Source organism: Streptomyces sp. NPDC032745, assembly GCF_055579465.1.
On the sequence record NZ_JBVING010000007.1, the window covers coordinates 286634 to 342100 of the forward strand.

At 72.9% G+C, this 55467-nt stretch carries 51 protein-coding genes, 1 tRNA gene and 1 pseudogene (1 of these 53 running past the window's edge); 32 read left to right on the forward strand and 21 right to left on the reverse strand.

Annotated features, from left to right (window positions below):
• Window positions 1-27: 27 nt before the first annotated feature.
• Complete coding sequence (locus ACZ5WG_RS20425; RefSeq protein WP_468724862.1) at window positions 28-1251, forward strand: saccharopine dehydrogenase family protein; 1224 nt, start codon at window positions 28-30, stop codon at window positions 1249-1251.
• Window positions 1252-1288: 37 nt separating this feature from the next.
• Here ACZ5WG_RS20425 and ACZ5WG_RS20430 read toward each other — a convergent pair whose 3' ends face one another.
• Complete coding sequence (locus ACZ5WG_RS20430) at window positions 1289-1966, reverse strand: endonuclease V (protein WP_468724864.1); 678 nt, start codon at window positions 1964-1966, stop codon at window positions 1289-1291.
• 26 nt (window positions 1967-1992) lie between these two features.
• Between ACZ5WG_RS20430 and ACZ5WG_RS20435 the strand changes: the two genes are divergently transcribed.
• Window positions 1993-2292, forward strand: a complete 300-nt coding sequence (locus ACZ5WG_RS20435; RefSeq protein WP_468724865.1) for a YciI family protein — start codon at window positions 1993-1995, stop codon at window positions 2290-2292.
• A gap of 746 nt (window positions 2293-3038) precedes the next feature.
• On the opposite strand, the gene ACZ5WG_RS20440 is transcribed toward ACZ5WG_RS20435, so the two are convergent.
• Entirely contained in the window at window positions 3039-3776 is a 738-nt protein-coding gene (locus ACZ5WG_RS20440; RefSeq protein WP_468724866.1) for a VOC family protein, read from the reverse strand.
• Between the two features lie 302 nt (window positions 3777-4078).
• Window positions 4079-4621 (reverse strand): DoxX family protein, encoded by a 543-nt coding sequence (locus tag ACZ5WG_RS20445; RefSeq protein WP_468724867.1) that lies wholly within the window; start codon window positions 4619-4621, stop codon window positions 4079-4081.
• Between the two features lie 668 nt (window positions 4622-5289).
• Between ACZ5WG_RS20445 and ACZ5WG_RS20450 the strand changes: the two genes are divergently transcribed.
• Complete coding sequence (locus ACZ5WG_RS20450) at window positions 5290-5832, forward strand: GNAT family N-acetyltransferase (RefSeq protein WP_468724868.1); 543 nt, start codon at window positions 5290-5292, stop codon at window positions 5830-5832.
• 7 nt (window positions 5833-5839) lie between these two features.
• Here ACZ5WG_RS20450 and ACZ5WG_RS20455 read toward each other — a convergent pair whose 3' ends face one another.
• Window positions 5840-6934 carry a WD40/YVTN/BNR-like repeat-containing protein gene (locus tag ACZ5WG_RS20455; protein ID WP_468724870.1) on the reverse strand — a complete coding sequence of 365 codons (1095 nt, stop codon included), beginning with the start codon at window positions 6932-6934 and terminating at the stop codon, window positions 5840-5842.
• 95 nt (window positions 6935-7029) lie between these two features.
• On the opposite strand from ACZ5WG_RS20455, the gene ACZ5WG_RS20460 reads away from it, so the two are divergent.
• From ACZ5WG_RS20460 to ACZ5WG_RS20475, 4 genes are all read left to right on the forward strand, one after another.
• Window positions 7030-7446 (forward strand): (4Fe-4S)-binding protein, encoded by a 417-nt coding sequence (locus tag ACZ5WG_RS20460; protein WP_327361130.1) that lies wholly within the window; start codon window positions 7030-7032, stop codon window positions 7444-7446.
• A 199-nt stretch (window positions 7447-7645) separates the two neighbouring features.
• Window positions 7646-8062 carry a spore wall synthesis regulator SsgD gene (gene ssgD / locus ACZ5WG_RS20465; protein WP_468724871.1) on the forward strand — a complete coding sequence of 139 codons (417 nt, stop codon included), beginning with the start codon at window positions 7646-7648 and terminating at the stop codon, window positions 8060-8062.
• A gap of 248 nt (window positions 8063-8310) precedes the next feature.
• Window positions 8311-9951: an ABC-F family ATP-binding cassette domain-containing protein gene (locus tag ACZ5WG_RS20470; protein WP_468724872.1), complete on the forward strand. Its 1641-nt coding sequence runs from the start codon at window positions 8311-8313 to the stop codon at window positions 9949-9951.
• Between the two features lie 222 nt (window positions 9952-10173).
• Window positions 10174-11145 carry an acyl-ACP desaturase gene (locus tag ACZ5WG_RS20475; protein ID WP_468724874.1) on the forward strand — a complete coding sequence of 324 codons (972 nt, stop codon included), beginning with the start codon at window positions 10174-10176 and terminating at the stop codon, window positions 11143-11145.
• 96 nt (window positions 11146-11241) lie between these two features.
• On the opposite strand, the gene ACZ5WG_RS20480 is transcribed toward ACZ5WG_RS20475, so the two are convergent.
• The 3 genes from ACZ5WG_RS20480 to ligD form a co-directional block, all read right to left on the reverse strand.
• Window positions 11242-11496 carry a WhiB family transcriptional regulator gene (locus tag ACZ5WG_RS20480; RefSeq protein WP_053790266.1) on the reverse strand — a complete coding sequence of 85 codons (255 nt, stop codon included), beginning with the start codon at window positions 11494-11496 and terminating at the stop codon, window positions 11242-11244.
• Between the two features lie 114 nt (window positions 11497-11610).
• Entirely contained in the window at window positions 11611-12405 is a 795-nt protein-coding gene (locus ACZ5WG_RS20485) for a VOC family protein (RefSeq protein WP_468724876.1), read from the reverse strand.
• Window positions 12406-12461: 56 nt separating this feature from the next.
• Window positions 12462-13481: a non-homologous end-joining DNA ligase gene (gene ligD, locus ACZ5WG_RS20490; RefSeq protein ID WP_266997976.1), complete on the reverse strand. Its 1020-nt coding sequence runs from the start codon at window positions 13479-13481 to the stop codon at window positions 12462-12464.
• A gap of 74 nt (window positions 13482-13555) precedes the next feature.
• Between ligD and ACZ5WG_RS20495 the strand changes: the two genes are divergently transcribed.
• On the forward strand, window positions 13556-14629 hold the full coding sequence (locus tag ACZ5WG_RS20495) for an ATP-dependent DNA ligase (RefSeq protein WP_468724877.1): 1074 nt from the start codon (window positions 13556-13558) through the stop codon (window positions 14627-14629).
• A gap of 81 nt (window positions 14630-14710) precedes the next feature.
• Here ACZ5WG_RS20495 and ACZ5WG_RS20500 read toward each other — a convergent pair whose 3' ends face one another.
• Complete coding sequence (locus ACZ5WG_RS20500; protein WP_468724878.1) at window positions 14711-16111, reverse strand: NAD(P)/FAD-dependent oxidoreductase; 1401 nt, start codon at window positions 16109-16111, stop codon at window positions 14711-14713.
• Between the two features lie 122 nt (window positions 16112-16233).
• Window positions 16234-17271, reverse strand: coding sequence for an NAD(P)/FAD-dependent oxidoreductase (locus ACZ5WG_RS20505; protein WP_468724880.1), 1038 nt, complete (start codon window positions 17269-17271; stop codon window positions 16234-16236).
• Between the two features lie 66 nt (window positions 17272-17337).
• Here ACZ5WG_RS20505 and ACZ5WG_RS20510 point away from each other — a divergent pair, with 66 nt between their 5' ends.
• The 4 genes from ACZ5WG_RS20510 to ACZ5WG_RS20525 all read left to right on the forward strand — a co-directional run bounded on the left by ACZ5WG_RS20510 (window position 17338) and on the right by ACZ5WG_RS20525 (window position 19088).
• Entirely contained in the window at window positions 17338-18003 is a 666-nt protein-coding gene (locus ACZ5WG_RS20510; RefSeq protein ID WP_468724881.1) for a helix-turn-helix domain-containing protein, read from the forward strand.
• Complete coding sequence (locus ACZ5WG_RS20515; RefSeq protein ID WP_468724882.1) at window positions 18000-18485, forward strand: nucleotide triphosphate diphosphatase NUDT15; 486 nt, start codon at window positions 18000-18002, stop codon at window positions 18483-18485. Before ACZ5WG_RS20510 ends, ACZ5WG_RS20515 begins: the two co-directional genes overlap by 4 nt.
• Before the next feature lie 86 nt (window positions 18486-18571).
• Window positions 18572-18844 (forward strand): DUF6400 family protein, encoded by a 273-nt coding sequence (locus ACZ5WG_RS20520; RefSeq protein ID WP_030292833.1) that lies wholly within the window; start codon window positions 18572-18574, stop codon window positions 18842-18844.
• The gene (locus ACZ5WG_RS20525; protein WP_468724883.1) at window positions 18831-19088 is read left to right on the forward strand and encodes a hypothetical protein; all 258 of its coding nucleotides are present in this window, start codon (window positions 18831-18833) and stop codon (window positions 19086-19088) included. The genes ACZ5WG_RS20520 and ACZ5WG_RS20525 overlap by 14 nt, the downstream gene beginning before the upstream one ends.
• Before the next feature lie 38 nt (window positions 19089-19126).
• On the opposite strand, the gene ACZ5WG_RS20530 is transcribed toward ACZ5WG_RS20525, so the two are convergent.
• From ACZ5WG_RS20530 to ACZ5WG_RS20540, 3 genes are all read right to left on the reverse strand, one after another.
• Window positions 19127-21199: an MDR family MFS transporter gene (locus ACZ5WG_RS20530; protein WP_468724884.1), complete on the reverse strand. Its 2073-nt coding sequence runs from the start codon at window positions 21197-21199 to the stop codon at window positions 19127-19129.
• 85 nt (window positions 21200-21284) lie between these two features.
• A complete protein-coding gene (locus ACZ5WG_RS20535) occupies window positions 21285-22640 on the reverse strand; it encodes a 6-phospho-beta-glucosidase (protein WP_468724885.1) in 1356 nt (451 codons plus the stop codon).
• Between the two features lie 129 nt (window positions 22641-22769).
• A complete protein-coding gene (locus tag ACZ5WG_RS20540; protein WP_468724886.1) occupies window positions 22770-23756 on the reverse strand; it encodes a helix-turn-helix domain-containing protein in 987 nt (328 codons plus the stop codon).
• Window positions 23757-23975: 219 nt separating this feature from the next.
• Here ACZ5WG_RS20540 and ACZ5WG_RS20545 point away from each other — a divergent pair, with 219 nt between their 5' ends.
• The 3 genes from ACZ5WG_RS20545 to ACZ5WG_RS20555 all read left to right on the forward strand — a co-directional run bounded on the left by ACZ5WG_RS20545 (window position 23976) and on the right by ACZ5WG_RS20555 (window position 26450).
• Window positions 23976-24641, forward strand: coding sequence for a helix-turn-helix domain-containing protein (locus ACZ5WG_RS20545; RefSeq protein ID WP_468724888.1), 666 nt, complete (start codon window positions 23976-23978; stop codon window positions 24639-24641).
• A 67-nt stretch (window positions 24642-24708) separates the two neighbouring features.
• Window positions 24709-25266 (forward strand): toxin-antitoxin system, toxin component, encoded by a 558-nt coding sequence (locus tag ACZ5WG_RS20550; protein WP_266634885.1) that lies wholly within the window; start codon window positions 24709-24711, stop codon window positions 25264-25266.
• Window positions 25263-26450: an MAB_1171c family putative transporter gene (locus tag ACZ5WG_RS20555; RefSeq protein WP_468724890.1), complete on the forward strand. Its 1188-nt coding sequence runs from the start codon at window positions 25263-25265 to the stop codon at window positions 26448-26450. The genes ACZ5WG_RS20550 and ACZ5WG_RS20555 overlap by 4 nt, the downstream gene beginning before the upstream one ends.
• Window positions 26451-26506: 56 nt before the next feature.
• On the opposite strand, the gene ACZ5WG_RS20560 is transcribed toward ACZ5WG_RS20555, so the two are convergent.
• From ACZ5WG_RS20560 to ACZ5WG_RS20570, 3 genes are all read right to left on the reverse strand, one after another.
• The gene (locus tag ACZ5WG_RS20560; protein WP_468724891.1) at window positions 26507-27286 is read right to left on the reverse strand and encodes a bestrophin-like domain; all 780 of its coding nucleotides are present in this window, start codon (window positions 27284-27286) and stop codon (window positions 26507-26509) included.
• 64 nt (window positions 27287-27350) lie between these two features.
• A complete protein-coding gene (locus tag ACZ5WG_RS20565; protein WP_468724893.1) occupies window positions 27351-27959 on the reverse strand; it encodes a hypothetical protein in 609 nt (202 codons plus the stop codon).
• Window positions 27960-28111: 152 nt separating this feature from the next.
• Window positions 28112-28531 carry a DoxX family protein gene (locus ACZ5WG_RS20570; RefSeq protein WP_266661986.1) on the reverse strand — a complete coding sequence of 140 codons (420 nt, stop codon included), beginning with the start codon at window positions 28529-28531 and terminating at the stop codon, window positions 28112-28114.
• Window positions 28532-28670: 139 nt separating this feature from the next.
• Here ACZ5WG_RS20570 and ACZ5WG_RS20575 point away from each other — a divergent pair, with 139 nt between their 5' ends.
• Window positions 28671-30050: a sensor histidine kinase gene (locus tag ACZ5WG_RS20575; RefSeq protein WP_468724895.1), complete on the forward strand. Its 1380-nt coding sequence runs from the start codon at window positions 28671-28673 to the stop codon at window positions 30048-30050.
• The gene (locus ACZ5WG_RS20580) at window positions 30038-30706 is read left to right on the forward strand and encodes a response regulator transcription factor (protein ID WP_468724896.1); all 669 of its coding nucleotides are present in this window, start codon (window positions 30038-30040) and stop codon (window positions 30704-30706) included. Before ACZ5WG_RS20575 ends, ACZ5WG_RS20580 begins: the two co-directional genes overlap by 13 nt.
• A gap of 38 nt (window positions 30707-30744) precedes the next feature.
• On the opposite strand, the gene ACZ5WG_RS20585 is transcribed toward ACZ5WG_RS20580, so the two are convergent.
• Both ACZ5WG_RS20585 and metG read right to left on the reverse strand, forming a co-directional pair.
• On the reverse strand, window positions 30745-31941 hold the full coding sequence (locus tag ACZ5WG_RS20585) for a glycosyltransferase 87 family protein (protein ID WP_468724897.1): 1197 nt from the start codon (window positions 31939-31941) through the stop codon (window positions 30745-30747).
• Window positions 31942-32100: 159 nt separating this feature from the next.
• Window positions 32101-33816: a methionine--tRNA ligase gene (gene metG, locus ACZ5WG_RS20590; RefSeq protein WP_468724899.1), complete on the reverse strand. Its 1716-nt coding sequence runs from the start codon at window positions 33814-33816 to the stop codon at window positions 32101-32103.
• Between the two features lie 519 nt (window positions 33817-34335).
• Between metG and ACZ5WG_RS20595 the strand changes: the two genes are divergently transcribed.
• Both ACZ5WG_RS20595 and ACZ5WG_RS20600 read left to right on the forward strand, forming a co-directional pair.
• A complete protein-coding gene (locus ACZ5WG_RS20595) occupies window positions 34336-34857 on the forward strand; it encodes an RNA polymerase sigma factor (RefSeq protein WP_468724900.1) in 522 nt (173 codons plus the stop codon).
• Between the two features lie 791 nt (window positions 34858-35648).
• Window positions 35649-36368 (forward strand): annotated as a pseudogene (locus ACZ5WG_RS20600) (IclR family transcriptional regulator domain-containing protein); the annotation flags it as partial.
• A 392-nt stretch (window positions 36369-36760) separates the two neighbouring features.
• On the opposite strand, the gene ACZ5WG_RS20605 reads toward ACZ5WG_RS20600, so the two are convergent.
• Window positions 36761-37612, reverse strand: coding sequence for a LysR substrate-binding domain-containing protein (locus tag ACZ5WG_RS20605; protein ID WP_468725068.1), 852 nt, complete (start codon window positions 37610-37612; stop codon window positions 36761-36763).
• Window positions 37613-37776: 164 nt separating this feature from the next.
• Between ACZ5WG_RS20605 and ACZ5WG_RS20610 the strand changes: the two genes are divergently transcribed.
• Both ACZ5WG_RS20610 and ACZ5WG_RS20615 read left to right on the forward strand, forming a co-directional pair.
• Window positions 37777-38829, forward strand: coding sequence for a bile acid:sodium symporter family protein (locus tag ACZ5WG_RS20610; RefSeq protein ID WP_468724901.1), 1053 nt, complete (start codon window positions 37777-37779; stop codon window positions 38827-38829).
• 9 nt (window positions 38830-38838) lie between these two features.
• Window positions 38839-39270: a (2Fe-2S) ferredoxin domain-containing protein gene (locus ACZ5WG_RS20615; protein WP_365951595.1), complete on the forward strand. Its 432-nt coding sequence runs from the start codon at window positions 38839-38841 to the stop codon at window positions 39268-39270.
• Window positions 39271-39339: 69 nt separating this feature from the next.
• On the opposite strand, the gene fdhD is transcribed toward ACZ5WG_RS20615, so the two are convergent.
• Entirely contained in the window at window positions 39340-40176 is an 837-nt protein-coding gene (gene fdhD / locus ACZ5WG_RS20620) for a formate dehydrogenase accessory sulfurtransferase FdhD (protein ID WP_468725069.1), read from the reverse strand.
• Window positions 40177-40394: 218 nt separating this feature from the next.
• Between fdhD and ACZ5WG_RS20625 the strand changes: the two genes are divergently transcribed.
• Window positions 40395-41336: a beta-ketoacyl-ACP synthase III gene (locus ACZ5WG_RS20625; RefSeq protein WP_468724903.1), complete on the forward strand. Its 942-nt coding sequence runs from the start codon at window positions 40395-40397 to the stop codon at window positions 41334-41336.
• Here ACZ5WG_RS20625 and ACZ5WG_RS20630 read toward each other — a convergent pair.
• Complete coding sequence (locus tag ACZ5WG_RS20630; RefSeq protein WP_468724905.1) at window positions 41320-42498, reverse strand: low temperature requirement protein A; 1179 nt, start codon at window positions 42496-42498, stop codon at window positions 41320-41322. The two genes, ACZ5WG_RS20625 and ACZ5WG_RS20630, sit on opposite strands and share 17 nt — an antisense overlap.
• Window positions 42499-42649: 151 nt before the next feature.
• On the opposite strand from ACZ5WG_RS20630, the gene ACZ5WG_RS20635 reads away from it, so the two are divergent.
• The 9 genes from ACZ5WG_RS20635 (at window position 42650) to ACZ5WG_RS20675 (ending at window position 53647) form a co-directional block, all read left to right on the forward strand.
• Window positions 42650-43111 carry a hypothetical protein gene (locus ACZ5WG_RS20635; RefSeq protein WP_468724907.1) on the forward strand — a complete coding sequence of 154 codons (462 nt, stop codon included), beginning with the start codon at window positions 42650-42652 and terminating at the stop codon, window positions 43109-43111.
• A 145-nt stretch (window positions 43112-43256) separates the two neighbouring features.
• Window positions 43257-43341: transfer RNA gene (locus tag ACZ5WG_RS20640), tRNA-Leu, on the forward strand.
• Between the two features lie 212 nt (window positions 43342-43553).
• Entirely contained in the window at window positions 43554-45143 is a 1590-nt protein-coding gene (locus ACZ5WG_RS20645; RefSeq protein WP_468725070.1) for a serine/threonine-protein kinase, read from the forward strand.
• Between the two features lie 217 nt (window positions 45144-45360).
• Complete coding sequence (locus ACZ5WG_RS20650) at window positions 45361-47184, forward strand: AMP-dependent synthetase/ligase (RefSeq protein ID WP_468724908.1); 1824 nt, start codon at window positions 45361-45363, stop codon at window positions 47182-47184.
• A 114-nt stretch (window positions 47185-47298) separates the two neighbouring features.
• Entirely contained in the window at window positions 47299-48567 is a 1269-nt protein-coding gene (locus ACZ5WG_RS20655; protein ID WP_468724909.1) for an ABC transporter substrate-binding protein, read from the forward strand.
• 10 nt (window positions 48568-48577) lie between these two features.
• On the forward strand, window positions 48578-51448 hold the full coding sequence (locus ACZ5WG_RS20660; protein ID WP_468724911.1) for an ABC transporter permease subunit: 2871 nt from the start codon (window positions 48578-48580) through the stop codon (window positions 51446-51448).
• Window positions 51445-52218: an ABC transporter ATP-binding protein gene (locus ACZ5WG_RS20665; protein WP_468724912.1), complete on the forward strand. Its 774-nt coding sequence runs from the start codon at window positions 51445-51447 to the stop codon at window positions 52216-52218. The genes ACZ5WG_RS20660 and ACZ5WG_RS20665 overlap by 4 nt, the downstream gene beginning before the upstream one ends.
• 99 nt (window positions 52219-52317) lie before the next feature.
• On the forward strand, window positions 52318-53166 hold the full coding sequence (locus ACZ5WG_RS20670; protein ID WP_468724913.1) for an aldo/keto reductase: 849 nt from the start codon (window positions 52318-52320) through the stop codon (window positions 53164-53166).
• 10 nt (window positions 53167-53176) lie between these two features.
• Complete coding sequence (locus ACZ5WG_RS20675; RefSeq protein WP_468724914.1) at window positions 53177-53647, forward strand: RICIN domain-containing protein; 471 nt, start codon at window positions 53177-53179, stop codon at window positions 53645-53647.
• 149 nt (window positions 53648-53796) lie between these two features.
• Here the strand turns inward: ACZ5WG_RS20675 and ACZ5WG_RS20680 are convergent, their stop codons facing one another.
• Window positions 53797-54102 (reverse strand): 4a-hydroxytetrahydrobiopterin dehydratase, encoded by a 306-nt coding sequence (locus ACZ5WG_RS20680; RefSeq protein WP_266997932.1) that lies wholly within the window; start codon window positions 54100-54102, stop codon window positions 53797-53799.
• 208 nt (window positions 54103-54310) lie between these two features.
• Between ACZ5WG_RS20680 and ACZ5WG_RS20685 the strand changes: the two genes are divergently transcribed.
• Window positions 54311-55467 carry the 5' portion of a hydroxysqualene dehydroxylase gene (locus tag ACZ5WG_RS20685; protein ID WP_468724916.1) on the forward strand. 640 nt of this gene lie beyond the right edge of the window, so only the first 1157 of its 1797 coding nucleotides appear in the window; its start codon is at window positions 54311-54313; its stop codon lies off the right edge, out of view.

A 55467-nucleotide genomic window follows, 5' to 3' on the forward strand; every position in this document is an offset into this window, starting at 1 on the left:
AGGAACGGGGAGCGGGGAGGAACCGTGATGAACGAAGAGGTTCGCCAGACCGACGAGGCTGCGGGGCGTGGACGGGACCGGGACCGCGCCTATGACGTGGTGCTGTTCGGGGCGACCGGGTTCGTCGGGGCCCTGACCGCCGAGTACCTCGCCGCGCACGCCCCCGCCGGCTGCCGGTGGGCCCTCGCCGGCCGCGACCTCGGCAAACTGGAGCGGCTGCGCGAGCGGCTGGCCGAGCTCGACCCCGGCTGCGCGTCGCTGCCGCTGCTCCGTGCGGACGCCGGGGACGCACGGGCCGTACGGGAACTGGCCGCCTCCACGCGGGTCCTGGCCACGACCGTCGGACCGTACATCCTGTACGGGGCGGAGCTGGTCGCCGCCTGCGCCGCGGCGGGCACGGACTACGTGGACCTCACCGGCGAGCCGGAGTTCGTGGACCGGACGTACGTCGAGCACGACGCCCGGGCCCGGGAGACGGGCGCACGGCTGGTGCACGCCTGCGGCTTCGACTCGATCCCGGCCGACCTCGGCGCGTACTTCACGGTGGGACAGCTGCCGGAGGGCGTGCCGCTGCGGGTGGACGGGTTCATGCGGTCCAACGCGGTCTTCTCCGGCGGGACCCTGGCCTCCGTCCTCACCATCATGGGCCGCGGGCCGCAGGCCCTGGCCGCGGCGCACGAGCGCCGGCTGCACGAGCCCCGGCTGCTGGAACGGCGGGTACGGGGGCCCCTGGGCGCGCCGCGGTTCAGCCGGGAGACCGGGGCGTGGGCGCTGCCGCTGCCGACCCTGGACCCCCGGATCGTGACCCGCTCGGCGGCCGCGCTGGAGCGGTACGGGCCGGACTTCCGCTACCGGCAGTACGCCTCGGTGAAGCACCTCCCGGTCGCCGTGGGTGGTACGGCGGCGATCGGCGCGACGGCGGCCCTGGCGCAGCTCCCGGCGGCGCGGCGGTGGCTGATGGGCCGCTGGGAGCCGGGCCGCGGCCCGGACGCGGAGCGCCGGGCGCGCAGCTGGTTCACGGTCCGCTTCGTGGGCGAGGGCGGCGGCCGCCGCGTGTTCACCGAGGTCTCGGGCGGCGACCCGGGCTACGGCGAGACCGCCAAGATGCTGGCCGAGTCGGCGCTGTGCCTCGCGCACGACGCCCTGCCGGAGCGGGCCGGCCAGCTCACCACGGCGGTGGCGATGGGCGACGCCCTGCTGGACCGGCTCCAGAAGGCCGGCATCCGCTTCCGGGTGGCCGCGGTCCGCTGAACCGGCCGGGGGGCGGTGGTCAGCCGGGGGGCGGTGGTCAGGAGGCTTCGCGCAGGGCCCGTCGGCAGAGGGAGTCGGCGTGCCGGGTGGTCTCCGGGATCCGGAAGCGGGGACTCAGCGCGAGGGCGTGGGCGCAGGCGTTGTCGAGCGAGACCCGGTGGCCGACGGAGACGTACACCGGCTTGATCCGGTCCTGCGTACGCAGCGCCCGCCCGACGACGGCGCCGTCGGCCGCGAGCAGCGGGGCGGCGTCGCCGCGCTGGGCGAGGGGCTCCTCGTAGGTGAACGTGAACGGGTTCTTCGCGACGCCCATGCTCGGCAGTCCCGTGACCACCCCGAGGTGGCAGGCGAGGCCGAAGCCGCGGGGGTGGGCGAGCCCGTAGCCGTCGCAGACGACGAGGTCGGGGGCGGCGGTGAGCGAGTCGAGCGCGGCCAGCACGGTGGGCAGCTCCCGGAAGGCGAGGAGCCCGGGCACGTACGGGAAGCTGACGTGCCCGACGGCGGTCGCCTCCTCGACGACCTCGAGGGTGGCGGCGTCGAGGACGACGGCCGCGGCGGCGACCAGGTCGCGCTCGTCGTCGTAGGCGACGTCCACGCCTGCGACGAGCCCTCGTCCGGGCGGCGGGCCGGTCTCGTCGAGCACGACGTGATGGCGGAGTTCGTCTTGTATCGCCCGGGCCTCGGCCTCGTCGGCGGGGGTCTTTACGCTCGTCATGATGGTGCGAGAGTAGCCTGGCGATCATGTTCGTCATGGAGCTCGCCTACACCGCACCCGTCGAAGCCGTCGAAGAGGAGATGGACGCGCACATCGCCTGGCTGGACGGCTACTACGCATCGGGCGTCTTCCTCGCCTCGGGCCGCAAGGTCCCGCGCGACGGCGGCATCATCCTGGCGGCCGGGGTCTCCCGCGCGGAGATCGAAAAGATCGCGGCGGAGGACCCCTTCACGGTGGCCGGCGTCTGCACGTACCGCATCACGGAGTTCATCGCGACGAAGACGTCGGGGGACTTGGCGGCGGTGCGGGAGAACCCGGTGGTTTAGGGGGGACGGCTGGTCGGGGGGCATGGGGCGGGGGCTGTCGGCTCGGCGTCGGGAGGGGCAGCCGGGACGCCCTGGTCGGGGTCCGCGTACTCGGGGTCGGGTGTGTGTCCGGGGGCGTCCCGTCAGTCCACTGTCCTTCCGTGTCGTGCCGGTCCCTCAAGGGCGCTCCCTGCGGTCGCGTCGCTACGCGATGGCCTCCGGCCACCCTTGACCGACCGACCCGCCCCGGAAAGACAACAGACTGCCGGGAAGCCCCCGAAGGATGGCCAGGGGGTTCATGTTCCGATGAGGGCCCATCAGAGATCCTGACCGGCAGGCCCTGTCCATCCGCACCCAGCCCAGCAGGAGCGCCGAGCCGGGCCGGTGATGGGCGCGCGGGGAGGGGACGACTCCCTGAAGGGCCCAGATGAAACCCCTTTCCGGGTCAGGGCGGGGTCAACCTGCACCAGACAGCGATGAGATGACGCTGCGGTGAGTGGTAGGCCCGCAGGCGCACCAGATCGCTACGCGCTCTTCATACCTCGGCGTCCGAGGGCCGTCTGGGGCCGTTCATAAGCCGCCTGCGGTGGCCGCCCGTTCCCTGGTGAGGCGACTGCGGGATGGGTAGGCCGCCGTAGGCGCCGGGGTGTACGGGCACCGCCGACGACTACGGCACGCTCGTGGCCTTCCTGGCGTCCGATGACGCGCGCTGGATCACCGGCGGCCTTCGCCGCTGCCCCGGAACCGGCCGGAGCCGATGCTCAAGGTCAGCGAGGACTCAGGAGGCAGAACTCGTTGCCTTCCGGGTCGGCCAGAACCGTCCAGGAGATTGCGGACTGGTCGAAATCAGGGTCGGTGGCGCCCAGGGCGCGCAGTCGGGCTGCCTCCGCGGCCAGGTCGTCACCGGGGTAGGGGCAGACGTCGAGGTGGACGCGGTTCCACACGCTCTTGATGTCGGGGGTGCGGAGGAACTCAAGGTAGGGGCCGACGCCTTTGGCGGAGCGCATGGTCGCGTGGTCGTCGGTGACCTCGTGCAGTGTCCAGTCTGTCGCCTCGCCCCAGAACCGGGCCATCCCTCGTGGGTCGGTGCAGTCGACCACCACCGCGGCGATCGGCCCGGTGTTCTGGTAGATCGGACGGGGCTCCAGGACGCAGAACTCGTTGCCTTCCGGGTCGGCCATGACCGTCCAGGGGACGTCACCCTGCCCCACGTCGGCGAGCGTCGCGCCGAGATCCTTCAAGCGCGCGACCAACTCCGCCTGATGGGCGGTCGAGGTGGTGGCCAGATCAAGGTGCACCCGGTTCTTCACCGTTTTGGGTTCCGGGCGGGCGATGATGTCGATGCAGACGGCCACGGGGTCGGGGTAGGCGAAACCCACGGGTTCGAGGTTGGTCACACCGGGTCCCTCGCTGTCGACACCCCAACCGAGTGCCTCCGCCCAGAACCGGCCGAGCACGGAGTCGTCTTGGGCCTTCATATTGATCTGTACAAGTCTTGTTGCCATGCGCAGATCCTAGAAACTGCCACGATCAGACATGTGCTCGCCCCGGTACTGACCATGGTTGCCCTCAATCGGATGCTGCTCAAGCCCCGCGCCCCTGACCGGCGGACTCGGGCCGCACAGGCCATGGGCGGGCGGAGATGAGTATCGGTCCCGGCCGCGCTTGCCCCTCACGGGCGGCACGGCCTGAAGCAGCGCCGCCAGACGCCCCGGAACACCAGCCGGTGCGGATGCCGCTTCCGCCCTGGATACCGGAGCCGACGCTCAACCGGAGTGATCCAACCACGTGGAAGGTTCCAAGGGGGTCAGTCGCGGATGAGGAGGACGACGAATCCCACCACGGCTCCCAGGAGCAGCCCGAGGACGGAGTACCGGGGCCGCGACTCACGTAGGACGGGGAGGAAGTGGTCGACGGAGAAGCGGCCCGGCCCGGTGAGGGTGAGGGCGACGACCGCGGCGAAGAGCACCGACTCGAGTTCCACACCCTTGGGGGCGAAGAAGGTGCTCAAGCCGCGAATGGCGAGGATGTTGATGAGGGTACCCGTCAGGGCCGCACCGGCGAGGGGAGTGAGCAGGCCGAGCGCGAGACCGAGGCCACCCAGGGTCTCGGAGAGTCCGGCGATCACGGCCATGGCATCCCCCGCGGGGTAGCCACTCATCGAGAAGCCCTTGCCGGTCGCGGTGAGGCCCGGGCCATTGAACCAGCCGAAGAGCTTCTGTGTGCCGTGGCCGGCCATGGTGAGGCCGACGACGAGCCGAAGCACAAGCAAGCCGGTGTCGTGGGTGGCGGTCGTGTCAGGAGTCGAGGTGGCACGAAAGATCGCGCGGTCCCGTAGTTCGTACGCCATGAACGTCCGTTCTTCCGTCCCCCTGAACGACGGCCACCATATGACGGACGTCCGAAATGCCCAGGCCGCAACGTCGTCCAACCACATCGTCGACCCGTTCGGCGCAGACCAAACCGCGCCAGTGATGTGTGCCCGGCCCCGGACGGTCGTCGGACGCTGTGCCAGGCGAAGCGCGTAGCGATCTGACGCGTCCACGGGCCCGCTCCTGTCAACATGGGCCTGGCCGCTGTCTGGTGCAGGTTGACCCCGCCCCGAACCGGAAAGGGTTTCATCTGGGCCCTTGAGGGGGCCGTCCCCTCCCCGCGGCCCCGTCGCCAGCCTGGCTCCGTGGTCCTGGTGGGCTGGGTGCGGATGGCCAGGGGGCCAAGGTCGGGCATCTCTGATCGGGGCTGACCGGAACCCTGAACCCCCTGGCCATCCTTCGGGGGCTTCCCGGCAGTCTGTTGTCTTTCCGGGGTGGGCCGGGCAGTCAAGGGTGGCCGAAGGCCATCGCGAAGCGACGCGACGACGAAGGAGGAGCGCCCTTGACGGCCCGGACCGCACCGGAAGGACAGTGGACTGCCGGGAAGCCCCCGGACACTCCTCCGACGCCGAGTTGACAGACCCCGCCCCCCAGCCTCCGATCCACTCTCCCGACCCCGAGTCGACAGACCCCCCTGGAGCCACCCGTGCACCACTCTCCCCGGCCCGCCGCCCCTGCCGACATACCCGAGCTGGTCCGGCTTCGGGCCGTGGCTCTTGCCGCCCTCGGGGTTGACCCCGGACCCCTCGATGCCGCCTGGCGGGACGTCGCCCGTGGGTGGTTCCTCGAGCGGATCAGCGAACGCCCCGATGTGCACTGCCTGGTCGTCGGCGGAGCACCCGGCGAGCCCCTGCTGGCCACCGGCATGGCCTGGATCACGTACCACCTGCCCAGTCCCCGGTGGACCGACGGGCGGCGCGGCTACCTCGACGGGATCGTCACCGACGAAGGCGCCCGCGGACAGGGCCACGGCCGGCGGATCGTCGACGGGCTCACCGCCTGGCTGAACGGCAACGGGATCCACTACATCCAGCTGCACGCCAGCTCCGACGGCGAGCCCGTGTACAAGGCGGCCGGCTTCGTCACCGGCCGCTACCCGGGAATGGACCTGTTCACCACTCCACGGGACCCACGGGACACCCCACACAACACTCCAGGGGACACCCCGCAAGCCGCCCCCCGCCCCTGATCAAGCGTCAGGACCGCTCCGGTTCCAGCCTGGGTTCCAGCCTCCCCACCCGGCCCTTCTCCCCCGCCGCCCAGCAGCCCCCGTCGGTGGCGCAGTCGACGGTGTCGAACGAGCCCGGCGTCAGCGACCGCCAGCTCCTGCCGCCGTCCGTCGTGACGTCCGTGCCCGTCGGGCCCACCGCCAGGGCCGCGTCGCGCAGGTGCGGGAGCCAGGCCGCGCCCGAGCGGTACGCGGGCGGCGGGGTGTGGGCCGGGCGCCAGGTGCGGCCCGCGTCCGCCGATACGGCCGCGGCCTGCGGGGAGGCTTCGCCGGTGCGGTAGTCGCCGCCGACCGCGAGGCCCCTCGTGCGGTCGCGGAAGGCCAGGGCGAAGACCCCCTTGGCCGGGTCGCCCGCCGGGATGCCCGATTCGGCGACCCGCCAGGTGCGGCCGCGGTCCGCCGAGTGCAGGATCCGGGCGGCCGAGCCGCCGCCCGTGGCCAGCCAGACGTCCCGCGACCCGGCGCTCACCAGGCACTGGCCGCTGGCCGCGAAGCCCGCCTCGCCCGGCAGGGCGTCCGGCATGCCCGTACTCGGCAGCACCGACCAGTTCCGGCCGCCGTCGTCCGTCGACAGGATCCGGAACCTGCCGTCCACCGGGTCGCTCATGGCCAGCCCGTGCCGGGAGTCGAAGAAGGTGAGGCAGTCGTAGAAGGCGCGCGGGTCGGGGTTGCGGAAGGTCTCGGTCCATGTGGCGCCGCCGTCCTCGGTGCGCAGCACGCGTGACGCCTCGCCCTCCCCGATGGACAGGGCCACCGCGCGCCGTGCGTCGAAGGCCTCGATGTCGCGCAGCTCCAGGCCTTCCGCGACCGCGCCCGGCGGCGAGACGTCGCGCCAGCTCCGGCCGCCGTCCACGGTGCGCAGCACCGTGCCCTTGGAGCCGGCCACCCAGGCCGTGGAGCGGCTGACCGCGGCCAGCCCGCGGAAGCGGGAGTCCTTGCCGGTGTCCTTCAGCGCCCAGCCCGCGCCCCGTAATCCCTGCACGTCGTACCCCTGCACGTCGTGAACGTCCTCCGCGTACGCGGGGGCGGCCAGCAGCCCCACCGCCAGAGCCGCCGCGCACATGCCAACTCCCAGAAGTCTCATGGCGCCGGAAGCTAATGCACCCCGGATCCGGCGTCCAGGGTGCATCCGGGCCGCCGCGTTCCTAGGCTGGGGCCATGCCCTCCAAGGAACCCAAGGCCTACGACGGCAAGCGCATCACCGTCACGTACGACACCGGCCGGTGTCTGCACGCCGCCGAGTGCGTGGGCGGACTGCCCGAGGTGTTCGACTCGGGGAAGCGTCCGTGGGTGCAGCCCGACGGGGCCGAGCCGGAGCGGGTGGCCGAGGTGATCCGCCGCTGCCCCTCGGGCGCCCTGCAGTACCGGCTCGCGGACGACGGGCCGGCCGAGGAGCCGGACCGGCCGACCACGGTCGTGCGGTCGCCCGCCGGCCAGCTCGTGATGCGCGGCGATCTGCGCGTGACGACGCCCGACGGAACCGTCCGCAGGGAGACCAGGGCGATGCTTTGCGCCTGTGGAGTGAGCGGGAACCAGCCGTTCTGCGACCACTCCGGAGCCTGCGGCAGCGACTGATGCCCCTTCGCGCGCACCCGCTCACACCCGCTCACACCCACTCGCGCCGTCACTCTGTGCGATCAAACAGACGCGTTCCAGCCAATCGGTGACACAGCTCACGTCAGTTCGCGTGCACGGATTTGCCGATTCCGGCGTCTATCCGGTTGCCGGGTTCCACCCCACGCCCGGCAGCAGATCCGCCGCAAGGGAGCGAGCCTTGATCACTGTTATCGAGCAGGCCGTGCAGGCCCGTCTGGTCGCCACCGCCCCGAAGGTCGAGACCGTACCCGTCACGCTCTGCTACGACCGTGCGGATCCCTTCGCCGTGCGGATGGCCTTCCCCGCTCCCGCCACCCTCGAGGGCATCGAGGTCTCGTGGACCTTCGCGCGTGAGCTCCTCGAATCGGGGCTGGACCGCCCGACGGGGTGCGGCGACGTGCGGGTGCGGCCGTACGACATCGACCGGACCACCGTCGAATTCCACGCGCCCGAGGGTGTGGCGATCGTGCTGATGCTGACGGCCGAACTGCACCGGTTCCTGGAACGGGCCGCGACGGTCGTGCCGCCGGGTCTGGAGCACCTGTACCTCGACATGGACCACAGCCTGGCCGAGCTGATGCGCGACCCCCGCTGACGCCGAACCGCCCGGCCCATCGCTGTTATTCGTTTGCGGGCGGCCCCGGCCGCCCGTAGTTTCGTAGGCGCCCCACCGCCGTCGAAACGGAGCAGGACATTGTACGTCTGAGGTTCGAGACACCGACCGACCACGCCACCCTTGTCAGCACGTGCCCCTGGCCATGCCCTCGGCCGTGACCGTGGCTGTATCCACCGTCGGCTGTCTCCCCGCGTTGCACGCACCACTCACGCAACCTGGAGGCCTCCATGAGTCATGCCCCTGCTTTCATCACCTGTTCCGCCCTGTCCTTCGACTGGCCCGACGGCACTTCCGTCTTCGAGGACTTCCACCTGGCCGTCGGCCCCGGCCGTACCGGCCTCATCGGGCTCAACGGCTGCGGGAAGTCCACCCTGCTGAAGCTCTTCGCAGGTGAACTGGCCCCGTCCGACGGCCAGTTGTCCGTAGCCGGAACCGTCGGCCACCTCCCGCAGAGCGTCACCCTCGACACCGGCCTGCGTGTCGACGAGGCGCTCGGCATCCGTGCCACCCGCGCCGCCCTGCACGCCATCGAGGCGGGCGAGGCCACCGAGGCGAACTTCGCCGCCGTCGGCGACGACTGGGACGTCGAGGAGCGGGCCCTGGCCACCCTCGACCAGCTCGGGCTCGCCCGGATCGGCCTGGACCGTACGGTCGGCGAACTCTCCGGCGGCGAATGCGTGTTGCTGCGCCTCGCCGCCCTGCTGGTCGCCCGCCCCGACGTCCTGCTGCTGGACGAGCCGACCAACAACCTCGACCTGCGGGCCCGGCGCCGCCTGTACGCGGCGGTGGAGTCCTGGTCCGGGGTGATGCTCCTGGTCAGCCACGACCGGGAGCTGCTGGAGCGGGTCGACCAGATCGCCGACCTGCACGACGGCGAAGTCCGCTGGTACGGGGGGAACTTCAGCGCGTACGAGGAGCAGCTCACCACCGAGCAGGACGCGGCCGAGCGGATGGTCCGGGTCGCCGAGGCGGACGTACAGCGGCAGAAACGGGAACTTGCGGACGCCCACGGCAAGTTGGCGCGGCGCAAGCGGTACGGCCAGAAGATGTACGACTCGAAGCGCGAGCCGAAGATCGTCATGGGTGCCCGCCGGCGCGCGGCCCAGGAGTCGGCCGGCAAGCACCGCATCATGCACACCGAGAAGCTGGCGCAGGCGAAGGAGCGGCTGGACCAGGCGGTTGAGGCGGTCCGGGACGACGACGAGATCCGGATCGAGCTGCCCGCCACGCAGGTCCCGCCGGGTCGCCGGGTCCTGACCTTGAGCAATGTGCACCTGGTGCACGGGGCCAGGGCTGCGGGCGAATGGGAGCTGCGCGGTCCGGAGCGGATCGCGCTCGTGGGCCGCAACGGTTCGGGCAAGACGACCCTGCTGCGCACGATCGCGGGGCAGCTCGCGCCGGTGTCCGGGGAAGCGTTGATCCATGTGCCGACGCGGTTCCTGCCGCAGCGGCTGGACGTGCTCGACGAGAGCCGTTCGGTGGTGGAGAACGTGGCGCGGTTCGCCCCGCAGGCCTCGAACAACCTGATCCGGGCGCGGCTCGCGCACTTCCTGTTCCGGGGCGCCCGGGCGGACCGGCCGGCCGGCACCCTGTCGGGCGGCGAGCGGTTCCGGGCGGCGCTGGCGGCGCTGCTGCTGGCGGAGCCGGCGCCGCAGCTGCTGATGCTGGACGAACCGACGAACAACCTGGACCTGGCGAGCGTGCGGCAGCTGACGGGCGCGCTGGAGTCGTACGAGGGCGCGCTGCTGGTGGCGAGCCACGACGTGCCGTTCCTCGAGTCGATCGGGATCACGCGCTGGCTGCTGCTCGACGGCGAGCTGCGGCCGACCACGGCCGAGGAGGTGCGGGAGGGGCTCTGGCACGAGTGACGGGCGTTCCGGTCCCCGCCGTCAAGGAAGGCGTCGGGGACCACCTGTCGGCGTGACTTTCGCTCCGCGCCGCCCTCCCGACGCGCCTACAAACTGCATAGATAACCGGATGTAACCGGGCATATGAACGTCTGGGGCTTGGCGGCTCCTCACGCTCCGCTTAACCTACGGGTTCGTAGGCTACGGAACCGTAGGTAATTCGCTTTGTCCCCAGGAGCACCCGTGACGATCACCTCTCCCCACCTCGGCAGCTCGGAGGCGTGGACCGACGCCAAGCTGCTGTACGCGCTGGAAGAGGTGGTCGAGAAGGAACTCAACCGCCATCTGAAGGTCACCAAGGACTGGATGCCCCACGAGTACGTCCCGTGGAGCGACGGCCGGAACTTCCCGGGCTTCTTCGAGGACGGCGAGGCCTGGGACCCGGAGCAGTCCAAGGTCACCGACATCGGCAAGATCGCGCTGGTCGTGAACCTGCTGACCGAGGACAACCTCCCCAGCTACCACCACGAGATCGCCACGCTCTTCGGGCGCAACGGCGCCTGGGGCACCTGGGTGCACCGCTGGACGGCCGAGGAGGGCCGCCACGGCATCGTGATGCGCGACTACCTGCTGGCCTCGCGCGCCGTGGACCCGGACAAGCTGGAAGCGTTCCGCATGCAGCACATGTCGGAGGGCTTCGAGTCCGACAACCGCCACTCGATGCTGCACTCGGTGGCGTACGTGGCCTTCCAGGAGCTCGCGACCCGCATCTCGCACCGCAACACCGGCCACCAGTCCGGTGACCCGGTCTGCGACCGGATGCTGGCGCGCATCGCGCAGGACGAGAACCTGCACATGATCTTCTACCGCAACCTGCTGGGCTCGGCCTTCGAGCTCGCCCCGGACCTGACGATGCAGGCCGTACGGGACGTCGTGGTCAACTTCCGGATGCCCGGACACGGCATGCCCGGCTTCGAGCGGATGGCCGCCCAGATGGCGATCGGCGGGGTCTACAACCTGCGGATCCACCACGACGACGTACTGAGCCCCGTGATCCGCTTCCTGAAGATCATGGACATCGACGGTCTCGGCCCCGAGGGCCAGAAGGCCCAGGAGGAGCTGGGGCTGTTCATGAACGGCCTGGACTCCGAGGCCCGCAAGTTCGACGAGCGCCTGGCCGCCCGCGCGGCACGTATCGCGGCCCGCAAGGCCTGACCGCTCGGACGCGTCACCGAAACCCTGGCAGAGCCGTACTCTGCCAGGGTTTCGCGTCGTGGCCTCGCGCCGGCGGCTACGCGGGGCATGAGCCGGTCAGCTGCGCGGGCGCAGGGCGAGGCGCTCCGACTCCGAGAGGCCGCCCCAGACGCCGAAGCGCTCGTCGTTGGCCAGGGCGTACTCCAGGCATGCCACGCGGCCCTCGCACGCCCCGCACAGCCGCTTCGCGTCCCGCAGGGACGAGCCGGGCTCCGGGAAGAAGAAGCCCGGGCCCGTCTGGGCGCAGAGGGCGAGGTCGTACCAGGCGGGCGCGGTGGTGGCGGTGGTGGCGGTAGCGGTGTTCATCGACATGCCGGAGATACTCACCGCCGGCGATGGACGTCCGATCAACGCCTGATCAACACCGGCCGCTCCCGGACCGCCGCAGGGGCCGCACGGCCTGTACGGCCTCACGACCGCGTGGCCTCAGGCTCCCGGCGCGGGAGCGCTGGCTATGACCGCGAACCGCGCACCGTAGGGGTCCGCCAGCTTCGCGAAGCGGCCGACTCCCTCCATGAACACCGGCGACAGCCGGACCTTGCCGCCCGACTCCTCGGCCCTGGCCGCGGTCACGTCGCAGTCCGCGACCTCGAAGTACGGGGTCCAGTAGGGGCGTTCGGCGTCCTCCACCGGGTCCGAGCCGATCGGGACCAGGCCGCCGAAGGCCGCGTCGTCGGGCGTGCCCGCGGGCTTGACCATCGTGTACGAGCCGCCTTCGAAGGGCATCTCGCTGATCTCCCAGCCGAAGACCGAGCCGTAGAAGGCCGCGGCCGCCTGCACATCGCCCGTGTACAGCTCGGTCCAGCACAGGGTGCCGATGTCGGTCACCGCACCCAGGCCTTTGATCTGCTGCGGCTGCCAGATCGAGAACGTGACCCCCGCCGGGTCGGCGAAGATCGCCATCCGGCCGAGGCCCATGACGTCCCTGGGTTCGACGGCCACCGTGCCGCCCGCCTTGACCACGGCAGCCGCAGTGGCGTCCGCGTCGGGGCTCTGGAAGTACAGCGTCCAGGCCGACCGGACCTCCTCCGGCGCGACGGCCATGCCGCCCGCCACCGTCTTGCCGCCGAGGTGGAACATCGCGTATCCGCCGGCTTCCTCGCCGCCCGGCCGGAAGTCCCAGCCGAACAGTCCGGTGTAGAACCCGGCGGCGCCGTCGAGGTCGGGCGTGCCGAGGTCGACCCAGTTCGGGGAGCCGTCCTTGTAGTCCGTCGTGAGCATGGCCCGTACTCCTTCCGTCCTCACTACGAGCATGGCACCCGCCACTGACAGCGGGCTCAGTCCTCGTGCTTCGCGCGGCTCGGCTGGACGCGCTTCGGTTCGCCCGGCATCTTCGGGTAGTCCGGCGGGTACGGCATGTCGCCCAGGCCGTGGTCGTGTTCGTGGCGGTCGGCCAGTTCCAGGGCCGCGTCCAGGGTGAAGGCGTGGTCGTCCATGTCCGCGTGCAGGTCGCCCAGTTCGGCGTAGCGCGCGGGCATGGTGGTGATGTCGAAGTCGCGGGGCTCGGCGGAGTCGATCTCGTCCCAGCGCAGCGGGGCCGAGACCGGGGCGTGCGGGCGCGGGCGCACGGAGTAGGCGGAGGCGATCGTGCGGTCGCGGGCGGTCTGGTTGTAGTCGACGAAGATCCGCTCGCCGCGCTCCTCCTTCCACCACGCCGTGGTCACCTTCCCGGGCATCCGCTGTTCCAGCTCCCGGCCGATCGCGATCGCGCAGCGCCGGACTTCGGTGAAGGTCCAGCGCGGCTCGATCGGGACGAAGACGTGCAGACCGCGCCCGCCCGAGGTCTTGGGCCAGCCGCGCAGGCCCAGGTCCTCCAGTACGTCGCGCAGTTCGTGGGCGCAGATCACCGCGTGGTGGTAGTCGGTGCCCGGCTGCGGGTCCAGGTCGATGCGCAGTTCGTCGGGCCGGTCGGTGTCCTCGCGGCGCACCGGCCAGGGGTGGAAGGTCAGGCAGCCCAGGTTGGCCGCCCACAGCACGGCGGCGGGCTCGGTCGGGCAGATCTCGTCGGCCGTCCGCCCGGAGGGGAATTCGATGTGGGCGGTCGGGATCCAGTCGGGCAGGTTCTTCGGGGCGCGCTTCTGGAAGAAGGATTCGCCCTCCACCCCTTCGGGGTAGCGCTCCAGGGTGGTGGGCCGGTTGCGCAGGGCGCGGGTGATCCCGTCGCCCACGGCCAGGTAGTACTGCGCCACGTCCAGCTTCGTCAGGCCCCGCTCGGGGAAGTACACCTTGTCCGGGCTGGACAGCCGCACGGTCCGCCCGCCCGCGTCCAGCTCGATCGCATTACCGGATGCACCCATGTGCGCCACGGTAGGCGGGCCCGGCCAGGTGTGCATACCGGGCGGGTCGGGGCGTACCACCGCAGAATCTAGACATGGATCTGCCCGTGATGCCGCCCGTGAAGCCGATGCTCGCCAAGTCGGTGGCCAAGATCCCGCCGGGCATGCAGTACGAGGCGAAGTGGGACGGCTTCCGGGCCATCGTGCACCGCGACGGCGACGAGGTGGAGATCGGCAGCCGCACCGGCAAGACCCTGACCCGGTACTTTCCCGAGCTGGTGACCGCCCTGAAGGAAAACCTGCCGCCCCGCTGCGTGGTGGACGGCGAGATCGTCATCGTTCACGGCGGGCGGCTCGACTTCGACCGGCTGACCGAGCGGATCCATCCCGCGCAGTCCCGTGTCGACATGCTGGCGCAGAAGACCCCCGCCAGCTTCGTCGCCTTCGATCTGCTCGCGCTCGGCGACGAGCCGCTCCTCGACACCCCGCTCACCGACCGCCGCACCGCCCTCACCGACGCCCTGTCCACCGCTCGGCCCCCCGTTCACCTCGCGCCCGCGACCACCGACCCCGCGCTCGCGCAGGAGTGGTTCGAGCGGTTCGAGGGCGCCGGGCTCGACGGGGTGATCGCCAAACCGCTCGATCTCCCCTACCGGCCCGATGCCCGTCTCATGTACAAGATCAAGCACGAGCGTACGGCCGACGTCGTCATCGCGGGTTTCCGTTTCCACAAGAGCGGTCCGATCGTCGGATCGCTGCTCCTGGGCCTGCACGACGCCCACGGCGCCCTCCAGCACGTGGGGGTCTGCGCCGCCTTCCCCATGAAGCGCCGCGCCGAGCTGGTGGACGAGCTGGCACCGCTGCGGATGGCCGACACCGCCGGGCACCCGTGGGCCGCCTGGGCCGAGGAGTCCGCCCACGAGAGCGCCCGGCTGCCCGGCGCGCAGAGCCGCTGGACCGGCAAGAAGGACCTCTCCTGGGTGCCGCTGCGCCCCGAACGCGTCTGCGAGGTGGCGTACGACCACATGGAGGGCGACCGCTTCCGGCACACCGCCCAGTTCCGCCGCTGGCGGCCCGACCGGGCACCGGAGAGCTGTACGTACGCCCAGCTCGAGGAGGTCGTCGGCTACGACCTCGCCGAGGTCCTCGGCCCGGCCGCCGGCACGTAGGCGGCCTCCCCCGGCCCGACGCCGGAGGAACCAGCCGCCGGAGGATCCCGCCGCCAGGGCCCCGCCGTCAGGATCCCGCCGTCAGGGCCCCGCCGTCAGCTTCTCCCACTCCTCCCGGTCCGGGCCCGCCACGTGCGGTGCGTAGTCCGGCCGGTCCGCCAGCCAGCGCGCCACCCGGGCCCGGACCTCCGGGTCCGCGTACGCCCGCTCCGGCGGCTCGGCCAGGTGCCGGACCCGCGCCCGGGCCCGCATCACCTCGGGATCCTCCAGGGCGCACTCGAACAGCGCGGCCACCTCACGGGCCGTCCCCGTCCGCCCGGCCCGGGTCGCGAACCGCTCGCCGATGGCCGCGTCGGCCACCACCTGGAAGTCGAACCACGGCTTCAGGGTGCGCAGGGCCCACGCGTGGTACTCGGCGGCGAACCGCGCCGATCCCGGGTCCTGGTGCGCCGTACGGGCCACCCTGCGGGCGGCCCACAGCGCGAGCGAGGTGCCCTGCCCGAGCGTCGGGTTGGTGTGCGTGATCGCGTCCCCGACCGGCACCAGTCCGGTCGCCACCGGCCCCTGCTCGTCGACGAGAGCGCTCCACCGATTGTCCAGGCTCGCCGTGGCCAGTACGCCGGACAGCGGCTCGGCGCCCAGGTCCAGCCAGGCCGCGCCGGGCGGGAAGGCCCGGGCGGCGGCCTCGAACACGGCGGGATCGCGCAGCGCCGAGCGGGTGGTGTCCCGGGTGTGGACGAACAGGGTCACGGCGAACACCCGGTTGTCGGCCGGGAAGACGGCGCACCCGGCGAACGTGCCGCCGGTCACCGCCCACGGCCGGCGCGGCCCCTCCTCCAGTCCCTCGGGCAGCCGGTACCAGCGGCAGAAGTACGCCAGCCCCGTACGGTGGCGTTCCACGGCCGCCGGGCGGCAGCCCGCCGCGGCCAGCAGCCGTTCGACACCGCCGCGCCGCCCGCCCGCGTCCACGACGAGGTCCGCCGCGTACGCACCGTCCTGCGTGGTCACTCCCGTCACCCGCACCCCGCAGGCTCCGGGCCCGGCCGTGGTGGTCAGTCCGGTCACGGGCTCCCCGTGGTGCATGACGGCCCCCGGTTCGGCGCGCAGGGCCGTGGCCAGGGCGCTCTCCAGCACGATGCGCCGGGCCTGCAGCATCACGAGGCCCTCGTCGCCGGGCCGCGCCGGCGGGCGCACCTCGAACCAGTCCAGCTCGTGCCGTTCTCGGGCGCCGAGCCGCAGCATCTCCGCGTGGACGTCGGGCAGTTCGTCCCGCAGCACGGTGCGGGCCGCGCCGAGCAGGGCGTGCGGCTGGGTGGCCTGCGGGACGCCCGGCCGGTGCCAGCCGAAGAAGTCCCGGTCGAGTGCGGCGCCCGGGGCACGCGTGTCCCGTTCGAAGAGTTCGGCGGTGTGTCCGTGCCGCGCCGCGAGCAGCGCGGTCGCCAGCCCTCCGACACCTCCGCCGATGACCAGCACATGTGCCATTGCGTGCCCCCCGAGCCTGTGAGCCGACGAACGGTACGAAGATCAGACCGCTCAGAGCCTGCACGGGCGGGCCCTGGCCGAAACCCGCACACCTGTCCGATGCCCCACTCCCCCGAGGCCGCTCAGCCCACGCTCTTGCCCGCGCGATGGGCCTCCAGGGCCTGCCGGGTCTCCTCCTCGATCAGGTCGGTGTTGATCGCCACGGCCGCACGCACCCCGGCCGCGGCCGCGCCCGCCAGCTGCTCCATCGGGCCGGCCACGTTCCCGGCCGCCCAGACGCCCCGCAGCGCGGTGGCCCCGGTCGCCGGATCCGCTTCCAGGCAGGTGCCGATCGCCACCCCGGCCCGCGCCACGGTGGCGACGGGCAGCCCCAGGCTCGCCGCCACCCCGGCGCGGGCGGCGAACCGCGGCCCCACCACGAGGGCAGCGCACGCCACGGTCCCCCCGTCGGCCAGGGTCACCCCGGTCAGCCGGCCGTCGGCGACGGCGAGGCCGGTCACCTCGCCCTCCGCCACCGCGATGCCGAGGGCGGCCAGCAGCTCCCGGTCCTCGTCGGTGAGCGGCCAGGTGTGGGACAGCAGGGTGACCCGGTCGCTCCAGTTCCGCCACATCTGCGCCTGGTGCACGGCGACCGGTCCGGTGGCCAGCACCGCGATCGGTTCGTCGCGGACCTCCCAGCCGTGGCAGTACGGGCAGTGCAGCACGTCCCGCCCCCAGCGCTCCCGCAGCCCCGCAAGCTCCGGCAGCTCGTCCACCAGGCCGGTGGCGATCAGCAGCCGGCCGGCCCGGACCGCCGACCCGTCGGCGCACCGGACCAGGAAGCCGCCCCCGGGCAGCCGGTCGGCCGCGATCGCGGTGCCGGCCACCCCGGACCGGATCCCGCCCCCGTACCCGGCGACCTCCGCCCGCCCCGCGGCCAGCAGCTCCGCCGGGCTCGCCCCGTCCCGGCCCAGGTATCCGTGCAGGTGGGCGGCGGGGGCGTTGCGGGGGCTGCCCGAGTCGAGCACCAGTACCGACCGGCGCGCCCGGGCCAGGGTCAGCGCCCCGGCGAGTCCGGCGGTCCCGCCGCCCACGACCACCACGTCGAAGAAGCTCGTCCGCATCTCGATGTCGATGCCGATGCCCGTGCCGATGCCGATGCCGTCCGTTGCGTTGTCCATACCGGTGAGGGTGTGGCCGGAGGCGGCCGCTTGACAAATGCTCTTGCCGAACCGGCAAATGGAGCCATGGCCACCGAGGAGCAGCCGCAACGGCAGCGGGACGACCAGCGGCAGCAGGACGACGAGGAACTCGCGGACGTGCTGACCGCCGTCGGGCCACGGCTGCGCGCCCTGCGCCTGCAGCGCGGGAACACCCTCGCCCAGCTCGCCGAGGCCACCGGCATCTCGCTCTCCACCCTCTCCCGGCTGGAGTCCGGGCAGCGCCGGCCGACTCTGGAGCTGCTGCTTCCGCTGGCCAAGGCGCACCGCGTCGCGCTGGACGAGCTGGTCGGCGCGCCGGAGACGGGCGATCCGCGGATCCGCCCGCGCCCCTTCGTCCGGCACGGCTGTACGTACGTGCCGCTCAGCCGCAATTTCGGCGGGGTGCACGCGTTCAAGCAGATCCTGCCGCCGCTGGACGGGCCGCCGGCCGACCCGGAGCTGCAGGTCCACGAGGGCTACGAGTGGCTGTACGTGCTCTCGGGGCAGGTCCGGCTGCTGCTCGGCGAGCACGACCTCGTGCTCGGCGCCGGGGAGGCCGCCGAGTTCGACACCCGCACCCCGCACGCCTTCTTCAACGCGGGTCCGCAGCCCGCCGAGTTCCTCAGCCTGTTCGGACCGCAGGGCGAGCGGATCCACGTACGCGCCAGACCCACCACCCCACCGAAGCAGGAAAGCCGAGCAGAGCGATGACGATGCCGAACGACCGGCCCGAACGCCCCGCCCGGGCCGTCCCGCAGCCCAACGCCGTCGTCGGCGTCGGGCTGGTCGTGGCCGACGCCGAGGGCCGGGTGCTCCTCGGGCAGGCGCACGACGGCCGCTGGGAGCTGCCCGGCGGGAAGGTGGACCCCGGGGAGAGCTTCGAGCAGGCCGCCGCCCGGGAACTGGCCGAGGAGACGGATCTGCGGGTGGCTCCCGAGGACGTCCGGATCCTGACCGTCCAGCTCTCCCCGAAGGCCGGGGTGACCCGCCTGACCGCGGGGGCCGTCACCACCTCCGCCGAGGGCACCCCCAGGGTCACTGAGCCGCACAAGATCCTGCGCTGGCAGTGGTTCGCCCCGGACCGGATCCCGGATGCCCTGTACGCCCCCTCGACGGCGGTCCTGCGCACGTGGCGCCCCGAGCTCGGGGCGACCCTGCCGCCCGTCCCGTCGTACGACTACCCGACGGCGTAGGACGCGCCCTCGGCGGTCGCCGACCTCCTGTGACATCTCCCACCCCCTCTTGCCACGGGAAAGAAGGCATACCTAAGTTCAGACGTATGGCCCCACACCACCCCACACCCCCCACCGGCCCGGGCACCCCGGCGCTGGTCGACTTCACCGTCGACCTCACCGCGCAGGAGGTGCTCCGCCGGGCCCAGGTCATGGAAGCCCTCGGCTCCGACTGGGACCCGATCGAGGTACTGCGCGGCGAGGAGGCGGCGTACGACCTGCTGTACTCCGGCCTCGACGAGGAACAGCAGCGCGTGTACGACGACCTGGTCGCGGCCGGTGTGCTTCCCTCGCGCGGGGGCGGCCATGCTGCCGCTTGACCCGCAGGCGGACCTCGGGCGCCGCGCGTGGGTGGCCTGTCCGAGCTGCAACGACAGTCGCGGGTGCGATCCGTGCGAGCAGCAGCGCACGTGCTCCGACCACTGGCGTTACCTGCTGTCCAACACCGGAAGCCTGCTGCACCTGCAGTGCCCTTCCTGCACGCACGTCTGGGTTCACGAGAGCGGTTTCGGCGCGACCCGTTCCCTGTGGAACCGCATCACCAGCGGCCGCACCGGGCTCTGACCAGGGCGTTCACCCGGCTGTCGGCGCGAGACGGCGGATCACACGCCCGTCGGGGCCTTCTGTGCGAAGTGGCCCTCGCGCAGGTCCTCCGCCAGCAGCCGCTTCGCGATCGCGTCGGCCGCCGCCCGCAGTTCCTCGCTCCGCGGGCGGCCGCGGTCCTTCTCCAGCTGGTCGCCGAGCCAGTCGCCCCACGCCTTCGAGATGGTCGCCGCCTCCCGCTCCCCCGCCGCCGTGAGCATGAAGAAGGTGCCCTCGCGGGTCAGGTAGCCCTCCTCCGTCATCCGGTCGAAGACGGGCAGCAGGACCTCCGGCGGCAGGGAGCGGCGCGAGGCGACGAGCCCGAGGCTGGCGTGGCCGACGGTGCGGGTCATGAGCTCCACCTGCATCACCGCCCAGGCGCCCGCCACGTCCAGCCGGGTGTCCGAGGCGTTCACGATCGCCCGCGCCGTCGCCGGCCCCATGTTCCGGACGAGTGTGCCGACCGCCAGCTCCAGCAGCTTGGCCGAGTTGCCGGAGGCCGTGGCCGGTGAGGCGAAGCCGTCCCCCATGTCCGTCGACGCCGCGCGGGCGGTGTCGCGCAACCGGACCTGTTTGAGGAAGAGCGCGACGACGAAACCGATCCCGGCCACCGGCACGGTCCACAGGAACACCGTGTGCAGCGTCTGCGCGTACGCCTCGACGATCGGCTCGGCCGCCGCCGGGTCGAGCCCGTGGACGCCCTTGGGGCTCTGGGCCGCCTCGGCCAGCTGCGCCGGATCGCCCCCGGTGGCCCGGGCGGCCTCCGCGACCGCCTCGTCCAGCGCAGGGCCCAGGGTGTTGGCGTAGATCGTGCCGAAGACGGCGGTGCCGAACGAGCTGCCGAGCGTACGGAAGAACGTGACACCTGACGTGGCGGTCCCGAGGTCGGCGTAGTCCACGGTGTTCTGCACGGCGATCGTGAGGACCTGCATGCACAGGCCGATCCCGGCACCGAGCACGAACATGTACAGCGATTCCAGCCAGGCGCCGGTCCCCGGTCCCATCCGGGACAGCAGGTACAGCCCGATCCCCATCACCAGGCAGCCCACGATGGGGAAGATCCGGTACCGCCCGGTCTTGCTGGTGACGTTGCCGCTGAAGACGGACGCGATCAGCAGGCCGATCACCAGCGGCAGGGTCCGTACGCCAGAGACCGTGGCCGAATCCCCGTCCACGAACTGCAGGTACGTCGGCAGGAACGTCATCGCGCCGAGCATCGCGAAGCCGACCACGAAGCTGAGCACCGAGCAGACCGTGAAGACCGGGTTGCGGAACAGCCGCATCGGCAGCATCGGTTCCGCGGCCCGCGTCTCGACCAGGCAGAACAGGGCCAGGGCCAGCACGCCCAGCACGAAGAGCCCGATGATCGTCGCGGAGCCCCAGGCGTACTCGTTCCCGCCCCAGCTGGTGGCCAGGATCAGGGCGCTGGAGCCCACCGCGACCAGGGCGATGCCCAGGTAGTCGATACGGGTCCCCCCGGCGGCCCGGACCGAGGGGATCGTCCGGGCCGCCGCGATCACGACCCCGATCGCGATCGGGACGTTCACGTAGAACGCCCACCGCCAGGTCAGGTGATCGGTGAACAGGCCGCCGAGCAGGGGCCCGATGACGGTCGCGACCCCGAAGACGGCGCCGATCGCGCCCTGGTACTTGCCGCGTTCGCGCAAGGGGACCACGTCGGCGATCAAGGCCATGGAGGTGACCATCAGGCCGCCGGCGCCGACGCCCTGGACTCCCCGCCACAGGATGAGCAGCGACATGTTGCTCGCCAGGCCACACAGGAACGAGCCGGTGATGAAGACGATCGCCGAGATCTGGAAGATCAGTTTCCGGCCGAAGAGGTCGCCGAACTTGCCCACCAGCACCGTCGCGACGGTCTCCGCGAGCAGGTAGGAGGTCACCACCCACGACATGTGGTCCCCGCCGCCGAGATCCGCCACGATCGTGGGCAGGGCGGTCCCGACGATCGTCTGGTCGAGGGCCGCGAGCAGCACGCCCAGCATGATCGTGCCGAAGACGACGTTGCGCCGCCGCCGGTCGAGCTCAGGAGGCGCCGTGGCTGCGGCGGAGGCTTCGGCGGGGGCAGTGGTCACATCTCGCACTCTCACAGCGCCCCCACCCCGCCGCATGCGCACCGGGCCGTACGAGGGACCTCCTGCCGGGCTCCCGGGCGCGGGATCAGCGCAGGTAGGCCAGCCCGGGGTGCTCCGCCGCGTAGCCGTCCAGGAGCCGCCGGGCCACTGCGACCGAGTCCACCAGCGGGTGCAGCGCGAAGGCCTTGACGGCGTCGGCCCGGGAGCCGCTCGCGGCGGCCGCGAGGACCTCCCGCTCGACCGCCTTGACCGAGGTCACCAGGCCCACCGCGTGCAGCGGCAGCGGGTCCACGGCCACCGGGTGGGCGCCGTTCGCGTCGACCAGGCACGGCACCTCGATGACCGCCTGCGCGTCGAGCACGGACAGGGTCGAGCGGTTGCGGACGTTGAGGATCAGCGTGGCCCGCTCGTCCCGGGCGATGGCCCTCATCAGCGCGAGCGCGACCTTCTCGTACCCGCCGGACTCCAGATCGCTCTCGTCGCGCTCACCCGTGCCCGCCGCCTCGCGGTTCGCGGCCATGTACGTGGCCTCCCGCTCGGCCCTGGTCCGGTCCCAGGCGGCCAGCGCCGCCCCGGCCGGCCGGTCCGCGCGGCCCGCCTCGGCGTAGAAGCCGCGCTGCTGGTCGCGCAGGAACGCGCCACGGGTCTGCTTGGCCTCCGTGTACGCCCGTACGGTGTCACGGTTGAAGTAGTAGTAATGCAGGTACTCGTTGGGGATCGCGCCGAGCGAGCGCAGCCAGTCGGCCCCGAACAGCCGGCCCTCCTCGAAGGACTCCAGCGCCTCGCCGTCGGCCAGCAGCCGGGGCAGTTCGTCACGGCCGCCGATGCGCAGCCCGCGGAGCCAGCCCAGGTGGTTGAGGCCGACGTAGTCGATCCAGGCCTCGTCCGGGCGGGCGCCGAGCAGCCGGGCGACGCGTCGGCCGAGCCCCACCGGGGAGTCGCAGATCCCGATCACCCGGTCGCCGAGCTCCTCGGCCATGGCCTCGGTGACCAGCCCGGCCGGGTTGGTGAAGTTGATGACCCAGGCGTCGGGGGCGGTACGGGCGACCCTGCGGGCGATCTCCCGGGCGACCGGCACCGTCCGCAGGCCGTACGCGATCCCGCCCGCGCCGACCGTCTCCTGGCCCAGTACGCCCTCGGCCAGGGCGATCCGCTCGTCCGCGGCGCGCCCCTCGAGGCCGCCGACGCGGATGGCGGAGAAGACGAAGTCGGCCCCGCGCAGTGCCTCGTCGAGGTCCCCGGTGGCGGTGACGGCCGGGGCGTCGGGCGCTCCGGAGGCGGCCGCCTGGTCGGCGAGCACCCGGGCCATGGCGCCGAGCCGGGCGGGGTCCTCGTCGTACAGCGTCACCTGGGAGACCCGGCCCTCGGCATGGTCGCCGAGCAGTGCACCGTAGACGAGCGGTACCCGGAATCCGCCCCCGCCGAGGATGGTCAGCCGCACGCCCTACCGCCCTTCGCCCGTGCCACGATCGGTGCCACGATCCGTGGCATCCGCTCCGCGACACGTGATCGACACATGATGGAGGGCTCCAGTGTCCCCTGCCGGGCGGCGCGGCGGGGGCTCGGTCGCTCAGTCCTCCAGCGACGGGACGGCGCGCAGCCGGGGTCCCTGGTGGAGCGGGGCGGCGGCGCCCGGCACCGGACCCGTCGCCGCGCCCTGCGGCGCCGACAGGATCATGGTGATCCGGGTGAGGCCCATCCCGTCGAGCATCCGGCTGGATTCGGCCACCAGCCGGCAGCGTACGTGCCCCCAGCGCGGGTCCCAGTGGCGGACGGTCCGCACGGCCCCGTCGCGCTCGGCGGCGTCGGCCCCATGGGTGCTCAGCCAGTGCGGCACCCCGTACCGGTAGGCCGCTTCCATGAACGGGTCGCGGGCCACCTCCTGCCGGATGCTGCTCAGGCCCTCGTCCTCCGGAGCGGCGGCGAGCGCGTTCGCGAACTGGGCCAGCAGCGGGACGCACCAGGCCGGTTCGTGGTCCTCCAGCACGGCCGCGGCGTCCGGGTGGAACAGCACGAAGCGCAGGAAGTTGTCGTCCGGCAGGGCGGTCGGGTGGGGGCGCACCGACTGGAAGAGCTTGTCGAACGCCGAGTTGGTGAGCGCCACGTCCCAGCGGTGGTCCACCAGGAAGCTCGGGTAGGGCACGGCCTCCATGAGGGCCGCGTAGTCGCACAGGTAGTCGCGCTGGGCGGGGTCCTGGGGCAGCCGGTTCTCCTCGGCCGCCCGCCAGGTCGGCGGCGGGTCCCGGTCGACCATGACGCGGAAGAGCCAGAAGCACTGCCGCTCGCTCATCTCCAAGGCCTCGGCCAGGGCGAGCAGTTTGCGGTCCGTCCACTCCTTGACCAGGCCGCGCTCCCAGTTCCCGTAGGCGCGGACGCTGATACGGAGCCGGGCGGCGAGGTCTTCCTGGCTCAGTCCGAGCTCCTCGCGCCGCTGGCGCAAAATCTCCTTGCGTCGCTCCGACCGCACTGCGCCGCGTGCGGACTCTTCGCCCGCCAGGCGCTCCTCACCGGCTCGGGCGAGGCCATCGGACGGGCCCACCGCTGCGAGATGTGGCACCGAGAGCTCCCCCTCTTCACGGTCTGGATCTTCAATTGCCTGTGGCGATCCTGCTACCGACTTCATTCGAGTGTCAACTATCGTGGCAATTCCAGCCTCTTGACAGCTCATTCCCGCCACAGCTGTGGCAAGTTCTGGCCCTGCGGCGGCTCCTCGGCTAGATTCCAAAAGCCGACCATGTGCCCGTACCGACCCCGCCGCGATCTAGGAGAACCACTGGTGACAGACGGCTTCCCGGCTCCCGTCGCGGTGGCCAACGCGCCCCTGGCAGCCACCGTCACGCGCGTCGCCGAACTCGCGGGCAAGATGGGCCACGACCTGAACAAGGTCTTCGACCTGCGCCGCCTCTCGGAGGCCTCCGGCGTCCCCGCCGACGTGGTCCGGACCCTGCTGGACGGCCGGCCCGCCGGCGAGCCCTGTCTGCAGACCCGCTTCCTCCAGCGCCTCGACCTGCTCCGGCGCACCCGGCTGAAGGCCAACGGGCGCCGCTACACGCAGCAGGAGATCGCGGACGGCGCCGGCATGTCCCGGCAGCAGGCCGGCGCCCTGATCAACGGCGACCGCAGGCCCACCATGGAGCACTGCGACGCGATCCAGCGCTTCTTCGGCGTCCACGCCGGGTTCCTCACCGCGCACGACGCCGACGCCCTCACCGATGCGCTCCAGCGGACCGAGCAGCAGCTGCTCCAGGACTACGCGGGCCGCACGCGCGAAACCGTACCCGCTCCGGCGGCTTCGACCGGCGATCCGCTGGCAAGACTCCTCCAGAACCACGGTGTCCGGGGCATCGCCTGGCGCGCTGCCCAACTGCCCAGCGACAAGCACCGGGACAAGGTGACCGAATGGCTGGACATGCTTCTCGAAAGCGTCAAACCGAATGAATGATGACCCAGTCGAGAGTCTGGGTCTGATCCTTGAGTCCTGATCCGGATCCGCGCCGACGGGGAGAACGGTGAGCATAGGCAGAGAGCAGCGCCGGTTGTGCAGCGAACTGGTGGCCGGGCTCCGGCTGACCGCGCCCGTGGAACCCGTGGACCTCTACGCCGCCCTCTGCGAGGGCATGAGCAAGCACCGCGGCCGCCGGGTGGACTTCCGGATGGCCTCGTTCCCGCCGGGGACGGCCAGCGGCCTGTGGCTCGACATGGCGGACCGCGATCTGGTGGTCATCGAGGAACGCACCGCACCGGACCACCAGCTGGTCATCCTGGGCCACGAGCTGTGGCACATGAAGGCCGGCCACTGCAGCCACCACGTCGACGGAGCCGCCGTCGCCGCCCGGCTGCTGACCGACGAGGCCGATCTCGGGGAGACGGTCCGGCGCGTCGCCGCGCGCACGCGCGCCGACGTTTCGGAGGAGACCGAGGCGGAGACGTTCGGTTTACTGCTGGGCAGCCGCTGCCGGACCTGGCTCGCCGGTTCCGCGAGCCATCGGGCGCCCGCACAGCGTGACCAGTTGGCGGGCCGCATCGAGGCCTCGCTCGGATACCGGGGGCACAGGAACGACCGTTGAACGGCCAGGACTACTACATACCGGCAGCCGCCCTGGCGGTCTCACTCGCCTTCAAGCTGCCGGCGCTACGGCACAACTGGCGCGACCCGCTGCTGCGGTCGGTCTGCGCCCTGCTGATCCTGGCCGGTTCGGTGTTCACCTTCGCCGCTCCGCCCACCATCGAGGCGGTCAACCGCTGGACCGGCGTGGCCAACTTCTCCGCACCGCTCGTCTACTGCCTGATCACCCTGTTCAGCGCCGCCTGCCTGGTGCTGATCGTGAACTGGCGCGGCGGCCCGCCCGAAGTGACCCGGCGCATCTCGCGCCGCTGGATCCTCGGCTACGCCGCGGTCGTCGTGGTCCTGGTGGTGCTCTTCCTGCTCGGTGAGACCCCGGTCGAGCGGCTGCGCGACTTCGACACCTACTACGCCAACACCCCGTACATCCAGCAGATGATCGCCCTCTACCTGACGGCGCACCTGGTGGCGGCCGTCGTGATGGTGGCGATGTGCTGGCGCTGGTCGCTCCAGGTGCACGGCTGGCTGCGGATCGGCCTGATGATCATCGTGTCGGGCTACATCTTCAACCTCAGCTACGACGCCACCAAGATCTCCGCGGTCGTCGCCCGCTGGGCCGGCCACGACCTCGACGGCCTGAGCACCTTCATCGCCCCGCCGCTCGCCTCCGTCGGCGCGCTCATCAGCGCGATCGGCTTCGTACTGCCCCTGCTGTGCCAGCGGCTGTCCGACAGCTGGCAGACCTGGACGACGTACCGGCGGCTCGGCGCGCTGTGGGACGAGGTGCAGATCGGCGCCCCCAGCGGCACGCCCTGCGTGCAGATGTCCTGGTGGGCCCCGGCCGAACTACGGGTGATCCAGCGCGAGTCGGACATCCACGACGGATTCCTGCACCTCGGCCCGTACTTCGACCTGAGCCGCCGCGAGGAGGCGTACGCGCGGGCCCTCGCGGACGGGGCGGAGGAGGAGACGGCGCGCGCTGTCGCCGACGCGGCGATGGTCGCGGCCGCCGTCCAGGCCCGCTCGGCGGACCCGGAGGGCGCGGTCATCGGGGCCAGCGAGGAGAGCGTCCTCGACACCCTCGGCAGCGCGCGCGACCTCGTACGGATCTCCCACGCGCTGCGGCATTCGCCGGTGGTGGCGGCCGTCCGCCGGCAGGTCGCGCTGACGGGGAGCGGGCCGGCCTGAGCCGGCCCCGCTCGCGCCCTGCGCCGGCGCTGCTTCGACGGCACGACCCAGGGACGTCAGTGCTCGGCCGAGGCCAGCGCCACCTTCGGGAAGAGGTCCTGGAACGGGGCCGCGGAATCGATTCCCTCACGGCCGTAGGGTGCGTCGAAGCTCCACACCATGAACAGCAGGAACACGATCAGCGCGCTGAACAGCCCGGCCAGCAGCAGCTCCCGCCCGGACCGGCGGATCTGCAGGGTGAAGATCAGCCCCACCGTGACCAGCCCGCCGACCAGCAGCCCGAACCACACCACGCTCGGCAGGGTCGACTCGTCGGCCTGCATGCGCGAGTGGCGGGCGTCGTCGGCGGCCGCGATGTGGTCCAGCAGCGGCTGGTAGGCCTGGGCCTGCAGCTCGCTCGTCGGGCTCTGGTGGGTGACGTCGCTGCGCAGCTTGCCGAGCAGCTCGGCGCCCTGCGGGGACGCGCCCTCGCCCGAGGTCAGCAGCGGCCAGTCGACGGCGACGGTGTGGGAGACGTACGCGTCCACCTCGCCGCGGATCCGGTCGCGGACGGCGGCCGGGTAGACGTCGGCGCGCTGGGTGACCTCGTACAGCGACTGGGCCTCGCGGCGCACGCTGTCCTCGGCGGCGCCGCGGGCCTCCCAGACGCCGGCGATGGCCAGGCCGAGCACGATCGCGTAGACCACGCCCACCATCATCGTCATGTACTCGATGACGTCGGGGGTTTCGCTGGTGTCCTCGTCCTCCGCGACCCGGCGGTGCCGGAGCGCGGTGCAGGCGAGGACGAGGGCGCAGACGAGCGCCATGGCGACGGCCAGGACCAGCCATTCGGACACGAGGGTTCTCCCGTTGGTGGATCGGTGGGTGGATCGGTGGGTGGATGCGCGGCAGGAGGCGGGCTCAGCCGCGGCTCTTGGAGCGCGGCCGCAGTGCGGCGGCGGCGAGCACGGCCGGGGTGGTGACGACGACCATGAGCATCACGGTGGACATGCCGCCCGGGCCGCGCCGCTCCAGGGCGATCGAGTGGTACGGACGCACGTGGAAGGCGCTCGCGGGCCCGGCCACGGCTGCGGGCCGGGGCGGGGCCGGCGCTCCGGCCGGCGCCGGCGTCGCCACCGCCTCGGGACCCGGCGCGGGCGGCGCGGGCTCCGGCTCCGCGGCCCTTGCCTTCGCCGTCGGCCGGGGCGGCTCGGGCGGCTCGGGGGCGGCGACCGCCGGCGCGGGGCCCCGCCCGGGGTGGTGCACGGTCGGCCGCTCGGCGCCGGGCAGGACGGCCCGTACCGCAGGCCGGACCGCGGGGGGTGTGGCGGCAGGGGGCGGGGCGGCGGAGGGCGTGGCGGCGGCGGGCAGGGCGGCGGGCGGCCGCGGCTGCTCGGTCGGCACGCAGACGTCGAGCCGGGCCCCGTGGCCGCGGCCGGCGCCGCCGTCGTCCGCCACCGCCACATGGCCCTGCAGCGGGCAGAGCGCCGCCACCAGGCCTGCTCCGGCGAAGTACTGCCAAGCGGTCACCGCGCGTCCTCCCGTTCCACCGGCCGCCCCCGGCGGTAGCGGGGGGACTGTTGTGAAGGTTTCGGCTGAAGAAACGATCACGGGAGCGCTTCGATACGCTGCAGACGCGTCAAGATCCCCGTCGGAGGGGTTACTTCAGGCCATCGACAGCACTAGCCGAGGGACAGCGCCGGGCCGGTGACCATGAGCCCGAGGTCGTGGCCCGCGTAGGCGAAGAACGCGAACATGACCAGGGCCGCGCCGCCCAGCGACACGTCCTTGAAGAACTGGACCTGCTCCATCATCTTGGCCTGCGGGTCCTTCTCGGCCCAGAAGCCGTGCATCAGGACGGCCACCGAGAAGGAGAACGCGGCCAGCAGCAGTGCCCCGATGTCGGCCCACAGGCCGACGCCCACGCTGACGGCGCCGACGAGCATGGCCAGCCCGCTGGCGACGGTGGCGGGCACGGCGAGGGGCAGTCCGCGGGATGCCGCATATCCGGCCATCGCCTTGGTCTGGGTCAGGTGGTTCACCCCGGAAGCGGCGAAGAGGCCGATGAACAGCAGACGGCCGATGAGCACCAGCACATCCATGATGACCTCCGTAGAGCATCAGGTTGTCCTTTTTGTGGCTCGTGCTCTCATAAAGACCATTAACCGGCCCGGCCTATTCCGCCACGGCACCCCACACTCTCCCCGGCCCCCGTGATCGGACAGCCCGTAGGCTGGCCGGATGTCCCGCGTGTCCGAAGCCGCCACGACCGAGGTGCCGGTCGCCGAGGAGCCGGTCGCCGAGCCGCCGGCAGCCGAGCCGCCGGCAGCCGAGCCGCCGGCAGCCGAGCCGCCGGTCGCCGTCTGGGCGGCGCTGAAGCGGCCGGGCCGCTTCCTCGCCTCCTGGTGGCCGTGGCGCTGCTGGGCGTACCTCGGCAGCGGGATCCTCCTCGGGTACGGGGTCCTGCTCGCACTGGCGCTGCTCCTCGGGCTGGGAGTACTGCTGGCCGTGGCCGGGATCGGGCTGCTCCTGCTGCTCGGCGCGGTGGCCGGCGCAGTACCGCTCGGGCAGTTCGAGCGGTGGCGGCTGCGGTGGGTGGAGCCCGCCCCGGTGCCGGATCCGCACACCTCGCTCGCCGGGGCCGGCACCGCCGCCTGGCTGCGGACCCGGCTGCGCGAGCGGGCCACGTGGCGGGAGCTCGGGTACGCGGCCCTGCTCGGGCCGGTGTTCGCCGCGGCCGGCTTCGGGGTCGTCACACTGCTCGCCTTCTCGCTGATGCTCGTGGCGAGCCCGGTCATCGTGTGGGCCCTTGCCCCGGAGACCGTGATGCTGATCCCCGGCAGGCCGGTCTCCGGACCGCTGGAGGCCCTGGGCGGTACCGCCGTCGGGCTCGCCGGGCTCGTGGTGGCCGCGTACGCGGGAGGGCTCCTCGCAGGGGCTCAGGTGAAGACCGCGCGGCTGCTGCTCGGAGCGCGCGAGGAGGACGCCCGGGTGCTGGAGCTGACCCGCTCCCGGGTCCGCCTCGTGGACGCCTTCGAGGCCGAACGGCGGCGGATCGAACGGGATCTGCACGACGGGGCCCAGCAGCAGCTGGTCGCCCTGAGCATGACCCTCGGGCTCGCCGAGCTGGAGCTGCGCAGGGTGCCACAGGCCGCCGACGCGGCCGGGCTGGTGGCCCGGGGCCGCGGCGAGGCACGGCTGGCCCTGGAGCAACTGCGGGACCTCGTACGGGGGATACACCCGCAGGTGCTCACCGACCACGGGCTCGCTGCGGCCGTCGCGGAGGTCGCGCTGCGCCATCCCGTGCCGGTGACCGTGGACCTGGACGTGCCCCGGCTGCCCGAACCGGTGGAGATCACGGCGTACTTCACCGTCACCGAGGCCTTGGCCAACGCGGCCAAGCACAGCGGGGCCTCGCACATCGGGATCGCCGGTAAGGTCGACGGGGGCCGGCTGACTCTCTCCGTCACCGACGACGGCCGCGGCGGGGCGGATCCCGGCGCGGGAGCGGGCCTGGCGGGTCTCGCGGACAGGGTGGCGATGTTGCAGGGCAGGCTGGTGGTGTCCAGTCCGGTGGGCGGTCCGACCGAACTCAGGGTGGAGGTGCCGTGCTCCGGCTGATCCTCGCGGAGGACTCCGTCCTGCTGCGCGCCGGGCTGACGGAACTCCTCACCCGCAGCGGCCACCGCGTCCTCGCCGCCGTCGGCGACGCCGAGGAGCTGATCCGGGCGGTGGAGGCCGAACGGCCCGACGCCGTCGTCACCGATGTCCGGATGCCGCCCGGCTTCCGCGACGAGGGCCTGCGCGCCGCCCTCGAACTGCGCTCCCGGGACGGCTCGTTGCCGGTGCTCGTGCTCTCGCAGTACGTCGCCACGGCGTACGCGACCCAGCTGCTCACCGCCGGCCCGGCGGCAGGCGGCCCGGCAGGGCTCGGCTACCTGCTCAAGGACCGCGTCGGTGAGGTGGCGGAGTTCCTCGACGCCCTCGAACGGGTCGCCGGGGGCCAGACGGTCATCGACCCCGAGGTGGTCCGGGTCCTGCTGGGCCGGCAGGCGGCGGACCGACCGCTCGCCCGGCTCACCCCGCGCGAACGCGAGGTGCTGGCCCTGATGGCAGAGGGCCTCAACAACCAGGCCCTGGCGGCCCGGCTGTTCGTCACCGAGGCGGCCGTCGTCAAACACGCGAGCAGCATCTTCATGAAGCTGGACCTCGACCCGACCGAGGGCAACCGGCGCGTCCTGGCCGTGCTGGCCCACCTGCGGGGCGCGGAGGGCTGAGTCCCTTCCCCTCCCCCTCCGGAATCCGGCCGGGAAATTCAGGCGCGGCGGCCTCGGACCGCATGCCGGGAATCCGTCTCGGCCCCGCCCCTGACGTACTGACCGGCGGAGCCGGCCACGATGCGGGAGAACCCGGGGGTGGTCACCGACCTCGCCCAGACCACCAGCAGCACCGGTAGTGCCAGGTAGCCGAAGCGCCCGGCCGGGGCCAGCAGGAAGGCCAGCGTGAGGCCGGTCGCGAGGCGGTCGGCCGCCGCCACCAGCGTGCGCGGCGGCCGCAGCGCCAGCGAGAGCGCGACCGCAAGGCCGCCCACCGCGAGCAGAGCCACCGTCAGCCACCAGCCCCAGGTGCCCAGTTCGGCCAGCAGGTGTCCCGGCAGCGGGCTGCTCGCCGGGGTGGGTACCTCCGCGCGGCCGGTCGGGAAGGCGAACACCTGCCGTACCGTCTCGGCAGGCTGGAGCAGCGCGCTCGGCAGCACCAGTGCGGCCGTGCCGAGGGCCGCCACCACAGCGCAGCGGACCGCCGCGCGCCCGCCCCGGCAGGCCGCGAGCAGGGCCACCGCCACGGCGACCGCGGGCAGCGCCGTCCATTTCAGCGCGCACGCCCCGGCGAGGGCCGCCCCGGCCAGGACCGGCCGTCCCGCAGCGGCCGCCGCCAGCGCCAGGCAGCACAGCCCGGCCAGTGGCAGGTCCACGCCGCTCACCGCCAGCGGCAGCGCCACCACCGGCGAGGCCACCAGCACGGGCACCAGGGGCGACCGCGGCCCGCCGAGCAGGCGGCGCCCGGCCCACATCCCGCCGAACAGGACCGCCGCGCACCAGATCCGGGCGTCGCCCAGCCGTCCCAGCACCGTGTGCGGGATGCCGAGGGCCGCCATGCCCGGCAGGTACGGCGTGTACTCGTCCACTCCGGCGGGGCGGTCCACGTACATTCGGCCGGTCTCCAGCAGCAGCCGTCCGGACCGTTCGACGACCATCACCTCGGACTGCCCCCGGCCGGTCAGCACCAGCCACAGCAGCGGGACGGCTACGGCTCCCACGAGGGCGGCCGCGACGGCGGCCCGCGGCCGCCGGGCGGTGAGCGCCGCGGCGCACAGGTAGCCGGCCGCCGCGCACCAGCCCCACAGCCGGTGCGGTGCCAGTGAGGAGAAGAGCGGGAAGGACAGCGCCCAGGCGGCCGCCGCGAGCCAGCCGGTTGCCCGAAGGGCGGGACGGACACTACGGGAAGGGGTCATGGGCCCATTCCAGCCGCGTGCCCCCGGCCGGGTCTGCCCACCCAGGTGGACACTTCGGGGTCGGGTTTCCCCTACCTCGCCGTGCCCGCGTGCGGGCCCGGGGGTACGGCGAAGGGGCGCGACCCGAAGGTCGCGCCCCTTGGCTCGGACGGGGAGAGGTCAGCCGGCCTCGGTGCCGCCGAAGCGCTCGCGGTAGGACTCCAGGTCCTCCTCGGTGATCCGCGCGAAGAGCACCGGCGGCACGGTGAACGGCGTGCCCGCCGGGACCGCGTCCAGGGACCTGGCCTGCTCCGGGGTGATCCACGTCGCCGTGTCGTCGGCGAGCGCGAACGCGGAGCGCATGACGCGCGCCGAGGCCGGGATGAACGGCTCCGAGACCACCGAGTAGAGGTGGATCAGGTTCATCGCGGTGCGCAGCGTGAGCGCCGCGCCGTCCAGGTCGGTCTTGACCTCCAGCCAGGGGGCCTTCTCGTCGAGGTACGCGTTGCCGGCGGACCACAGGGCGCGCAGCGCGGCCGCGGCCTTGCGGTACTGGAGGGACTCCATGTGGCCCTCGTACTCGGCCAGCAGCTCGGCGATCTGCTCGCCCAGCTTGGCCTCGACCTCGCCGGCCGGGCTGCCCGCCGGGACCTCGTCGCCGAACTTCTTGCGGGAGAAGGTCAGCACGCGGTTGACGAAGTTGCCGAGGGTGCCGCCGAGGTCCTTGTTGACCGTGGCGGTGAAGTGCTCCCACGTGAAGGACGAGTCGTCGGACTCGGGCGCGTTGGCGATGAGGAAGTAGCGCCAGAAGTCGGCCGGCAGGGTCTCCAGCGCCTGGTCGGTGAAGACGCCGCGCTTCTGCGAGGTGGAGAACTTGCCGCCGTAGTACGTCAGCCAGTTGAAGGCCTTGACGTAGTCGACCTTCTTCCAGGGCTCGCGGGTGCCGATCTCGGTGGCGGGGAACATCACCGTGTGGAACGGGACGTTGTCCTTGGCCATGAACTGCGTGTAGCGCACGTCCGCGGCCTCGTACCACCAGGACTTGTAGTCGCGGGTGGCCGGGTCGGCGTCCGCCCATTCCTTGGTGGAGGCGATGTACTCGATCGGGGCGTCGAACCAGACGTAGAAGACCTTGCCGTCGGCGGCCAGCTCGGGCCACGTGTCGGCCGGGACCGGGACGCCCCAGTCGAGGTCGCGGGTGATCGCGCGGTCGTGCAGGCCCTCGGTCAGCCACTTGCGGGCGATGGAGGAAGCCAGCTGCGGCCACTCCTCCTCGTGCTCCGCGACCCAGGCCTCGACCTCGTGCTGGAGCTTGGACTGGAGGAGGAAGAGGTGCTTGGTCTCGCGGACCTCGAGCTCGGTGGAGCCGGAGATGGCCGAGCGGGGCTCGATCAGGTCCGTGGGGTCGAGGACGCGGGTGCAGTTCTCGCACTGGTCGCCACGGGCCTTGTCGTAGCCGCAGTGCGGGCAGGTGCCCTCGACGTAGCGGTCCGGCAGGAAGCGGCCGTCGACCGGCGAGTAGACCTGCCGGATCGCACGCTCCTCGATGAAGCCGTTCTTCTGCAGCTGGCGCGCGAAGTGCTGGGTGATCTCCGCGTTCTGCTGCGAGGAGCTGCGGCCGAAGTAGTCGAAGGACAGCTCGAAGCCGTCGTAGACCGCCTTCTGGGCGTCGTGCGCCTGCGCGCAGAACTCGGCGACCGAGACGCCGGCCTCCTTGGCGGCGAGCTCGGCGGGGGTGCCGTGCTCGTCGGTGGCGCAGATGTAGAGGACGTCGTGGCCGCGCTGGCGGAGGTACCGGGAGTACACATCCGCCGGAAGCATCGACCCGACCATGTTGCCCAGGTGCTTGATCCCGTTGATGTAGGGAAGCGCGCTGGTGATCAGGTGTCGAGCCATCCTCGGATGCTCCATTTCATCTATGCGGTGACAACGTGCCGTGACGGATTGTGATGCGGTTCATCGTATCGAACCGCCGAAAGGCCACGTGCCGCATTTTTTCGGGGTGGACGTAACGCAAAAGCGAGGGAAGTGACCTCTCCGTCACGGCCCTCGCAGTGGGCCCATGCTACAGCCGGACCGGATCACCGCGGACCGGTGTCCGGGGTTCGGCCGGGCGGCCCCGCCCGGCGGTCGTCCTGGCTGGTCACACGGCGTACGCCGGTGCATGGCGGCCCGGCTTGGCCCCGGCATATGCGTACGCGCGGACTGGGCCCGCGCACGGTCGAAGTCGGTCACGCGCCGATCATCACCGAACGTAATCTCTCGACGTCTCTCTTCTGCGCCCCCCGGGTGCGCTCGCACTGCCAGGCTGTCCGCGCACAGGGGATGAGGTGAGGTGGAACGGTGAGCGATGGCGGACCAGAGGAGTCCGGTGGGGCCGTGGGACTGCCCAGCCGACGGCGGCGGCCGACGCCCATGAGTCAGTGGGACCCGACGGCACGCCTGTCGTACTGGGCCTTCCACGCCAACCGGCGGCCCTCGTACATGCGTTTCGCGTACCTGCAGCTGGGCTCCGACACGGCTGCCGAGGACGCGGTGGACGCCGCCTTCGACTCGATCATGAACGAGTGGTTACGCATGCTCCACATGGACCGGCTCGACGCCTACGCCTGGACCATCCTCAAACAACGGCTGGTCGACCGGCAGCAGCGGCGCAGCACCTGGCCCGAACCGATGGACATCAGCGCCTTCGAGGCCGCCCTCAAGGAGGCCCACGCCGACCAGTACGAGGTGCTGACCGACACCATCCGCTTCTACTCCGCCGTGTCCCGGCTCGCCGAGCGCCAGCGCGACGCCGTGCTGCTGCGGTACGGGCTCCAGTGCACCCCCGGCGAGGCCGCCTCCGTGATGGGCGTCGACGAGGCCACCGTCCGCTCGCAGCTCGGCCAGGCCCACCGGCGGCTCGCCCGCCTGCTCGACACCTCCGCCGAATCATGAGGCGGCGCGAGGGCAGGGAGGAGCGCGGCGACGCCACCCGCCGCTCCCTGGCCGAATTCCTGACCCGGGCCGGGGTCCGCGACCGGTACCCGCACTACGACCTGGGCGCTGCCGAGGCGCGGCTGCTGCGCGCCGCCCGGGGGCAGGCCGCCGCGGCGCCCTCCCGGCGCCGGGCGTACGGGTGGAGCGACCCCGCGCGGGACTGCCCGCTCGACTCCGAACGGGCCCGGCGCGACCTGAAGGCCGTCTGCCTGGCCGCCGTGTGCACCCCGAAGGCCGAGGCGCAGCTGACGGCCTTCGTGGAGAGCGGGCACACCGATCTGGCCGGGGCGGTCGTCTTCGGCTGTCTGCTGCACCTGGCCGGGCTGCGCGAAGGGGCCCGCTTCTGGTGGCAGTTCGCGGCCGGGTCCGGGCGGGCGCGGACCGCGCCCGCCGCGTACTGCCTGTTCCTCGACCACTCCCGGCGCGGGGAGCACCACGACGCGCGGATCTGGGCGCGCGAGCTGGGCCGGCGCGGCTTCCGGCCGAGCGGCCGGCGGGATCTGCGCGAGGTGCGGCTGTGCGCGCAGGCGACGGTCCTGCGTTACGTCGACCAGCTCGACGATCCCGATCTGGGCCAGGTGCCGGTGCCGAGGCCCGGACTGCCCTCGGTGCTGGATGCGTTCCGGCCGGCGCCCCCGGTGGTGGCGCAGTCCCCGGAGCGGACCGGGCTGGGCGCGGGGCCGCTGCGGCATCCCGCGCTGGCGTCGGCGGCACGCGACGGCCGCGCTCGGGCCGGGACGAGCGAGGCCTTGGCGCAGGCGCGGCGCGCGCTGGCCGTCGTACGGGTCCTCGAGAGGCATCCGCTGGGGGTACGGGCCGGCCAGCTGGGGCGGGAGGCCGGTCTGGCGGAGGCGGAGCTGCGGCCGCTGCTCGCGATGCTGTGCGAGGAGGAGTACGCGTACCGGCCGGGCGCGGGCGTGTACGCGCGCGGGCCCGCCCTCGACCGGCTCGCCGCCCCCGGCGGCAGCGGGCTGGCGGGCCAGCTGCAGCGCACCCTGGCCCTGGCCCGGGACAGCGCGGGCGCCGCCGTGTACCTGAGCAGGTATGCCGAGGGGGAGGTCAGGATCACCCAGATGGCCGACGGGCCGGGGGCACCGCCGGTGCAGGAGTGGGTGGACTTCAAGACCGCGGCGCACGCCAGCGCCGTCGGCAAGTGCCTGCTGACCCAGCTCGACCACGACCGCCGCCGCGACCATGTCGCGCGGTACCGGCCGGCCCGGTTCACCCCTCGGACGATCACCGACAGCCGGGTCCTGTTCAGCGCCCTCGACGCGCTGGCTCCGGGCGCACCGGTCTTCGACCTGCGCGAGTACTCCCCGGGTGTGGTGTGCTCCGCGGTGCCGATCGCGACCGGCGACGCCGCCGGGAGCCTCGCGCTGTCGCTGCCCGCGAACCGCGCCCACCGGCTGCCCGAGGCCACCGAGGCCCTGCGCCGCAAGGCCGTCCCGGTGCTCCTGGCGCTGCTCCTGTCGGGTGCGATCCCCCCGGACGCCCCGGCTGCCCCGGACCACCCGGACGCCGCACACGCCCCGGACGCCGGCGGCGCCCCCACGACCACCCCCCTCTCCCGTCCGTCGCACGTCACTCCGGAGACCCTCCGCCACCTCCGCAGCCTCTTCCGCACCCCGCTGACCCGCGCCACGCCGTCCCCGGCCGGTCCCCACCTGGTCAGCGACACCGCGTCGGAGGCGGCGTACTTCTTCGGCCCCCTCCCGGAGTCCGGCCCGCCCCGCCTGGCCCTCCCCCTCACCTTCGCCCCCCTCACCCCGGGCAGCCTCCCCCAGTCCGAAGGCCTCCTGATCCTGGGCACCTGACCCGGCCCTGCCGGGACCGCCGGGACCGTCCGGCTCCCGGCCGGGGGTCAGGCGGGGCGGGTGAGGCGGTCTGCGCCCGAGAGGATCGCGGCCGCCAGTGCCTCCGCCGCCTGCGAGCTCCGCTCGCCCCGCAGCAGCGCGAACTCCACCGAGCCGAGGTCGGGCAGCCCCGGCACCCGGACCAGCCCCGGCGGGATCAGCCCCCGCGTGTGCGCCATCACGCCCAGCCCCGCCCGCGCCGCCGCGACCAGCCCGCTCAGGCTGCCGCTCGTGCACGCGATCCGCCACTCCCGCCCGTCCCGTTCCAGCACCTCCAGCGCCCGGGCCCGGGTGATCCCCGGCGGCGGGAAGACGATCAGCGGCACGGGCCGGTCCGGGTCGACCCGCAGCCCCTCCGCGCCGATCCACACCATCCGGTCGCGCCACACCAGCCGGCCCCGCTCGTCCCCCGGGCCGCGCCGCTTCGCCAGGACGAGGTCGAGCCGCCCCGCGTCCAGCCGTTCGTGCAGGGTCCCGGACAGCTCGACGGACAACTCCAGGTCCACCTCGGGATGCTCGTGCCGGAACCCCTCGAGGATCTCCGGCAGCCGGGTCAGCACGAAGTCCTCCGACGCCCCGAACCGCAGCCGCCCCCGCAGGCGCGTCCCCGTGAAGTAGGCCGCCGCCCGCTCGTGCGCCTCCAGGATGGTCCGGGCGAAGCCCAGCAGCGCTTCTCCGTCCTCCGTCAGCTCCACGCTGTGCGTGTCCCGGAGGAAGAGCTGCCGCCCCGTCGCCTCCTCCAGCCGCCTCACGTGCTGGCTGACCGTGGACTGCCGGACGCCGAGCCGGCCGGCGGCCTGGGTGAAGCTGAGCGTCTGGGCCACCGTGAGGAACGTGCGCAACTGGACGGGGTCGTACATGGCGGGCATGGCTCCCATGCTCCCACGGCCATCACGAATCGCAATGACAGTAAGTGCGGTGTGCAGGTTTCCCGATCACCGGCCTGAGCGCCACGATGAGGAGGCACCCGGGGCCCGCCCCCGCCCCGCCCCGCCACCACCACGACAGCAGGAGAGCTCCGTACATGCGCCGCCCGCAGATACCTTCCCGGCTGCCCCTGGACCCGTACGTCCTGGCCCTCCTCGGCACCGTCGGCCTCGCCGCGCTGCTGCCCGCCCGCGGGCCGGCCGGCTCCGTCGCCGAGGGCGCGGCCACCGGGGCCGTGACCCTGCTCTTCTTCCTCTACGGCGCCCGGCTGTCCACCCGGGAGGCTCTCGACGGCCTGCGCCACTGGCGGCTCCACCTGACCGTGCTGGCCTGCACCTTCGTCCTCTTCCCGCTGCTCGGCCTGGCCGCCCGCGGGCTGGTCCCCACCCTCCTCACGCCCCCGCTCTACGGCGGACTGCTCTTCCTGTGCCTGGTCCCCTCGACCATCCAGTCCTCGATCGCCTTCACCTCGATCGCCCGCGGCAACGTCCCCGCGGCGATCTGCGCGGGCTCCTTCTCCAGCCTCATCGGCATCTTCCTCACCCCGCTCCTCGCCGCCGGCCTGCTCGGCAGCGGCGCGGGCGGGTTCTCCCCCGACTCCCTCGTCAAGATCGTCCTCCAGCTCCTGCTGCCCTTCCTGCTGGGCCAGCTGCTGCGCCCCCGGGTCGGCGGATTCCTGGTCCGGAACAAGAAGGTCCTCGGCCTCGTCGACCGCGGCTCGATCCTGCTCGTCGTCTACGCCGCCTTCAGCGCGGGCATGGCCGCCGGGATCTGGCACCAGGTCAGCGTTCCGCGCCTGGCCGCACTGATGGCGGTGGAGGCCGTACTGCTCGCCGTCATGCTCCTGGTCAGCTGGTACGGGGCGAAGCGGCTCGGGTTCGGCCGGGCGGACCGGATCGCCATCCAGTTCGCCGGGTCGAAGAAGAGCCTCGCGGCCGGACTGCCCATGGCCAGCGTGCTGTTCGGGCCCCAGGCGAGCCTCGCGGTGCTGCCGCTGATGCTGTTCCACCAGATGCAACTGATGGTGTGTGCTGTGCTGGCGCGCCGCCGCGCCCGGGACGCCGGGGCCGCAACGGGCTGCGAACTGCCCGCCGGACATGTGGTGGAGGTCTCCCCCGGGGCCCAACACCCCGCGCCGCGGGCCCGGTAACGTGCGGCGGTGACCTGGATTCGCCCGCTCGCCGCCCACGCCGAACGCCCCTGCACCCTCGTGGTCTGCCGCGGCTGCTGCTGCGGGGACCCCCGCAAGAACCCCGGCTCCGACCACGCCGGCCAGCTGGCCCGGCTGCGTGAGGCCGCCGCCGCGTCGGGGGGCCGGCTGGCCGTCCGTACGAGCGACTGCCTCGGGCCGTGCGCGCAGGCCAATGTCATCGTGGTCCAGCCCACCACCGAGGCCCGCCGGCGGGGCGCCCGCGCGGCCTGGTTCGGCTGGGCCCTGGACGACACCGCGACCGACGAGGTCATCGCGTGGGCGGAATCCGGCGGCCCGGGCGTCACCCCGGTCCCGGCGACCCTGGACCTCCACCGCATCGACCCGCCCGAGCCCAAGCCCAGGCCGGAAGCCAAGCGCCGCACCCGCCGGGGCCGCTGACCGCAGGACCGGAAGACCTCAGGACCGCAAGCCGCAGGAGCGGACCGCGGGAGCGCCCGGGGAGAACCGCTACAGGGTGATCCGTTCCTCGCCCGCGTAGATGTTCATGTTCTGCCCGCGCAGGAAGCCGACCAGGGTCAGGCCCGACTCCAGGGCCAGGTCCACGGCCAGCGAGGACGGCGCCGAGACGGCGGCCAGGATCGGGACGCCCGCCATCACCGCCTTCTGTGCGAGCTCGAACGAGGCCCGGCCGGACACCAGCAGCACCGCGCCCGCCAGCGGGAGGAGGCCGGCCTGCAACGCCCGGCCGACGATCTTGTCGACGGCGTTGTGCCGGCCGACGTCCTCCCGCAGGTCCAGCAGCTCGCCCTGCGGGGAGAACAGCCCGGCCGCGTGCAGGCCGCCGGTGCGGTCGAACACCTTCTGCGCCGCGCGGAGCCGGTCCGGCAGCTCGCCGAGGAGCTCCGCGGGAATCCGTACGGTGTCTTCGGCCGCGCTCCGCCGGAGCGGGAAGCGGGTCGCCGTGCGCACCGCGTCCAGGCTGGCCTTTCCGCACAGGCCGCAGGAGGAGGTGGTGTAGACGTTCCGTTCGAGCGTGATGTCCGGCACCGGGACCCCGGGCGCGAGCTGCACGTTGACCACGTTGTAGGTGTTCGAGCCGTCCTCCGTCGCCCCCTCGCAGTAGGTCACGGCTTGTACGTCCGACGCGGAGGCGAGCACGCCCTCGCTCACCAGGAAGCCCACCGCCAGCGCGAAATCGTCGCCGGGGGTGCGCATCGTGATGGCGAGCGGTTTGCCGCTCAGCCGTATCTCCAGCGGCTCCTCGGCGACCAGCGTGTCCGGGCGGACCCCGCTCACCCCGTTCCGCACCCGGATGACACGACGGCGCTCGGTGACCCGTCCCATGGTGATCAGCCCGCCCGTTCTGTCCTCGTCGCGCACCTCGTCGTGCAGCTGACGAGCCCATTCTCCCGGATCGCCGTTCCAGGGTGCTCCCGGCAGGAAGATCCTCCGGAATCTCCAAATTCAGGGCAGGTAATCCTGTTGGGTCACGTGCACATGTACCCACCAGTAGCAGGTCAAGCTGGGTGATCCTGACTTCCGTACGAGGGGGGACCCCGCCCATGACCGGTTCACGCGTGGTGGCGCTAGGGCACTACCAGCCCGCGAAAGTGATCACCAACGAGGACCTCGCGGCGATGGTCGACACCAACGACGAGTGGATCCGCTCCCGGGTCGGCATCAAGACCCGGCACATGGCGGGCCCCGACGAACCGGTGGACGAGCTGGCTTTCCAGGCCGCGGGCAAGGCCCTCGCCGGCGCCGGCCTGTCCCCCGACGACATCGACCTCGTCCTGGTGGCCACCTCCACCGCGATCGACCGTTCGCCCAACATGGCGGCCCGCGTCGCCGCCAAGCTGGGCATGGGCGGCAGCCCGGCCGTGATGGACCTCAACGTCGTCTGCTCGGGCTTCACCCACGCCCTGGCCACCGCCGACCACGCGATCCGGGCCGGCTCCGCCACCCGCGCCCTGGTCATCGGCGCCGACAAGATGACCGAGATCACCGACTGGACCGACCGCACCACCTGCGTGCTGACCGGCGACGGTGCGGGCGCGGCCGTGGTCGAGGCCAGCGAGGAGCCGGGCATCGGCCCGGTCCTGTGGGGTTCGGTCCCGGAGATGGGCCACGCCGTCCGGATCGAGGGCTCCCCGCCGGTCTTCGCCCAGGAGGGCCAGTCCGTCTACCGCTGGACCACCAGCCAGCTCCCGCCGCTCGCCCGCAAGGTGTGCGAGAAGGCCGGGGTCGCCCCCGAGGAGCTGGCCGCCGTCGTCCTGCACCAGGCGAACCTGCGGATCATCGAGCCGCTCGCCGCGAAGATCGGCGCCGTCAACGCGGTCGTCGCCCGCGATGTCGTGGACTCGGGCAACACCTCGGCCGCCAGCATCCCGATGGCCCTCTCGAAGCTGGTCCAGCGCGGCGAGATCCCCACCGGCGCCCCGGTCCTCCTCTTCGGCTTCGGCGGCAACCTCTCGTACGCGGGCCAGGTCATCCGCTGCCCGTAGCGGCTGCCGTGGCGGCCGGGGCCCAGCGGGCCTCGGCTCCCAGCGCGGCCAGGAGGACGAGGACCAGCGCCAGCAGCTGCCAGAGCCCGGTGGTGGCCGTGCCGACGGGGACGGTGGCCAGGACGAGCACCAGCGCCGCCGCCCGGAACCGGGCCGGGCCGATCCCGAGCACGGCCCGGAAGGCCAGGTCCCCGGCCAGGTAGACGGCGACCCCGCCCGCGAGGACGAGTGCCGGGCCCGTGTCCAGGTGCTCGCCCAGATGTCCGATGGTCTTCTTGACGCCGGCCGCGAAGGCGGCGATGCCGAGCAGCATGGGCAGGAAGGCGTAGTAGTACGCGCGCATCGCCAGATTGAAACGCTTCTCCGGCGGGGCCTCGGCGAAGACCTGCTCGGCCCGGCCCTCGTCGCGTACGAAGCACATCCACCACAGCGCGGACGCGAGGGCGAGCGCCAGGAGAGCCCCTGCGACGATCCCCACGGACAGCGGCAGCGAGCCGACCCCGATGCCGATCGCGATCACGGACTCGCCGAAGACGATGATCAGCAGCAGCCCGTGCCGCTCCACGAGGTGCGCGGAGCTCATGCCGCCGAGCTGGTCGCCGAGGGTCGTCACCCCGGTCGCGTCCCGGGCGGAACCGATCGGCTCCGCCCCGCTCGCCGCGGCCCGCTGGACCAGCTGAGGCACGACGAACTGGATCAGCAGCGCGAGCGTCCACAGCGCCCGGGCGGGCGGTCCGTCGAAGAACCCGGCGGCCAGCACCGACAGCGCGCACAGCACGTTGGGCAGCGCGAACCAGATCACGCCGAACCCGTGCGCCTGCGTGAAGAGGGCGCTGTGCACGAGGACGACGCACAGGTATCCGATCCCGAAGGCGACCCCGCCGGCCCCGAAGGCCGTCGGCACCGCCAGCGCGCACACCAGGAACGCCCCCATGGCCAGGATCAGCAGCACCCTGCGCACGGTCCGGTCGGGCGGCACCTGGTTGGTCAGGTGGGCGTAGCCGCCGTACATCCAGAACAGCACGGTGAAGATCACCAGCATCTGGCCCGCGCCCCGGAAGCTGATGTCGTCCGCCAGGAGCACGGTCAGCTGGGTGATGGTGAAGACGAAGACGAGGTCGAAGAAGAGCTCCAACGTGCTGACGCGGTGCTGGGTTTCCATGCGCGACTCATACCAGCAACGGGGGGCGCCCCGGGGGTGTGCGACCTGAGATGTACGCGGATCCCGCCCGGTGGAGGGACGCGCCCGCCCCGGGCGGGGCCGGAGGATGAAGGCACGCACGCCATCCGCCGCCGAGGGAAGCGAACGCCGCATGATCCGCAGGTCCGTCATCCTGACCACCGCCGCAGTCGTCTCGGCCGTGGGGCTCGCGACCGTGGTCGCCCTCCCGGCCGCGGCCGACTGGTACGGGAACCGCCACCAGGAGGCGGGCACGTACGCGACGGGCGCCGAGGCGAAGACGGCGCGGGCCTCGGTCCCGCGCTGGCTGGCGGACGACGCGACGTCGGTGCGGTACGCGATGAAGACGACGGGCGGCGACCGCCTGCTGACGGCGACCCTGCCGGACGAACGGCTCCCGACCGCGTGCACGACGGAGCCGCGGCCGCACGCGCAGGAGGTCCCGCTCGCGGAGGACTGGTTCCCGAAGGACGCCCGGGGGAAGGCCACCGCGCGCTGCGGCCTGTACTACGCCTACATGGACGGCACCACCCTCTACGCCTGGCAGCACAACGACGACTGGCTGAGGGCCGAGAGCACCGCGGCGGCCCGCTGACCCGCGAGACGCGGAGTCTCGCTACCCCCTCGGGGACATGCCTGCAGGTCAGCGTGCGGCCCGGGCCCGAATACCTGGTCGGAACCACCCCGATCCTTTGCTATTGTTGTCCTTGTCGCCGCGGGAAACCGGGGCCGACCACCTGGTCCGGGTGGCGGAATGGCAGACGCGCTAGCTTGAGGTGCTAGTGCCCTTTATCGGGCGTGGGGGTTCAAGTCCCCCCTCGGACACAAAACAAAAACCCCACTTCGGTGGGGTTTTTTGCGTTGGGGGTGCGGTGGCCTTGCGTTGTCCGGCTCGGGCGGCGGGGGTGTATCCGGTTGTGCGGCATCATGGGGCGCCACGGGGTCGGAGGGGAAGCAACGTGTCGCACGACGGGCCGGACAGCAGCATCGTGATCGCCGGGCGGTACCGCCTGGAGAAGCGGTTGGGCAGAGGCGGCATGGGGACCGTCTGGCGGGCCTCCGACGAGCTCCTCGGGCGGCCCGTCGCCGTCAAGGAGCTCCACGTCGACGGGGGTGCGGACGCCAGGGCCGCGTTGCGGGAGGCCCGGACCGTCGCCCAGGTCAGGCATCCGCACGTCGTCGTCGTGCACGACGTGGTGGAGCACGACGGGCGCCCCCACATCGTCATGGAGCTCGTCGACGGCGGCTCGCTGGCCGACCGGCTCGGCTCCGAAGGGCCGCTCACCCCTGCCGAGACCGCGCGGACCGGGCTGGCCCTGCTCGGCGCCCTGACCGCGGCGCACGCGCGCGGGGTGCTCCACCGGGACGTCAAGCCGGCCAACGTCCTCATGGAGGACGGGACAGGGCGGGTGGTGCTCACCGACTTCGGCATCGCGCGGCTCGCCGGGTCCACCACCATCAGCGAGACCGGCGCGTTCGTCGGCTCGCCCGAGTACACCTCGCCCGAGCGCATGCAGGGAGCCGCCGCGGGACCCGAATCCGACCTGTGGTCGCTCGGCGTCCTGCTGTGCGCGGCGCTGACCGGCGAATCGCCCTTCCACCGCGATTCGCTCGGCGGGGTCCTGCATGCCGTCGTGTACGACGAGATCCGGCCGCCGGCGCAGGCGGGGCCGCTGGTTCCGGTCATCCGCGGCCTGCTGGAGCGCCTCCCGGAGCGGCGGATGGGGGCGGCGGAGGCCGAGCGGCTGCTGTCGGCCTACGTGAGCACCGGCAAGGTCCCCGTCGTCGCCGACCGGGTACCGGCACCGAGTCCGGCGACCGCGCCGCCGGCCGGGACCGCGTCCGGTGCGGGCGCCGCCGTCGGCTATTCACCGACCGAGCACGTCTCACAGCCGTCCGCCCCGGCCCGGCGGGCCCGGCCCGCCCTGCGGGCGGGGCTGATCGCCGCACTGTTCGCCGTCGCGGTCGCCGGCGCCGTGGCCGTCACCTCACAGTTCGGCGACCGGTCGGCGCACGGCGCGCGGGAGGCGACGCCGGCCGCCACCGCCTCCGGCTCGGGCCGGGCCTCCTCCGCCCCCGCCGACGCCAAGCCCGCGCAGACCCTCTCGCCGACGCCGGCCCCCGCCCGTACCGCGCCCCCGTCGGTGCCTGCACCGGCCAAGCCCGCGCCCGCCGGGTACCGGTCCGTGTCCGACCCGGCGGGCTTCAGCCTCGCCGTACCCGAGGGCTTCCAGCGCTCCACCGACGGCGAGCGGGTCTTCTACGTGTCGCCGGACGGGGCGTTCCGTATCGGCGTCAAGGTGAAGCCGGCGGTGTCCGACGGGCCGGTCGCCGTCATGCAGCTCGCGCACGCGAGCGGCCCGGCCACCAACCCCGGCTACCGCGACGGCACGGTCGTCCCGACCACGCACAACGGGCTGCCCGCCGCCCTCTGGGAGTTCACCTGGAACGGCTTCACCGCTGCCGAAGGCGCCCGGCACACCTTCGACGTCTGCTGGGACGAGAACGGGCGCCTGTACGACGTGTGGGTGTCCGCGCCGGTAGGCCGGCTCGCGCAGGCACGGAGCCACTTCGATGCGGCGCTGGACTCCTTCGTTCCGGGCGGGCCGGCGGCCGCGAACGGCTGAGCTCGCGCCCCGGTGCCTGCAGTCCGGTGCACGATCGGCGGGGCGCCCGGTGTTTCCGGGCCGTCGCCGCGGGGAGTGTCTCCCCGGACGGCCCTTCCGCACCTCCGGCCGGCCCTTCCCCAGCTCCCTGGGGAGGTCTTGTGGAGGTCTTCGCACGGTGATCAACCGCGGGGAGGCGTGGGGTAGCGTCGCCGCGCTGCGCGGAGAGGAGCGGGGCATGCGCGAGATCACCGTCCCACCAGTCGTTGTTGCGGCGCCCGTCGGCGGGCTCGCCGACGCCGTCTTCCGGCATGCCCAGGAGGATCCCGGCCGGGTGGTGCTCGGGCGCAAGGTCGACGGGGTCTGGCGGGACGTGACGTCCGGGGAGCTGGCCGCCGAGGTGCTCGCGCTGGCGAAGGGTCTGCTGGCCCAGGGGGTCCGGTTCGGGGAGCGGGTCGCCGTCATGTCCCGGACCCGGTACGAGTGGACCCTGTTCGACTTCGCCCTGTGGGCGGTCGGCGCCCAGCCCGTCCCCGTCTACCCGACCTCGTCCGTCGAGCAGGTGCACTGGATCCTGCAGGACTCCGACTGCACCGCCTGCGTCGTCGAGGACGAGGACCAGGCCATGACCGTCGGGTCCGTCATCGAGCGGCTCCCGCACCTGCGCCGGTTGTGGCAGCTCGACGCCGGGGCCGTCGAGGCGCTCGTCGCGGACGGCCGCGGGGTCGCCGACGACCTGGTGCACCGGCACCGCGCCGCGGTCACGCCCGACGCCGTCGCCACCGTGATCTACACCTCGGGGACCACCGGCCGCCCCAAGGGCTGCGTCCTCACCCACGGCAATTTCATGTACGAGGCCGACACGATGGTGGCCCGCTGGGAGTCCGTCTTCCAGGCCGGGCCCGGGGAGCAGCCCTCCACACTGCTGTTCCTGCCGCTCGCCCACGTCTTCGGGCGGATGGTGGAGGTGGCGGCCGTCCGGGCGCGGGTCAAGCTCGGGCACCAGCCGGTGCTGGCGGCCGCCGAATTGCTGCCGGACCTCGCCGCGTTCCGGCCGACGTTCGTCCTGGGGGTCCCGTACGTCTTCGAGAAGGTCTTCGCGGCAGCCCGCCGCAAGGCGGAGACGGAGGGGCGTACGGGCCCCTTCGACCGGGCGGTCGAGGCGGCCGTACGGTACGCGGAGGCGCGCGAGCAGAAGGCGTTCGGCATCGGGCCGGGCCCCTCGGCGGCGCTGCGCATGGAGCACCAGCTCTTCGAGAAGCTGGTGTACGGGAAGGTCCGCGAGGCGATGGGCGGGCGGGTGCGGCACGCCATGTCGGGCGGGTCGGCGATGGCGCGCCGCCTCGGGCTGTTCTTCGACGGGGCCGGGATCACGGTGTTCGAGGGCTATGGGCTGACCGAGTCCTGCGCGGCGGCCACCGCGAATCCGCCGGGCGCGACGAAGTACGGCACGGTGGGCCGGCCGATCCCGGGCAGTACGGTGCACATCGCCGACGACGGGGAGGTCTGGCTGCACGGCGGCCACATCTTCAGCGGGTACCTCAACGACCCCCGCGCCACCGAGGAGGTGCTGCGCGGCGGCTGGCTGGCGACGGGCGACCTGGGCCGGCTGGACGAGGACGGGTACCTCACCATCACCGGGCGCAAGAAGGAGATCCTGGTGACCTCCAACGGCAAGAGCGTCGCGCCGACCGCCCTCGAGGAGCGGGTGCGTTCCCATCCGCTGGTCGCGCAGTGCGTACTGGTGGGCAACGACCGGCCGTACGTGGCCGCCCTGCTCACGCTGGACATGGAGGGGATCGCGCACTGGCTGTCGATGAGAGGGCGCCCGCAGATGCCCGCGTCGCAGCTGGTCCACGACCCGGATCTGACGGCGGAGGTCCGGCGGGCGGTGGTGGCCGCGAACACGCTGGTCTCGCAGGCCGAGGCGATCCGCACCTTCCGGGTGCTGGCGGAGCAGTTCACGGAGGAGCAGGGTCTGCTGACGCCCTCGTTGAAGCTGAAGCGGCGGGCGATCGAGAAGGCGTACGCGACGGAGGTGGCGGCCCTCTACCAGCCCTGACGGCCCCGCGGACCAGCTACCTGACGATGCGTCACTTTACCTTCGCCGGTGATATTGACGATCCGTCAGCTCGGCCACAGAATGCGGGGATTCCGACCGGAGGGGATCCCACACATGCTGCGACCGATCCGCACCCTGGCCGCCGCGGCGGCGGCGCTCGCGCTCGTCTCCGCCTGCAACTCCGCCTCCGACAGCAGCTCCCCCGGCAAGCCCGACGCGGACGCGGCCGCCAACTTCCGCGGGGTGACCGACCGATCGATCAAGGTCGGCGGCATCGTCTCCATGACCAGTGCCAGCGGGTACAGCAAGAAGGACACCGACCTCGGGGCCAAGGCCCGCTACCTGAGGGCCAACGCCGAGGGCGGGATCAACGGGCGCAAGATCGAGTACCTGGGCGCGGAGGACGACGGCCAGGACCCCGCCAAGAACATGGCCGCCGCCCGCAAGCTCGTCCAGCAGGACAAGGTCTTCGCGATCTCCCCGATGAGCTCGGTCACCTTCTCCGGTGCCGACTTCCTGGAGCAGGAGAAGGTCCCCACCTTCGGCTGGGGCACCCTGCCCTCCTTCTGCGGGCCCAAGTACATCTACGGCTTCAACGGCTGCCTGGTCCCCTCCCCCGGCGGCACCCTGAACCAGACCTGGCCCGAGGGCATCGCCCAGATCCTCGGCGGAGCCAAGGGCAAGTCGGTCGCGGTCATCGCCAACGACAGCGACGCCGGGAAGTTCGGCATCCGCACCTTCCAGCAGGGCTTCGCGAGCGCCGGGTTCACGGTCTCGTACGCCAAGGCCTCGGTACCCGCGACGGCGGTGCCGAGCGACTGGTCGGCCTACGTGAAGGAGATCCTGGAGGGCAACGGCGGCAAGGGCCCCGACGCCGTCGTCTCGGTCATGCAGACCCCGAACAACATCGGCCTGTTCACGGCGCTCAAGCGCGCCGGGTACAAGGGCGTGCTCTCCGACCCCACCGACTACGACCCGGGGCTGCTCGCGAAGGACGCCACCAAACAGGCCCTCGACGGGGTGCACGTCCTGCTCCAGTTCGAGCCCTTCGAGTCGACGAGCCCGGCCATGGCCCGGTTCAAGGCGGACATCAAGGCCGCCTCGGGAGGCCAGGAAGTGCCCCTGAACATGCACATGTTGACCGGATACATGTCGGCGGACCTGTTCGTGGCCATCGCGCAGAAGGCGGGCAAGGACCTCACCGTCACACACTTCCAGAACGCCGCGCAGAGCTTCTCCGACACCGGCACCCTCGTCGGCGACCGGGCCGAGCCCAAGGGCCAGAAGGACAGCTTCGGCTGCGGGGCACTGGTCCAGCTGAAGAACGGGGCGTACGAGGTCTCCGTGCCGTTCAAGTGCCACGCCCCCATCCCCTTCAAGTAGGTCCGGACCCATGGGAGATCTGCTCGTCTTCGTCCTGAGCGGTCTGGTCTCCGGCGCCCTGTACGCACTGCTCGCCACCGGGCTGGTGCTGTCGTACTCGGCATCCGGGCTGTTCAACTTCGCGCACGGGGCCACCGCCTACCTGTGCGCGCTGACCTTCTACGAGGTGCACTCCGGGCTGGGCTGGCCCGCGGTCCCGGCGGCCCTGCTGGTGGTGTGCGTACTGGCCCCCGGGCTCGGGTGGGGGCTGGACCGGCTGATGTTCCGGCGGCTGGCGCGGGTCGGCGAGACCGCGCAGATCGTGGCCACGATCGGGCTGCTGGTCGCGCTGCCGGCGGCCGGGCTGTGGGCCGTCGAACTGCTGGGGGACGCGGGTGCGCCCGTGAAACCCGCGGAGAACCAGTTCGGACTGCCGGGGGTGGGACCGAGTCCGGCGAGGTCCTGGCAGCTCACGGAGGGCGTCGGCATCGACTCCGACCAGCTGATCACCTGGGTCGTGACCGCCGTCGTGGCGGTGGCCCTGTGGGTGCTGATGCGGCACACGCGGCTGGGGCTGCAGCTGCGGGCGGCCGTCGACAACCGCTCGCTGACCGAGCTGCGCGGTATCGGCGCCGACCGGCTGTCGTCGGTGGCGTGGATGATCGCGTCCGGGCTGGCGGGGCTGGCGGGGGTGCTGGCGACGCCGCTGCTGGGGCTGTCGGCGCACGACTTCACCCTGTTCCTGTTCGTTTCGGCGACGGCGGCGGTGCTCGGGCGGTTCGCTTCCGTACCGCTCGCGTTCGCGGGCGGGCTGGGGCTCGGGGTGCTGCAGAACCTGGTGGCCGGGTACGCGTCGTTCGCCGAGGGGATCACCGGGTTCCGGACGGCGGTGCCGTTCCTGATCCTGTTCGGCGGGCTGCTGGTACTGACCCGGCGGGCCCGGACGGCGGGGACCGCGGCCGTGGACGCGGCGCCCGTGGACCACCTGGCGGGGGCCTCGTGGGGGCGGCGGTGGGGGGTGTGGGCAGCGCTCGCCGGGGTGTTGTGCGTGGCTTTCTACACCGTGACGACGCCGTTCTGGAGCGGGCTGCTCGCGCAGGGGCTGGCCCTCGGGCTGGTGTTCATGTCCTTCACCGTGGTGACCGGGCTCGGGGCGATGGTGTCGCTGGCTCAGGGCACGTTCGTGACGGGGGCCGCGCTGGTGGCGGGGCTGCTGATGAGCCGGGGCTGGCCGTTCGTGGCGGCGCTGGCGGTGGGGACGTGCGTGGCGGCGCTGCTCGGGGCACTGGTCGCACTGCCGGCGCTGCGGCTGGGGGGTCGGACCTTGGCGCTGGCGACGCTGGCGCTGGCGTTCCTCGCGGACCAGGTGCTGTTCCAGCTGCGGTGGCTGCGGAACGGGGATTCCGGGTGGCCGGTCCCGCGGCCCGTGTTCGGCCCCGTGGACCTGGGGGACGACCGGGCACTGGGGGTGGCTCTGGTGGTGGTCGTCGCGGTGTGCGCGGCCGGGCTGAGCGCGCTGCGGAACTCGCCGTCGGGCCGGGCGATGCTGGCCGTGCGGTCGGCTCCGGCGGCGGCGATGGCCTCGGGGGTGTCCGTACTGCGCACGAAGCTGCTGCTGTTCACGCTGTCGGCGGGGCTGGCCGGGTTCGGGGGCGTCCTGGTGGCGTCGTACAACACCCGGATCACGGCGACGGACTTCACGGCGATGACGGGGCTGGTGTGGCTGGCGGTGGTGGTGGCCGCGGGGGTCCGGCGGCCGCAGTACGCGGTGGTGGCGGGGGTGGTCTTCGCGGTGGCCCCGCGGCTGCTGTCCGACTACGTGACGGAGTCCGCGCACCTGCCGGTGATCCTGTTCGGGCTGGCGGGACTGGCCTTGGCCAACGATCCGGACGGGTATTGCGCAGCCGTTCCGGTGCGGTTGGCCGTGCGGGCGGCCAGGGCCGGGGCGGCCGAGCCCCCGGGGGCTGCCGGGGCCGCCGAACCCGCGCGGGCTGCCGTGGTTGCCGGGCCGGACCGGGGCCCTGCGGGGCTCTCCCCCACCCCGCCCCTTCCCGAAACCGTGGCTCCGCCCCGGACCCCCGGGCGTCAAACGCCGGCCGGGCTGGATGGGCGGGCTGAATCAGCCTCGCCGGCGTTTGAGGCGCGGGGTCTGGGGCGGAGCGCCAGGGAACGGCGAAAGGTCGGGGTGGCGGACGGCCCCGCAGGGTCCGGCCCCGCCCTCGCGCTGCGCGGGGTCACCGCCGGGTACGACGGGGGGCTCGTACTGCACGGGGTCGATCTCGCCGTCCGGAAGGGGGAGATCCTCGCCGTGCTCGGGCCGAACGGGGCCGGGAAGAGCACCATGTGCCGGGTCGCCGCCGGACTCCTGCCCGCCGTGAGCGGAGCGGTCCTCGTGCACGGGCGCGACGCGACCCGCGACGGGCCCGTGCGCCGCTCGCGGGCCGGGGTGCTGCTCGCCCCCGAGGGGCGTGGCATCTTCCCGGCGCTGACGATCGAGGAGAACCTCGCGCTGTACCTCCGCGAAGCGGACGCGCGGACCGCCGTCTACGACCGGTTCCCCCGGCTCGGGGAGCGGCGGAACATCGCCGCGGGGGCGCTGTCCGGCGGGGAGCAGCAGATGCTGGCCCTCGCTCCGCTGCTGCAGCGCCCGCCGGAGGTGCTGGTCGCCGACGAACCCTCGCTGGGGCTCGCTCCCCGCGTCGTGGAGGAGGTGTACGCGCTGCTCACCGAGTTGCGCGACGCCGGCACCGCGCTGCTGCTGGTCGAGGAGAAGGCCGCCGGGATCCTCGGTGTCGCCGACACCGTCGCGTACCTCTCCCAGGGCCGGGTCTCCTGGTGCGGTCCGCGCGGCGAGGTGGAGGCCGACCGGCTCACCGCGGCCTATCTGGGGTTGGCGCGATGACGATGCCGTACGTACTGGAGGGCGCCGGAATCAGCGTCCGGTTCGGCGGGGTGAAGGCGCTCACCGGGGTGGACCTCGGGGTCCGCGCCGGCGAGGTGTGCGGGCTGATCGGGCCGAACGGGGCCGGGAAGACCACGCTGTTCGACGTACTGTCCGGGATCCGGCGGCCCGACCGCGGGCGGATGCTGCTCGACGGGGCGGACATCACCCGGCGCTCCCCGGTCTGGCGGGCCCGGCACGGGATGCGCCGGACGTTTCAGCGCCAGCAGCTGTTCGGGCAGCTCAGCGTGGCCGACAACGTGCTCGTCGCGCAGGAGTGGCGCGGTGGCGGGGGCGGGATCGCCGCCGACCTGCTCGGCTCCCCGGCCCGGCGCCGCCGGGAACGGGAGCGGCGGGAGCAGGGCGAGCGGGTGCTCGCCTCCTGCGGGATCGGCGCGCTGGGGACGGCGTACGCGGGCGGGCTGCCGGTCGGTCAGGCGCGGATGGTCGAGCTGGCCCGCGCGGTGGCCGATCCGCCGCGGGTGCTGTTGCTGGACGAGCCCGCGTCCGGGCTGTCGGCGCCCGAGCGCGAGCAGCTCGCGGCGGTCGTGCGGCGGCTGGCCGAGGAAGAGGGGTGCGCGGTGCTGCTGGTGGAGCACAACGTGGCCTTCGTGATGGAGCTCTGCACCCGGGTGGTCGTCCTGGACCTCGGCACGGTCCTCGCCGAGGGCACCCCCGCCGGGATCCGTGCCGATCCGCTCGTCCGGGAGGCCTATCTGGGTACGTCCTGACGGGGTGTCCGATCCCTCCGGCTCCTGGCGGGAATACGTCGCAGGGGCGGCCGGTTGTCGCCCCCCGTACCGGCCGACGATCCGAGGGAACAGCCAGACGTGAACCAGGTCCCCAGCATCAGACTCAACAACGGCACACTCATGCCACAGCTCGGCTTCGGCGTCTGGCAGGTCCCGGACGCCGAGGCCGAGCGGGTGGTCGGGGTGGCGCTGCAGGCGGGCTACCGCAGCATCGACACGGCGGCCGTCTACGGCAACGAGCAGGGCACCGGCCGGGGCCTGGCCGGGGCCGGGGTGCCGCGCGAGGAGCTGTTCGTCACCACCAAGCTGTGGAACGGGCGGTCGCAGGCCTGGGACCGGGACGCCGTGCTGCGCGCGTTCGACGACTCCCTGGCCAAGCTGGGCCTCGATCACATCGACCTGTACCTGATCCACTGGCCGCGCCCGATGCGCGAGGGCTTCGTCGCCATCTGGAAGGCCTTCGAGGAGATCGCGGCGAGCGGTCGCGCCCGCGCCGTCGGTGTGTCGAACTTCCGCCCTGCGGACCTGGAGCGGCTCGGCGCCGAGAGCTCCCTGGTCCCGGCCGTGAACCAGATCGAGCTGCACCCGCTCTTCCCGCAGGCCGAGCTGCGCGCCCTGCACCGCCGGCTCGGCATCGCGACCGAGGCCTGGTCCCCGCTCGGCCAGGGCAAGGAGCTGCTGACGCTCCCGGCCGTCGCCGAGGTCGCGGCCAAGCACGGGCGCTCGGCCGCCCAGGTGGTGCTGCGCTGGCACCTGCAGGCCGGGAACATCGTGATCCCGAAGTCCGTGACCCCGGCGCGGATCCGGGAGAACCTGGACGTCTTCGGCTTCGAGCTGGACGCCGCCGACGTCGCCGTGCTGGACGCGCTGGGTACGGGTCCCGCTGCCCGGCGGATCGGGCCGGACCCGGCCGTCTTCGACTACTGAGGGGTGCGGTGTGAGCGTCCCCGAGGGGGTGTACCTCGTGCGCAACGCGGCCAGTGGGCTGCTGCTCCAGCTGGAGGGCGGCACGAGGGTGCGGGTGGGGCCCGAGGATCCGGCAGGTCCCCCTGCCGCCCGGCAGTGGCGGATCTCGCCGGTGCACAGCGGCGGCGGGATCGTCCACGTCGTCAGCGTGCACAACGACAAGCGGCTCGATGTCGCGAACGCGTCGACGGAGAGCGGCACCAGGGTCCAGGTGTGGCGGCCGAACGCGTTCGGCGCGCAGGAGTGGATCGTCGAGGAGCATCTCGACGATCCCGGTGTGGTGTCGCTGATCGCCTGTATCAGCGGGCTGCCGCTGGAGGGGGACGAGGAGGGCCGGGCCCGCCAGTGCGAGGACACCGATGCGCCGTCGCAGTGGTGGCGCCTGGAGCCCGTCCTTCCCGGCCCGGGCGGCCGGGCCGGGGCGGGGGCGGCCGCGCCGTAGCGCGCCGCGCGGGCATGTTCGTACCGGGCACGGGGCGGGCGCCGGTCGGCTGGTCCCGCGCCCGCCCGTCGCCCTGCCCCGCGCCCGTCGCCCCTGGCTCGCCGCCCGTCAGCCGGTTTCGTGGTCGAGCGGCGGCTCCGCCGCCGGTATCAGCTCGCGCCGTGCGCGGGGGCGAGGGCCTCCACCCGTTCGGCGAGTGCGAAGTCGGCGCCGGTGACGGCGTCTCCGGCGCTGTGCGTGTTGACCGACACCCGGACCGTGTTGTAGCCGAGGGTGAGGTCGGAGTGGTGGTTCAACTCCTCCTGGACCGCGGCGATGTGGGCGACGAGGGCGCTCGCCGCGAAGTGGGTGCCCAGCCGGTAGGTGCGGATGATCCGGTCGTCCTCGAAGGCCCAGCCGGGGAGTTCCCGCAACCGGTCCTCGATCTCCTTCTGCGAAAGCGGCTCGTCTGCCATCGGCATGCTCCTTCACCGTTCGGGCCCGACTTCTGACGTGGGATCAAGGTTCCCACAGCGCACGCCGGAGAGAAGGTTTCGCGCCATAGTGCGTGCGGGTACTTCCGCGCCTTCCGGGTCCACGGTGTCGCCCCTATGCTCCTGCGCCGGACGTGACTGTTACCGCCGGTAATGCACACGCTGCCGACGACTCCGAAGGGGCTTCCTCATGACGCGCACGGGCAGTTCGAGGCGCACGTTCATCGCGGGCGCGGGGGCAGCGGCCACCGCCGGGGCGCTGGGGGCCTCCGGGGCCCTGGCCGCCCCCGCCAAGGCCCAGGCCCAGGCCCCGGCCCCGATAACCACCGCCCGCCGCGTCGCCGTCCTCGGCGGCGGGGTCGCCGGGCTCACCGCGGCCCACGAACTCGCCGAGCGCGGCTACGCCGTCACCGTCTACGAGCGCCGCGCGCTCGGCGGCAAGGCCCGCAGCATGGACGTCCCCGGCAGCGCCCGCGGCGGCCGCCGGCCGCTGCCGGCCGAGCACGGCTTCCGCTTCATCCCGGGCATCTACCACAACCTGCCCGACACCATGCGGCGCATCCCCTTCCCCGGCAACGCCCACGGGGTGTGGGACAACCTCGTCGCCCCGCCCGAGATGATGTTCGCCCGGGCCGGCGGCCGGGAGGACCTGCGCGCGCCCATCCCCTGGCCCGGCCACTCCCCCGCCGAGCTGACGCCCGACGAGATCCGCCGCACCCTGACCGGCATCCTGCAGTCGCTGGTCCGGCTGCCGCCGCACGAGAGCGCGTACTTCGTCGACCGCGTGCTGGTCTTCCTCACCAGCTGCGACCAGCGCCGCAACGAGGTCTGGGAGCACACCCCCTGGTGGGAGTTCGTGCGGGCCGCGCAGATGTCGAACGAGTACCAGCGCATCCTCGCCGTGGGCATCACGCGCAACATCGTTGCGACCAAGGCCGAGGAGGCCTCCACCCGCACCGTCGGCGCCTTGGGCGAGGCCTTCGTCTTCAACGCGCTGGGGCGCGGCGCGGACGGGCCGCCGGACCGGATCCTCAACCTGCCGACCAACGAGGCCTGGATCGACCCTTGGGAGGCCCATCTGCGCTCCCTCGGCGTGGAGTTCAGGATCGGCTGGACGGTGCAGGAGGTGCAGTACGGGAACGGCCGGGTGAGCGGGGTCACGGTCCTGGACCCGGCGGGGGCCCGGCAGACCGTCACCGCCGACCACTACGTCAGCGCGCTGCCGGTCGAGCACGCCCGGCGCACCTGGAGTGCGGGGCTGCGGGCCGCGGACCCGATGCTGGGCCGCTGCGACCGGCTGGAGACCGACTGGATGACCGGCATCCAGTTCTACCTCACCGAGCGCGC

Coding starts and splice junctions, on each gene's coding strand:
- ACZ5WG_RS20425 (WP_468724862.1), top strand. CDS start 28: ATGAACGAAGAGGTTCGCCAGACCGACGAGGCTGCGGGGCGTGGACGG.
- ACZ5WG_RS20430 (WP_468724864.1), bottom strand. CDS start 1,966: ATGACGAGCGTAAAGACCCCCGCCGACGAGGCCGAGGCCCGGGCGATA.
- ACZ5WG_RS20435 (WP_468724865.1), top strand. CDS start 1,993: ATGTTCGTCATGGAGCTCGCCTACACCGCACCCGTCGAAGCCGTCGAA.
- ACZ5WG_RS20440 (WP_468724866.1), bottom strand. CDS start 3,776: ATGGCAACAAGACTTGTACAGATCAATATGAAGGCCCAAGACGACTCC.
- ACZ5WG_RS20445 (WP_468724867.1), bottom strand. CDS start 4,621: ATGGCGTACGAACTACGGGACCGCGCGATCTTTCGTGCCACCTCGACT.
- ACZ5WG_RS20455 (WP_468724870.1), bottom strand. CDS start 6,934: ATGTGCGCGGCGGCTCTGGCGGTGGGGCTGCTGGCCGCCCCCGCGTAC.
- ACZ5WG_RS20460 (WP_327361130.1), top strand. CDS start 7,030: ATGCCCTCCAAGGAACCCAAGGCCTACGACGGCAAGCGCATCACCGTC.
- ACZ5WG_RS20470 (WP_468724872.1), top strand. CDS start 8,311: ATGAGTCATGCCCCTGCTTTCATCACCTGTTCCGCCCTGTCCTTCGAC.
- ACZ5WG_RS20480 (WP_053790266.1), bottom strand. CDS start 11,496: ATGTCGATGAACACCGCTACCGCCACCACCGCCACCACCGCGCCCGCC.
- ACZ5WG_RS20485 (WP_468724876.1), bottom strand. CDS start 12,405: ATGCTCACGACGGACTACAAGGACGGCTCCCCGAACTGGGTCGACCTC.
- ligD (WP_266997976.1), bottom strand. CDS start 13,481: ATGGGTGCATCCGGTAATGCGATCGAGCTGGACGCGGGCGGGCGGACC.
- ACZ5WG_RS20495 (WP_468724877.1), top strand. CDS start 13,556: ATGGATCTGCCCGTGATGCCGCCCGTGAAGCCGATGCTCGCCAAGTCG.
- ACZ5WG_RS20500 (WP_468724878.1), bottom strand. CDS start 16,111: ATGGCACATGTGCTGGTCATCGGCGGAGGTGTCGGAGGGCTGGCGACC.
- ACZ5WG_RS20505 (WP_468724880.1), bottom strand. CDS start 17,271: ATGGACAACGCAACGGACGGCATCGGCATCGGCACGGGCATCGGCATC.
- ACZ5WG_RS20510 (WP_468724881.1), top strand. CDS start 17,338: ATGGCCACCGAGGAGCAGCCGCAACGGCAGCGGGACGACCAGCGGCAG.
- ACZ5WG_RS20515 (WP_468724882.1), top strand. CDS start 18,000: ATGACGATGCCGAACGACCGGCCCGAACGCCCCGCCCGGGCCGTCCCG.
- ACZ5WG_RS20520 (WP_030292833.1), top strand. CDS start 18,572: ATGGCCCCACACCACCCCACACCCCCCACCGGCCCGGGCACCCCGGCG.
- ACZ5WG_RS20525 (WP_468724883.1), top strand. CDS start 18,831: ATGCTGCCGCTTGACCCGCAGGCGGACCTCGGGCGCCGCGCGTGGGTG.
- ACZ5WG_RS20570 (WP_266661986.1), bottom strand. CDS start 28,531: ATGGATGTGCTGGTGCTCATCGGCCGTCTGCTGTTCATCGGCCTCTTC.
- ACZ5WG_RS20575 (WP_468724895.1), top strand. CDS start 28,671: ATGTCCCGCGTGTCCGAAGCCGCCACGACCGAGGTGCCGGTCGCCGAG.
- ACZ5WG_RS20585 (WP_468724897.1), bottom strand. CDS start 31,941: ATGACCCCTTCCCGTAGTGTCCGTCCCGCCCTTCGGGCAACCGGCTGG.
- metG (WP_468724899.1), bottom strand. CDS start 33,816: ATGGCTCGACACCTGATCACCAGCGCGCTTCCCTACATCAACGGGATC.
- ACZ5WG_RS20595 (WP_468724900.1), top strand. CDS start 34,336: ATGAGTCAGTGGGACCCGACGGCACGCCTGTCGTACTGGGCCTTCCAC.
- ACZ5WG_RS20605 (WP_468725068.1), bottom strand. CDS start 37,612: ATGTACGACCCCGTCCAGTTGCGCACGTTCCTCACGGTGGCCCAGACG.
- ACZ5WG_RS20610 (WP_468724901.1), top strand. CDS start 37,777: ATGCGCCGCCCGCAGATACCTTCCCGGCTGCCCCTGGACCCGTACGTC.
- fdhD (WP_468725069.1), bottom strand. CDS start 40,176: ATGGGACGGGTCACCGAGCGCCGTCGTGTCATCCGGGTGCGGAACGGG.
- ACZ5WG_RS20625 (WP_468724903.1), top strand. CDS start 40,395: ATGACCGGTTCACGCGTGGTGGCGCTAGGGCACTACCAGCCCGCGAAA.
- ACZ5WG_RS20630 (WP_468724905.1), bottom strand. CDS start 42,498: ATGGAAACCCAGCACCGCGTCAGCACGTTGGAGCTCTTCTTCGACCTC.
- ACZ5WG_RS20635 (WP_468724907.1), top strand. CDS start 42,650: ATGATCCGCAGGTCCGTCATCCTGACCACCGCCGCAGTCGTCTCGGCC.
- ACZ5WG_RS20645 (WP_468725070.1), top strand. CDS start 43,554: ATGGGGACCGTCTGGCGGGCCTCCGACGAGCTCCTCGGGCGGCCCGTC.
- ACZ5WG_RS20650 (WP_468724908.1), top strand. CDS start 45,361: ATGCGCGAGATCACCGTCCCACCAGTCGTTGTTGCGGCGCCCGTCGGC.
- ACZ5WG_RS20655 (WP_468724909.1), top strand. CDS start 47,299: ATGCTGCGACCGATCCGCACCCTGGCCGCCGCGGCGGCGGCGCTCGCG.
- ACZ5WG_RS20660 (WP_468724911.1), top strand. CDS start 48,578: ATGGGAGATCTGCTCGTCTTCGTCCTGAGCGGTCTGGTCTCCGGCGCC.
- ACZ5WG_RS20665 (WP_468724912.1), top strand. CDS start 51,445: ATGACGATGCCGTACGTACTGGAGGGCGCCGGAATCAGCGTCCGGTTC.
- ACZ5WG_RS20680 (WP_266997932.1), bottom strand. CDS start 54,102: ATGGCAGACGAGCCGCTTTCGCAGAAGGAGATCGAGGACCGGTTGCGG.